The sequence below is a fragment of the Actinoplanes palleronii genome, from assembly GCF_016862315.1.
Taxonomy (GTDB): domain Bacteria; phylum Actinomycetota; class Actinomycetes; order Mycobacteriales; family Micromonosporaceae; genus Actinoplanes; species Actinoplanes palleronii.
On sequence record NZ_BOMS01000014.1, the window covers coordinates 1 to 57,671 of the forward strand.

Annotated in this window: 47 protein-coding genes, 2 tRNA genes and 1 pseudogene (1 of these 50 running past the window's edge); 33 read left to right on the forward strand and 17 right to left on the reverse strand. The window is 70.5% G+C overall.

Translation table 11 applies throughout. The features are described from left to right. Positions 1–32: 32 nt before the first annotated feature. The 4 genes from Apa02nite_RS03870 to Apa02nite_RS03885 all read right to left on the reverse strand — a co-directional run bounded on the left by Apa02nite_RS03870 (position 33) and on the right by Apa02nite_RS03885 (position 2,496). Positions 33–404, reverse strand: coding sequence for a hypothetical protein (locus Apa02nite_RS03870; protein WP_067683912.1), 372 nt, complete (start codon positions 402–404; stop codon positions 33–35). 92 nt (positions 405–496) lie between these two features. Further along, the gene (locus Apa02nite_RS03875; RefSeq protein WP_067683909.1) at positions 497–994 is read right to left on the reverse strand and encodes a roadblock/LC7 domain-containing protein; all 498 of its coding nucleotides are present in this window, start codon (positions 992–994) and stop codon (positions 497–499) included. A 37-nt stretch (positions 995–1,031) separates the two neighbouring features. Beyond that, entirely contained in the window at positions 1,032–2,087 is a 1,056-nt protein-coding gene (locus Apa02nite_RS03880) for a DUF4388 domain-containing protein (protein WP_203823869.1), read from the reverse strand. 28 nt (positions 2,088–2,115) lie between these two features. Further along, positions 2,116–2,496, reverse strand: coding sequence for a roadblock/LC7 domain-containing protein (locus tag Apa02nite_RS03885; RefSeq protein ID WP_067683904.1), 381 nt, complete (start codon positions 2,494–2,496; stop codon positions 2,116–2,118). A 371-nt stretch (positions 2,497–2,867) separates the two neighbouring features. Here Apa02nite_RS03885 and Apa02nite_RS03890 point away from each other — a divergent pair, with 371 nt between their 5' ends. Further along, a complete protein-coding gene (locus Apa02nite_RS03890) occupies positions 2,868–3,215 on the forward strand; it encodes a VOC family protein (RefSeq protein WP_203823870.1) in 348 nt (115 codons plus the stop codon). Between the two features lie 30 nt (positions 3,216–3,245). Here Apa02nite_RS03890 and Apa02nite_RS03895 read toward each other — a convergent pair whose 3' ends face one another. After that, positions 3,246–4,778 carry a methyl-accepting chemotaxis protein gene (locus Apa02nite_RS03895; protein WP_239164102.1) on the reverse strand — a complete coding sequence of 511 codons (1,533 nt, stop codon included), beginning with the start codon at positions 4,776–4,778 and terminating at the stop codon, positions 3,246–3,248. A 97-nt stretch (positions 4,779–4,875) separates the two neighbouring features. Here Apa02nite_RS03895 and Apa02nite_RS03900 point away from each other — a divergent pair, with 97 nt between their 5' ends. The 6 genes from Apa02nite_RS03900 to Apa02nite_RS03925 are packed head-to-tail and all read left to right on the forward strand — an operon-like array spanning position 4,876 to position 11,047. Continuing rightward, positions 4,876–6,090, forward strand: a complete 1,215-nt coding sequence (locus Apa02nite_RS03900; RefSeq protein WP_203823872.1) for a deoxyguanosinetriphosphate triphosphohydrolase — start codon at positions 4,876–4,878, stop codon at positions 6,088–6,090. Positions 6,091–6,137: 47 nt separating this feature from the next. Then, entirely contained in the window at positions 6,138–8,000 is a 1,863-nt protein-coding gene (gene dnaG / locus Apa02nite_RS03905; RefSeq protein ID WP_203823873.1) for a DNA primase, read from the forward strand. Further along, positions 7,997–8,521 carry a hypothetical protein gene (locus Apa02nite_RS03910; RefSeq protein ID WP_203823874.1) on the forward strand — a complete coding sequence of 175 codons (525 nt, stop codon included), beginning with the start codon at positions 7,997–7,999 and terminating at the stop codon, positions 8,519–8,521. Before dnaG ends, Apa02nite_RS03910 begins: the two co-directional genes overlap by 4 nt. Before the next feature lie 11 nt (positions 8,522–8,532). Beyond that, the gene (locus Apa02nite_RS03915; protein ID WP_203823875.1) at positions 8,533–9,456 is read left to right on the forward strand and encodes an ABC transporter ATP-binding protein; all 924 of its coding nucleotides are present in this window, start codon (positions 8,533–8,535) and stop codon (positions 9,454–9,456) included. A gap of 1 nt (position 9,457) precedes the next feature. Further along, positions 9,458–10,216, forward strand: a complete 759-nt coding sequence (locus tag Apa02nite_RS03920; protein WP_203823876.1) for an ABC transporter permease — start codon at positions 9,458–9,460, stop codon at positions 10,214–10,216. Positions 10,217–10,237: 21 nt separating this feature from the next. Beyond that, complete coding sequence (locus Apa02nite_RS03925; protein ID WP_203823877.1) at positions 10,238–11,047, forward strand: ABC transporter permease; 810 nt, start codon at positions 10,238–10,240, stop codon at positions 11,045–11,047. Positions 11,048–11,281: 234 nt separating this feature from the next. Here the strand turns inward: Apa02nite_RS03925 and Apa02nite_RS03930 are convergent, their stop codons facing one another. Further along, entirely contained in the window at positions 11,282–12,520 is a 1,239-nt protein-coding gene (locus Apa02nite_RS03930; RefSeq protein ID WP_239164103.1) for a YihY/virulence factor BrkB family protein, read from the reverse strand. 574 nt (positions 12,521–13,094) lie between these two features. Between Apa02nite_RS03930 and Apa02nite_RS03935 the strand changes: the two genes are divergently transcribed. Then, positions 13,095–14,060: an IolE/MocC family protein gene (locus Apa02nite_RS03935; RefSeq protein WP_203823878.1), complete on the forward strand. Its 966-nt coding sequence runs from the start codon at positions 13,095–13,097 to the stop codon at positions 14,058–14,060. A gap of 70 nt (positions 14,061–14,130) precedes the next feature. On the opposite strand, the gene Apa02nite_RS03940 is transcribed toward Apa02nite_RS03935, so the two are convergent. Next, the gene (locus Apa02nite_RS03940) at positions 14,131–14,445 is read right to left on the reverse strand and encodes a hypothetical protein (RefSeq protein ID WP_203823879.1); all 315 of its coding nucleotides are present in this window, start codon (positions 14,443–14,445) and stop codon (positions 14,131–14,133) included. 241 nt (positions 14,446–14,686) lie between these two features. Here Apa02nite_RS03940 and Apa02nite_RS03945 point away from each other — a divergent pair. The 15 genes from Apa02nite_RS03945 to Apa02nite_RS04015 all read left to right on the forward strand — a co-directional run bounded on the left by Apa02nite_RS03945 (position 14,687) and on the right by Apa02nite_RS04015 (position 27,652). Continuing rightward, positions 14,687–14,759, forward strand: a tRNA-Asn gene (locus Apa02nite_RS03945). A gap of 100 nt (positions 14,760–14,859) precedes the next feature. After that, the gene (locus Apa02nite_RS03950; RefSeq protein WP_203823880.1) at positions 14,860–15,780 is read left to right on the forward strand and encodes a hypothetical protein; all 921 of its coding nucleotides are present in this window, start codon (positions 14,860–14,862) and stop codon (positions 15,778–15,780) included. A gap of 105 nt (positions 15,781–15,885) precedes the next feature. Continuing rightward, positions 15,886–17,148 carry an NAD(P)/FAD-dependent oxidoreductase gene (locus Apa02nite_RS03955; RefSeq protein WP_203823881.1) on the forward strand — a complete coding sequence of 421 codons (1,263 nt, stop codon included), beginning with the start codon at positions 15,886–15,888 and terminating at the stop codon, positions 17,146–17,148. A 59-nt stretch (positions 17,149–17,207) separates the two neighbouring features. Continuing rightward, positions 17,208–17,381 carry a hypothetical protein gene (locus tag Apa02nite_RS03960; RefSeq protein ID WP_198170435.1) on the forward strand — a complete coding sequence of 58 codons (174 nt, stop codon included), beginning with the start codon at positions 17,208–17,210 and terminating at the stop codon, positions 17,379–17,381. A 47-nt stretch (positions 17,382–17,428) separates the two neighbouring features. Further along, positions 17,429–17,502 (forward strand) — tRNA-Ile (locus Apa02nite_RS03965). Positions 17,503–17,590: 88 nt separating this feature from the next. Further along, positions 17,591–17,905 carry a hypothetical protein gene (locus Apa02nite_RS03970; protein WP_203823882.1) on the forward strand — a complete coding sequence of 105 codons (315 nt, stop codon included), beginning with the start codon at positions 17,591–17,593 and terminating at the stop codon, positions 17,903–17,905. Continuing rightward, entirely contained in the window at positions 17,902–19,041 is a 1,140-nt protein-coding gene (locus tag Apa02nite_RS03975; protein WP_203823883.1) for a hypothetical protein, read from the forward strand. The genes Apa02nite_RS03970 and Apa02nite_RS03975 overlap by 4 nt, the downstream gene beginning before the upstream one ends. A 62-nt stretch (positions 19,042–19,103) precedes the next feature. Beyond that, positions 19,104–21,446, forward strand: coding sequence for a DEAD/DEAH box helicase (locus Apa02nite_RS03980; RefSeq protein WP_203823884.1), 2,343 nt, complete (start codon positions 19,104–19,106; stop codon positions 21,444–21,446). A gap of 39 nt (positions 21,447–21,485) precedes the next feature. Beyond that, on the forward strand, positions 21,486–21,956 hold the full coding sequence (locus tag Apa02nite_RS03985; RefSeq protein ID WP_203823885.1) for a helix-turn-helix domain-containing protein: 471 nt from the start codon (positions 21,486–21,488) through the stop codon (positions 21,954–21,956). A gap of 9 nt (positions 21,957–21,965) precedes the next feature. Beyond that, positions 21,966–22,532, forward strand: coding sequence for a PIN domain-containing protein (locus Apa02nite_RS03990; protein WP_239164104.1), 567 nt, complete (start codon positions 21,966–21,968; stop codon positions 22,530–22,532). 298 nt (positions 22,533–22,830) lie between these two features. Continuing rightward, the gene (locus Apa02nite_RS03995) at positions 22,831–23,148 is read left to right on the forward strand and encodes a type II toxin-antitoxin system RelE/ParE family toxin (protein ID WP_239164105.1); all 318 of its coding nucleotides are present in this window, start codon (positions 22,831–22,833) and stop codon (positions 23,146–23,148) included. A gap of 30 nt (positions 23,149–23,178) precedes the next feature. Further along, a complete protein-coding gene (locus Apa02nite_RS04000) occupies positions 23,179–23,451 on the forward strand; it encodes a helix-turn-helix domain-containing protein (protein WP_239164141.1) in 273 nt (90 codons plus the stop codon). 247 nt (positions 23,452–23,698) lie between these two features. Beyond that, entirely contained in the window at positions 23,699–24,178 is a 480-nt protein-coding gene (locus tag Apa02nite_RS04005; RefSeq protein WP_203823888.1) for an effector-associated constant component EACC1, read from the forward strand. Continuing rightward, a complete protein-coding gene (locus Apa02nite_RS04010) occupies positions 24,159–27,392 on the forward strand; it encodes a caspase, EACC1-associated type (protein ID WP_203823889.1) in 3,234 nt (1,077 codons plus the stop codon). Before Apa02nite_RS04005 ends, Apa02nite_RS04010 begins: the two co-directional genes overlap by 20 nt. A gap of 101 nt (positions 27,393–27,493) precedes the next feature. Further along, a complete protein-coding gene (locus Apa02nite_RS04015; protein ID WP_203823890.1) occupies positions 27,494–27,652 on the forward strand; it encodes a hypothetical protein in 159 nt (52 codons plus the stop codon). Positions 27,653–27,716: 64 nt separating this feature from the next. On the opposite strand, the gene Apa02nite_RS04020 is transcribed toward Apa02nite_RS04015, so the two are convergent. From Apa02nite_RS04020 to Apa02nite_RS04035, 4 genes are all read right to left on the reverse strand, one after another. Beyond that, positions 27,717–27,902 (reverse strand): hypothetical protein, encoded by a 186-nt coding sequence (locus tag Apa02nite_RS04020; RefSeq protein ID WP_203823891.1) that lies wholly within the window; start codon positions 27,900–27,902, stop codon positions 27,717–27,719. 33 nt (positions 27,903–27,935) lie between these two features. Continuing rightward, positions 27,936–28,331 carry a PIN domain-containing protein gene (locus Apa02nite_RS52300; protein ID WP_203823892.1) on the reverse strand — a complete coding sequence of 132 codons (396 nt, stop codon included), beginning with the start codon at positions 28,329–28,331 and terminating at the stop codon, positions 27,936–27,938. Continuing rightward, a complete protein-coding gene (locus tag Apa02nite_RS04030) occupies positions 28,328–28,594 on the reverse strand; it encodes a FitA-like ribbon-helix-helix domain-containing protein (protein WP_239164106.1) in 267 nt (88 codons plus the stop codon). The genes Apa02nite_RS52300 and Apa02nite_RS04030 overlap by 4 nt, the downstream gene beginning before the upstream one ends. Before the next feature lie 282 nt (positions 28,595–28,876). Continuing rightward, on the reverse strand, positions 28,877–34,000 hold the full coding sequence (locus Apa02nite_RS04035; protein WP_203823893.1) for a diguanylate cyclase: 5,124 nt from the start codon (positions 33,998–34,000) through the stop codon (positions 28,877–28,879). A 203-nt stretch (positions 34,001–34,203) separates the two neighbouring features. Here Apa02nite_RS04035 and Apa02nite_RS04040 point away from each other — a divergent pair. After that, a pseudogene (locus Apa02nite_RS04040) lies at positions 34,204–34,497 on the forward strand (SAM-dependent methyltransferase); the annotation flags it as partial. 204 nt (positions 34,498–34,701) lie between these two features. Here Apa02nite_RS04040 and Apa02nite_RS04045 read toward each other — a convergent pair. Then, positions 34,702–36,351, reverse strand: a complete 1,650-nt coding sequence (locus Apa02nite_RS04045; protein WP_203823894.1) for an aspartate:alanine exchanger family transporter — start codon at positions 36,349–36,351, stop codon at positions 34,702–34,704. Continuing rightward, entirely contained in the window at positions 36,348–37,202 is an 855-nt protein-coding gene (locus Apa02nite_RS04050; RefSeq protein ID WP_203823895.1) for an aquaporin, read from the reverse strand. Before Apa02nite_RS04050 ends, Apa02nite_RS04045 begins: the two co-directional genes overlap by 4 nt. 270 nt (positions 37,203–37,472) lie before the next feature. Here Apa02nite_RS04050 and Apa02nite_RS04055 point away from each other — a divergent pair, with 270 nt between their 5' ends. Together Apa02nite_RS04055 and Apa02nite_RS04060 are read left to right on the forward strand one after the other, a co-directional pair. After that, on the forward strand, positions 37,473–40,760 hold the full coding sequence (locus Apa02nite_RS04055) for a TIM-barrel domain-containing protein (RefSeq protein ID WP_239164107.1): 3,288 nt from the start codon (positions 37,473–37,475) through the stop codon (positions 40,758–40,760). Positions 40,761–40,850: 90 nt separating this feature from the next. Then, the gene (locus Apa02nite_RS04060) at positions 40,851–41,798 is read left to right on the forward strand and encodes a helix-turn-helix domain-containing protein (protein WP_067684197.1); all 948 of its coding nucleotides are present in this window, start codon (positions 40,851–40,853) and stop codon (positions 41,796–41,798) included. 16 nt (positions 41,799–41,814) lie between these two features. On the opposite strand, the gene Apa02nite_RS04065 is transcribed toward Apa02nite_RS04060, so the two are convergent. Then, positions 41,815–45,303, reverse strand: coding sequence for a S8 family serine peptidase (locus tag Apa02nite_RS04065; RefSeq protein ID WP_239164108.1), 3,489 nt, complete (start codon positions 45,301–45,303; stop codon positions 41,815–41,817). A 210-nt stretch (positions 45,304–45,513) separates the two neighbouring features. On the opposite strand from Apa02nite_RS04065, the gene Apa02nite_RS04070 reads away from it, so the two are divergent. After that, positions 45,514–47,838 (forward strand): putative bifunctional diguanylate cyclase/phosphodiesterase, encoded by a 2,325-nt coding sequence (locus Apa02nite_RS04070; protein ID WP_239164109.1) that lies wholly within the window; start codon positions 45,514–45,516, stop codon positions 47,836–47,838. A 10-nt stretch (positions 47,839–47,848) separates the two neighbouring features. On the opposite strand, the gene Apa02nite_RS04075 is transcribed toward Apa02nite_RS04070, so the two are convergent. Beyond that, positions 47,849–48,925 (reverse strand): MBL fold metallo-hydrolase, encoded by a 1,077-nt coding sequence (locus Apa02nite_RS04075; RefSeq protein ID WP_239164110.1) that lies wholly within the window; start codon positions 48,923–48,925, stop codon positions 47,849–47,851. Between the two features lie 79 nt (positions 48,926–49,004). Here Apa02nite_RS04075 and Apa02nite_RS04080 point away from each other — a divergent pair, with 79 nt between their 5' ends. Continuing rightward, complete coding sequence (locus Apa02nite_RS04080; protein ID WP_203823897.1) at positions 49,005–49,595, forward strand: TetR/AcrR family transcriptional regulator; 591 nt, start codon at positions 49,005–49,007, stop codon at positions 49,593–49,595. Positions 49,596–49,680: 85 nt separating this feature from the next. Continuing rightward, entirely contained in the window at positions 49,681–50,898 is a 1,218-nt protein-coding gene (locus Apa02nite_RS04085; protein WP_239164111.1) for an acyltransferase family protein, read from the forward strand. Here the strand turns inward: Apa02nite_RS04085 and Apa02nite_RS04090 are convergent. Continuing rightward, entirely contained in the window at positions 50,895–51,446 is a 552-nt protein-coding gene (locus Apa02nite_RS04090; RefSeq protein ID WP_203823899.1) for a hypothetical protein, read from the reverse strand. The genes Apa02nite_RS04085 and Apa02nite_RS04090 overlap by 4 nt on opposite strands. A gap of 362 nt (positions 51,447–51,808) precedes the next feature. On the opposite strand from Apa02nite_RS04090, the gene Apa02nite_RS04095 reads away from it, so the two are divergent. After that, positions 51,809–52,678: a GDSL-type esterase/lipase family protein gene (locus tag Apa02nite_RS04095; protein ID WP_203823900.1), complete on the forward strand. Its 870-nt coding sequence runs from the start codon at positions 51,809–51,811 to the stop codon at positions 52,676–52,678. On the opposite strand, the gene Apa02nite_RS04100 is transcribed toward Apa02nite_RS04095, so the two are convergent. Further along, positions 52,668–53,966, reverse strand: coding sequence for an MFS transporter (locus Apa02nite_RS04100; RefSeq protein WP_239164112.1), 1,299 nt, complete (start codon positions 53,964–53,966; stop codon positions 52,668–52,670). The genes Apa02nite_RS04095 and Apa02nite_RS04100 overlap by 11 nt on opposite strands. Before the next feature lie 116 nt (positions 53,967–54,082). Between Apa02nite_RS04100 and Apa02nite_RS04105 the strand changes: the two genes are divergently transcribed. The 3 genes from Apa02nite_RS04105 to fsxC all read left to right on the forward strand — a co-directional run. After that, entirely contained in the window at positions 54,083–54,892 is an 810-nt protein-coding gene (locus Apa02nite_RS04105) for an AAC(3) family N-acetyltransferase (RefSeq protein WP_239164113.1), read from the forward strand. Positions 54,893–55,180: 288 nt separating this feature from the next. Beyond that, complete coding sequence (locus Apa02nite_RS04110) at positions 55,181–56,347, forward strand: FxsB family cyclophane-forming radical SAM/SPASM peptide maturase (RefSeq protein WP_239164114.1); 1,167 nt, start codon at positions 55,181–55,183, stop codon at positions 56,345–56,347. A gap of 220 nt (positions 56,348–56,567) precedes the next feature. Next, on the forward strand, positions 56,568–57,671 hold the 5' portion of the coding sequence (fsxC, locus tag Apa02nite_RS04115; protein ID WP_203823901.1) for an FxsC protein. Its footprint extends 87 nt past the window's final position; 1,104 of the gene's 1,191 nt are visible here — the first part of the coding sequence; its start codon is at positions 56,568–56,570; the stop codon falls past the right edge of the window.

A 57,671-nucleotide genomic window follows, 5' to 3' on the forward strand; every position in this document is an offset into this window, starting at 1 on the left:
GGGGGTGGCGGTCACGGTCTACACGACGGGGATCAGACGTCGAGGTCGTTCTCGACGCGGCGCAGCTGGTGGCGGGCCATGGCCAGGTTCGACCGGTCCCGGCGCAGCGCCACGTAGAGGAACAGCCCCTTCCCCTGCCGGCTCGTGAGCGGTCGGATCATGTGGTACTGGGTTTCCAGCGTGATGAGGATGTCCTCGATCTTCTCGGAGAGGTTGAGCATCTCCATCGCGCGCAGCTTCGCCCGGACCACGTCGGTGTTGCCGGCCGCGGCGACGGTCAGGTCGAGTTCCTTGCCGCCGCCGACGGTGCCCAGGGCCATGCCGCTGGTGTGGTCCACGAGAGCGACGCCGATGCAGCCGTCGATCTCCATGATCTCTTTGAGTGCGGTGTCCATATCGGGCATGGGATTCGTTCCTCCAGTGCGGTGGGATGGCGGCCCGCCGTCGGTCGGCGGTGCCGGTGGGGTGCGGCGGATGCCGCGTTAGGTCTGCCGGTTCATCCGGCCGTGGTGCGGTGGCGCGGAGCGTTCGACAGGTTGGCCAGCGGGTTCCGCCGAGCCAGCGGTGCCGTCGAGGGACCGGTCTGTTGCGGGATCTCCGGTCGCAGGTGCCGGTGCTGTGCGGTCTCCAGGGCCATGAGCTTGACGATCCGGCGTACGCAGCGCCGGGCCTCCAGGTGCACCATGGCGAGGTTCGCGTCACCCGAGGTGACCACGGTGAGCAGGGCGTTCGGCCCGGCGGTGTACGAGGTGATGTATCCGCCGTCGCACTCGACGACGGACTCCCGCAACTCACCGTGGTTGACCGCGTGCGCGAACCGGCGCGCCAGCGCCAGGTGCGCCGCGGCGAGAGCCGCCAGGGTGTCCGGTTCGATGCCGTGCGAGTCGTGCGCGACGACCAGCCCGTCGGCGGTGGCCAGGACGCTGCCGGACAGCTCCGGCAACCTGCTGCGCAGGCGGCCGAGCTCGTCGAGTACCGCCGGGTCCACCGTCATCCTCGGACGCTCCTTCTCCATATCGGGGGTGCGCGCGTCACCGCAGTGCCCTCAATGCGGTGCGTATGCGTTTGAGCAGGACCTCGTCGGTGCCCTGGTGCACCGGCGGGTCCGGGATGCCGGCGAGCTCCTTCGGCAGCTTCGCGCCGGGTTTGCGGCGCGCCAGCCGGGGGAGCCGGTTCGGCCCGGTGTTGCCCTCCCCGGGTGGCGGCGCCGGCGGCGGGAGCGTCGCGGCCGGCGGGGGAGCGCCGGAGGGAGGTCCGCTGTCCGGCGGCGGGTGCCGGTCCGGTGCCGGTCCGCTGATCACCGGTACGACCGGGGCCTCCGCGGTCGCCGGCGCGGGGCGGCTCACCGGCGCCACCTCGCGCCGGTGCTGGGGCAGACGCACGAAGTCCGAGTTCTCCGGTACGCGTACCTCGGGCAGTTCGATGAGTCCCAGCGCCGCGAGCCGCCGCAGTTCCTGGATCGTCGCGTATCCGGCGCGCCCCAGCAGCAGAGCCAGGTCGGCCGGGGTGCGCTGGCCGTCCGCGTGGATCAGCAGCTCCCACTGCAGCGCGGTGACCGTGACCCGTTCCCGGGGCGGCCGGGCCACCGGGGTGACCGGCGCGGTGTCGATCCGCGTGTTCGGGATGATGTCGTCGAGCAGTTTCACCCGCCGGCGCACCTCGCGCAGCACCGCCGCCGTGTCGATGTGCACCACCGGGCCCAGCCAGTGCGTCGCGGACGGCAGGAACTCGACCGGCCCGGTCCCCGCGGCCAGCACGAAGTACGCCGCGTCGTAGGTCGCACCCAGCACGCACAGCTCCAGCTCCCCCTGGGTGAGATGTCCCTGTTCGACGAGCAGGCGGCCGACCCGGGCGGTCGAGGTGCCCAGGTCCAGCGCGTTCTGCCAGGTACGCCCGGCCAGCCGGCCGGACGAGGTGAGCAGCTCGCCGACCCCGGGCGCGGCCGGCGACTCGGCGTAGATGACCCGGCCCTCGAAGACGTAGACCGCGCCGCCGGGATGGCCGCCCACCACCAGCGCTCCGGTCTGCCGCTCGTCAGCGATCTGCGCGAGCAGATCGCCGGGCGCGGCGGTCTTCGTGGCGGCCACCGTTACTCCTCACTGGTGCGTGCGTTGGTCATGACGCGACGAGTTCGTCGGCGAGGCGCTGCATCTTGCGGCGGGCCACGGCGAGGTTGCCGCGCACCCGGTCCAGCCAGACGTAGAGCACCAGGCGGCTGTCGAATTCGGTCTGGACGACGCGCAGGAGGTGGTAGCCCCCGGCGGTCGTGATGATCAGGTCTTCGAGCAGGTCGTGCGGGATGGCCGAGACGAACAGCGACCGGCTGTTCGCGGCCTGGACCACCTCCGCGGTTCCGGCCGCCGCGCCCTCGTGATCGGCATTGGGGGCGGCTCCGGTCGTGGCGACCGGAAAGCCCGTGGTGTAGTCGACGATGCTGGCTCCGACGGCGCCAGGAATCGTCATGGCCTCCTGTAGGCAGTGATCGACGCCGGGCACATCTCTCCTCAGCGCTGCTACCGGGTTTCGTCGCCCGGCCGTGTTCAGTCAGATGTCAGATGTCCGGTGACGTTCGACCCATCGCCGTACCCCGCCACCGTGGGCCATCCTCCGGTGACCCTGCGGCTACAAGTCGCACGCGTTGTGCGTCATGGTCGAGTGCGCGGTATCCGGGCCCGGGTGCGGCGCTGACGCGGCATCGCGCGGACCGGTGCAGGCCGGGTGGGCCGTACCGGTGAACGGGAATCACGGATCGTCATCCTGCGGCAGTCATCGAGTGCCGTCGTCGCACGGCCGGTGCGTCGGACCCCCGGGGTCACCCGCCGGAGTCGCGTAATCTGATCGTCACACGTCGATATTCTGGAGGTCGCATGCCCAGTCGCTGGGAGCAGGTCGTGGTGGACGCGGAGGATCCCGCCCGGCTCGCGGCCTGGTGGGCCGAGGCGCTCGGCTACCAGATCGTCGACGAGGACGCCGGCGACGTGGAGATCCGGCGCCGACCGGACGAACTGCCCGGCCTGCTGTTCACCCCGGTCACCGACGTCCGCAAGGGCAAGAACCGGCTGCACCTGGACCTGCGCCCGGACGATCAGGGCAACGAGGTGGAGCGCCTGGTGAACATGGGTGCCCGGCCGGTCGACATCGGGCAGCGTGACGTGTCCTGGGTGGTGCTGGCCGACCCCGAGGGCAACGAGTTCTGTGTGCTGGCCAGCCGTTGAGCAGCGCACGAAGTGCCGCCCGGCCGCTGATCAGTACCGGAACTCGCTGATCAGCGTACGGATCTCGCCGGCCGCGCCGCTGACCAACTCGGCCGAGTGCCGGGTGGTGTTCGCGCCCTCCGCGGTGTTCGCGCTGGACGTGCTGATGTGCGAGACCGTGCCGCTGATCTCGCTGGCCGCCGAGGACACCGCCCCGACGTTGCGGGCCAGCTGGTCGGTGGTGGCCGACTGCTGGTCGACCGCGGCCGCGATGGTCCGCTGCCCGTCGTCGATCCGGGTGATCACCGAGGCGATCGCCTGGATCGCCTCGGCCGTGCTGGTGGTCATCTCCTGGATCGTCTGGATCTTCGCGGTGATGTCCGCGGTCGCCTGGGTGGTCTCCTGAGCCAGGTCCTTGACCTCGGTGGCGACCACCGCGAACCCCTTGCCCGCGGTGCCGGCCCGGGCCGCCTCGATCGTCGCGTTCAGCGCCAGCAGGTTCGTCTGCGCGGCGATCTTCGTGATCATCCGCACGATGTCGCCCACCTCCCGGCTCGCCTCGCTGAGCTTGGCCACCGCCTGCGCGGTCCGGTTCGCGCCGGTGGTCGCCTCGTTCGTGGTGGCCGTCGCGGCCGCGGTCTGCCGGGAGATCTCCCGGATCGACGCGGACAGCTCCCCGGTCGCGGTCATCATGTCGGTCACCGACCCGGAGACGTTCCCGGCCGAGGAGTCGGCGCGGCGCGCCTGTGCCGAGGTCTGCTCGGCCGACTGGTCCAGCGTGCCGGCCAGGGCCTGCAGCTCGGTACTGGCCTGGGTGAGCACGTTCACCCGGTCGGCGGTCGCCGCGACGGTGCCCTGCAGCACGGTGGTCGCCTCGTTCAGCGCGATCGCCATCTCGCCCAGCTCGTCCTGGTTGATCACCGGGGCGCGGACGGTCAGGTCACGCCGGGCCAGCGCGCGCAGGGCGTCGAGCATCCCGCGCAGCGGCCGGCGCACGGCGCGGACGGTCAGCGCGCAGGCGGCCGCGGTGATCAGGGCGGCCAGCAGCGCGGCCAGCACGATGAACCGGTTGCTGGTCGAGGACGCCTCGGCGCCCTGCGCGGCGGCGGATTTGACCTCGGCGTACATCCGCTCGTCCAGGGAGCCGAGCTTCTCCTCCAGTGCCGAGTAGACCTCCAGGAAGCCGGACAGGCCCGCCGCCGCGGCGCGATGATCGGTTCCGGCCAGCGCGACCAGGTCGATGGCGGCCTTGGTGTAGTCCACCACCGAGGCCCGGGTGGCCGAATAGTCTGACTTCAGGCTTGCCGGGGCCAGTGCCGTGGCATCGTCGTACATGGCGAGCATGGTCTGCCCGTGGTCGGCGACCTCGTCGACGGCGAACGTGGCGCGCATCTCCGCGGTCGTCGCGTACATCGCCGCCATCACGTCGGCGCGGAGCGCGTCGTGCATCATGTCGGCGTTCCACTGGTCGCTCATCGCCTCGCTGACCGCGGCGATCTCCTGGTTGGCCGCGGACTGGTCGGCGGCATTGCGCATCGCGAACCCGGTCACCAGGGCGACCGACAGGAGACCGGCACCGCCCATGATTCCGAGGCGGGCGACGATCGTGACGCCATGACGGCGAGAAACGGACTCCACCGCTACCCATCGGCAACCCGGACAACCGGCTTAGGGTGATCACATGACGGCCTTCGACGCCCAGCGCTGGGCATCCGAGCCCGCCAAGGACAGCGGCTACGCCAGGACCCCGTACCAGCGGGACCGGGCCAGGGTGCTGCACTCGGCCGGCTTCCGCCGGCTGGCGGCCAAGACGCAGGTGCACACCGCCGGGTCCGACGACTTCCTGCGTACCAGGTTGACGCACTCCCTCGAGGTCGCCCAGATCTCCCGGGAGATGGGCACCCGGCTGGGCTGCGACCCGGACGTGGTGGACGTCGCCGGCCTGGCCCACGACATCGGCCACCCGCCGTTCGGGCACAACGGCGAGGCCGCCCTCGACCAGGTCGCCCAGTCCTGCGGCGGGTTCGAGGGCAACGCGCAGACCCTGCGGGTGCTCAGCCGGCTGGAGGCCAAGGTGCCCGGCGCCGGCCTCAACCTGACCCGCGCCTCCCTGGACGCCTGCGCCAAGTACCCGTGGTTCCGCCGGCCCGGCACCCGCAAGTTCGGGGTCTACGCCGACGACGAGCCGGTCTTCACCTGGATGCGCGGCGACCGCGACGATGACCGGCGCTGCCTGGAGGCCCAGGTGATGGACTGGGCCGACGACGTGGCCTACTCGGTGCACGACGTCGAGGACGGCGTGCACGGCGGCTACCTCGCGCTCGGCCCGCTGCTGCGCGACCCGGCCGAACGCGCCGAGCTGTGCGCGGACGTGGCCGCGACGTACTCCGACGAGACCGCCGACCAGCTCGGCGAGGCCCTCGACCACCTGCTGGCCGACCCGGCGGTGGCGGTCGTCGGCGACTACGACGGCTCGTACGGCGCGCAGATCACCCTGAAACGGATGACCAGTGTGCTGACCGGCCGGTTCGTCTCCTCCGCGGTCGGCGCCACACACAGCCAGTACGGCACCGACCCGATGCGCCGCTACGCCGCCGACCTGGTCGTCCCGCGTACCGTCCGCAACCAGTGCGCGCTGCTCAAGGGCATGGCGTTCCGGTACGTGATGCGCACCCGGGCCGCCGAGCACTGGTACGAGCAGCAGCGCACGATCATCGTGGAACTCGTCGAGGCGTTCAGTCGTACCCCGGAGAGGTTGGATCCGCTCTTCGGGCCGCAGCATGCGGCCGCCGCGACCGACGCCGAAGCCCTGCGCGTGATCGTCGATCAGGTGGCGTCGCTCACCGACCACACCGCCGTGGCCTGGCACCGGACCCTGGTCGGCTCGTTCTCCTGACGGCGCGCCCGGACCCTGCTGGCGGACCGGCGCCCGGGCGAGGCAGGATGTATGCCGTGGCGGGCAGGGTCAAGGACGAGGACATCGCACTGGTCCGTGACCGGACCTCGATCGCCGACGTGGTCAGTGAGACGGTGACGCTGCGCTCGGCGGGCGGCGGCAACCTGAAGGGGCTCTGCCCCTTCCACGACGAGAAGACACCGTCCTTCAACGTCTCCCCATCGAGAGGCGTCTATTTTTGCCATGGCTGTGGCCAGGGTGGCGACGCGATCAAGTTCTTGATGGACGCCGAGCACCTGTCGTTCATCGAGTCGGTGGAGCGGCTGGCCGGCAAGGCCGGCATCCAGCTGCGGTACGACACCAGCGACGGCTCGGCGCCGTCCGGTCCGCGCCCGCAGGCCGGGCAGCGGCAGCGGCTGATCGCCGCGCATGCCTCGGCCGTCGACTTCTACCGTGAGCAGCTCGGCTCGCCCGGCGCGCGCAAGGCCCGCGAGTTCCTCGCCGAGCGGGGCTTCGGCCGGGACGCCGCGGAGAAATACGGCTGCGGCTTCGCGCCGGACTCCTGGGACGCGCTCAGCAAGCACCTGCGGATGCAGGGCTTCACCGGCGAGGAGCTGACCACCGCCGGGCTGGCCAAGACGGCCCGCTCCGGCTCGCTGATCGACAGGTTCCGCCGCCGGCTGCTCTGGCCGATCCGGGACCTCGGCGGTGAGGTGATCGGGTTCGGCGCGCGCAAGCTCTTCGACGACGACGACGGCCCGAAGTACCTGAACACCCCGGAGAGCCCGCTCTACAAGAAGTCGCACGTGCTCTACGGCATCGACCACGCCAAACGCGAGATCGCCAAGCGCGGCCGGGCGGTGATCGTCGAGGGCTACACCGACGTGATGGCCTGTCACGAGGCCGGCGAGCCGACCGCGGTGGCCACCTGCGGCACCGCGTTCGGCGTCGATCACATCAACGTGCTGCGCCGGCTGCTGATGGACAGCGACAGCTTCACCGGCGAGATCATCTACACGTTCGACGGGGACGCGGCCGGGCAGAAGGCGGCGCTGCGGGCGTTCGAGGAGGACCAGCGCTTCGTCGGGCGTACCTTCATCGCCGTCAGCCCGGACAACATGGACCCCTGCGACCTGCGCCTGACCCGCGGTGACCTCGCGGTCCGCGACATGATCGCGGGCCGCGAGCCGCTCGTCGACTTCGCGCTGCGGCACACCATCAGCAAGTTCGATCTGGACACCGTCGAGGGCCGGGTCGAGGCCATGCGCCGCGCGGCGCCGCTGGTGGCCAAGATCAAAGACAGGGAAAAACGTCCGGAGTACGCCCGGAAGCTCGCCGGCGACCTCGGCATGGACCTGGAACCGGTGCAGCGGGCGGTGCAGAACGCGGCCCGTGGCGAGGCGACCGAGGCGCGGGCCCCCCGGCAGGGTTCGGCCGAGTCACCTCAGCGGCTGGTCGAGCGGGAGGCGCTGAAACTGGCGCTGCAGGAACCGGTGCTGGCCGGCCCGATGTTCGACGCGCTCGGCGCGGAGAACTACGCCGACCCGGTGCTGGCCGCGCTGCGGGAGGCGGTGGAGCAGGCCGGCGGGGCGTCCTCGGCGACCGGCGGCGTGGTCTGGATCGAGAAGGTCCGCGACTCCTGCGCCGACCTGGGCGCGCAGGGGCTGGTCAGCGAGCTGGCGGTGGAGCCGCTGCGCACCGACGGCGTGGTCGACCCGCGGTATGTCCAGGTCACCCTGGCCCGGTTGCAGGGCGCGGCGGTGACCACCCGGATCCGCGATCTCAAGTCCAAGGTGCAGCGGCTCAACCCGGTCACCCACAAGGACCAGTACCTCGCTCTCGCCGGGGAGCTCTTCTCGCTGGAACAGCAGGCCCGAGCCCTGCGCGATCAGGCGGCAGGTGGCATGTGAAGCTCTTCCGACGACGACCCGCCCTCCCGGCCTCGTCCCGGCCCCCGCTCGAGGCGGAGGAGCGGGTGATCGCCTGGTGCGGCTGTGAGCAGGGCGGTGTGCTGGTCGCGACGAACCGGGGGCTCTGGCTGCCCGGCGCCGCCGACCGGCTGGGCTGGCACGAGATCCACAAGGCCGCCTGGTCCGGGCGGGAGCTGCGGATCACCCCGGCCGAGCCGGCCGAGGAGCGGGACGGCTACACCGTGCTGGTGGACGGCCCCGCCGTGACCTATCTGCTGCTGGAGCCGGGGGAGGTCCCCGACCAGGTGCGGTCCCGGGTGACCCGGTCGGTGGCGTACACCACGCACCACGAGCTGGAGCGTGGTGCGGTGCGGGTGGTCGGCCGCCGGGTCAGCGGGCGGGACGGGCTGAGCTGGGCGGTCCGCTACGACGCCGGAAGCTGGGTGGACTGGCCCGCGGTGATCGAGGCGACCGACGCGTTGGTGGACGTCGCACGGAATTCTGTCGCACCCCCTCCGTAAGGTCTGCGGATGTGCCTTCCCTCATCCACGCCCGCGGATTGATAAAACGGTTCGGCGACTTCACCGCTGTCGACGGCATCGACGTCGACGTGCAGCCCGGTGAGGCGTTCGGCTTCCTGGGGCCGAACGGCGCCGGCAAGAGCTCCACCATGCGGATGATCGGGTGCGTGTCACCACCCACCGACGGGGTGCTGCGGATCCTCGACATGGATCCGCTGCGCGACGGCCCGCGGATCCGGGCCAGGCTCGGCGTCTGCCCCCAGCTCGACAACCTGGATGTCGAGCTGACCGTCCGGGAGAACCTCACGACGTACGCGCGGTTCTTCGGCATCCCGCGCGCCACCGCCCGCCGCCGTGCCGACGAGCTGCTCGACTTCGTGCAGCTGGGCGAGCGCGCAGGCAGCAAGGTCGAGCCGCTCTCCGGCGGGATGAAACGCCGGCTGACGATCGCCCGGGCACTGGTCAACGAGCCCGACATCGTGCTGCTCGACGAGCCGACCACCGGCCTCGACCCGCAGGCCCGGCACCTGGTCTGGGAGCGGCTGTTCCGGCTCAAGCAGCAGGGCGTGACGCTCGTGCTGACCACGCACTACATGGACGAGGCCGAGCAGCTCTGCGACCGGCTGGTGGTGATGGACGGCGGCAAGATCGTGGCCGAGGGCTCACCCCGGTCGCTGATCGAGCAGCACTCCACCCGGGAGGTGGTCGAGCTGCGGTTCCCGACCGAGGACCAGGGTGCGTACGCGTCGAAGCTCGACGGCATCGGCGACCGGACCGAGGTCCTGCCGGACCGCATCCTGCTCTACGTCGCCGACGGCGACGACGCCCTGGCCGAGGTGCACCGGCGCTCGCTGAGCCCGGCCAGCGCCCTGGTTCGCCGGGCCGGCCTGGAGGACGTCTTCCTCCACCTCACCGGCCGCACCCTGGTGGACTGAGATGACCCCTGCGGCGTATGTGCTGGAGTACCACCTGGTCAACTACCGGCGCACCTGGCGGTCGAGCGCGCTCTCGACGATGGTGCTGCCGCTGCTGACCATGCTCGGCTTCGGGCTGGGCGTCGGCGGTTACGTGACGACCGGCGTCGACGGCACGGCCTACCTGGACTGGATCGTCCCCGGCCTGATCGCCTCGACCGCGCTGCAGACCGCGTTCGGCGAGGCCACCTGGCCGGTGCTGAGCGGCTTCGAGTGGGTCCGGTCGTATTTCGGGCAGGCCGCCGCCCCGCTCCGGGTGGCCGACGTGCTGGGCGGTCACCTGGCCTTCATGATGTTCCGGGTGCTGGTCAGCGTCTCGGCGTTCGTGCTGGTCGCGGCGGCCTTCGGGACGCTGCGGTCACCGTGGGCGCTGGCCGTCCTGCCGCTCTCGGTGCTGATCGGCTTCGCCTCCGCGGCCCCGGCGATGGCCTATACGGCGAGCATCCCGAGCGACAGCTACCTGGCGATCCTGTTCCGTTTCGCGGTGCTGCCGATGTCGCTGTTCTCCGGGGTGTTCTTCCCGATCGACTCGCTGCCCGACCCGCTGCTCTGGGTGGCCTGGGCGTTGCCGCTCTGGCACGCGGTGGACCTGACCCGGGCCGCCACGCTCGGGCTGAACCCCGGCCTGGCCGGGCTGGGGCACCTGCTCTACCTGATCCTCTGGTGCGTGGCGGGCTGGTTCCTGGCGCACTGGCGGTTCCAGCGCCGGCTGGTGGTCTGAGATGAGCGGAGTGGTGACGTCGTGCTGACCATGGTCCTGCCGAAACTGGTGTCCTTCGAGGGCGCCGGCCGCCGGTCCGCGTCGGTCGCCGAGCGCAACGTCACGGCGCTGCGCTCGGCGTACTGGGTGGTGATGCTCGGCGGCTTCCTGGAGCCGGTGCTCTACCTGTTCTCGATCGGTGTCGGGGTCGGCGCCCTGATCGGCGACATCGAGCTGCCCGGCGGCCGGCTGGTGACCTACACCGAGTTCGTCGCACCGGCCATGCTGGCGTCGTCGGCGATGAGCGGGGCGCTCTCCGAGACCACCTTCAACTTCTTCGGCAAGATGAAGTTCATGCGGCTGTACGACGGCATGCTGGCCACGCCGATCCGGCCGTTCGAGATCGCGCTCGGCGAGCTGGCCTGGGCGATGATCCGCGGCAACATCTACTCGGTGGCGTTCCTGGCCATCATGGTGGCGATGGATCTGACCACGCCGCTGCGGGCGCTCGCCACGTTCCCGGCCACGGTCCTGGTCGGCTTCGCCTTCGGCGCGCTCGGCATGATGACGTCCACGGTGATCCGCAGCTGGCAGGACTTCGACCTGATCGGCGCCGGTCAGTTCGCCCTGTTCCTGTTCTCCGGCACGTTCGTCCCGGCCACCGGCTATCCGCTGGTGCTGCGCTGGCTGGTCGAGCTGTCCCCGCTGTACCGCTCGGTCGACCTGATCCGCGGCATCAGCCTGGGCTCGGTCGGCTGGCCCCAGCTGATCGACGTCCTCTACCTGTTGGCCCTGTTCGCCATCGGCCTCACCATCGCCGGCCACCGCATGACCAAACTCCTCTGCAAGTAACCCACCGTACGTGGGGACTTTCGGTGTGCTCCGCACCGAAAGTCCCCACGTAGGGCTTGAAGCGACGATGTGTGGGGAGTTTGGGTGTGCTCCGCACCGAAAGTCCCCACGTAGGGGTTGAAGCGACGATGTGTGGGGAGTTGGGGCGCGCAGCGCGCCCCAACTCCCCACACACTGTGCGCGGGGCCGGCGCCGGCCGGCAGCCCCGTGCTCGGTCGGTCGGCGCCGGAGTGGTCAGCCCTGGCTCAGGCCGTGTTCGGAGCCCTTCTTGAGCTTGCGGGTGTCGCGGAGCTCCAGGAACGGCTCCTCGTCGGCCGGGTGGCCGGCCGCGATGGCCCGGCCGCGTTCCAGCTCGGCGTCCAGCTCGGCGCCGAGCATGATGGCCATGTTGGAGATCCAGAGCCAGACCAGGAAGGCGATGACACCGCCGAGGGTGCCGTACGTCTTGTTGTAGTTGGCGAAGTTCGCCAGGTAGATGGCGAAGCCGCCGGAGGCGATCACCCAGAGCAGCACCGCGAAGATGCCGCCCGGGCTGACCCAGCGGAAGCCGCCGGTCTTGGCGTTCGGCGAGGCCCAGTACAGGATCGCGAACATCAGGCTCACCAGGATCACCAGCACCGGCCACTTGGCGATGTTCCAGGTCAACACGGCCGCGTCGCCGAGACCGATCTTCTCGCCGACCACCCGGGCCAGATCGCCGGTGAACACGACGATGGCCGCGGAGGCGATCAGCATCACGCCGACGATCGCGGTGACACCGACCCGGATCGGCAGGGTCTTCCAGATCGGCCGGCCCTCCGGCACGTCGTAGATGGCGTTCGAGGCGCGCATGAACGCGGCGATGTACCCGGATGCCGACCAGAACGCGACGAGCAGACCGAGGATCGCGGCGAGCCCGGCGTTCCCGGTGCCCTGCACCTGGTCGAGCACCGTGTTGACCATGTCGCGCATCTCGCCGCTGGGGGTGATCTGGCCGACCGCGTCCTGAACGGTCCGCTGCCCGGTGTCGCCGAGCATGCCGAGCACCGAGACGATCACCAGGACGCCCGGGAAGATCGACAGGACGCCGTAGTAGGTGAGTGCGGCGGCCCAGTCCGAGACGTTGTCCTCGGAGAACTGCTTGAAGGCCCGTTTCACCGCGGCGAACAGGCCCTTGGCACGCAGCTGGGACGGCTTGTCCGGGCCGTCGTCCGGCCCGGCCCCGGTGCGGTTGCCGGGTTTCCGGGTGCCGCCGACGTCGGTGGTGCTCGCCGCGGCCAGATCGAAGTCGTTACTGCCACGCTTCCGGGCGGCCGCATCGTCGTCACCGGCCGCCGGAGCGCCGGGCTTCCGAGCGGCGGAAGGGCCGGCGGAAGGGGCGGCGGAAGGAGCGGCGGAAGGAGCGTCGGAATGGGCGTCGGAATGGGCGTCGGCGTGGGCGCCGGAGTCGGATGCGGAGTCGTGCTGCCCTTCCGGGCGGTGACCGAGTCTCATGCGGGGCTTCCCTTCGGGCGGAGCGGCCGGTCGCCGCGCGCCGCCCTCCCCGCTGCGACGTGCGAATACGACCTGGTGACGCAGTGCCCGGCCGTGCCGGTCGCTAACCCTCCGGCGACCGTCCCGGCACGCCGGGGTGATGACCGGAGGGCAAGGCAGGCATTTGCCGCGTGCGGGGGCACGGAGCGTACGCACGAGCAGTCGAACGTTGCATGTCCATTTGTTCAGATAGCGCACGCATCTGGCCGTCCGAAAACGCTCTCTCGAATGTCGCCGCACCTTGCTACCCGCTGCTCACCCGGGTCGCGGAGATCGTCGAGTACCTATCCGGGTGACGGGTTTTGATCATGAATCCGCCGGTCACCGTGTCGCACGGCAAGTACGCCGATGATCCGTGTCACGCCGCACGCTCGTATCGGAGGGCAGAACATTCCAGGATGGAGGCGGTCATGGCATCCCGGAGGCTGGGTACTGGTGGATCAAGAGTCGTGCCGCGGATGGTCCATACTGGATCCGTTAGCACGCGCCGATGCACGTGCACCTGCACGGGTGGTCTCGTCCCGGGAGGAAATTGATGCGGCTACGACATCCTTCCGGCCGCATAGTGCACCTCACCTGCGGCGTCAGCCTAACCGAGGCGCTGACCCCGGCCGATGCGTTCACGGCGCTCGAGGCGGCCGCCGCGGCGCTCCGGGCCGGCCTGTCCGGCACCTCGGGCACACTGGGGATCGCCCTCCGGCTGTCCCACCCGCTCGCCGCCGCCCTCGTTGACGACGGGCGTGCCCGCACCCGGCTGCGTGCCGAACTCGACCGCCACGGCCTCGAAGTCGTCACGTTGAGCGGCGGGCCCGACGCCGAGGGCGGCGGCGCGCCCCCCGTCCAGGCGGAAACGACGCAGGCGGGGACGGAAAGCAGCGGCACGCCGTCGGCACCGATCGCCCCGCTGCCCGACTGGAGCGAGCCGGCCCGCCTGCAGCACACCCTGGCGCTGGCCCGGATCCTCGTCGACATGCTGCCCGACGAGGAGGTCCGGGGCGCGATCAGCACCTGCGGCCTGGGTCGCCGGGAGGACTGGGACGAGGCACACGAGCGGGACGGCGCCCGGCACCTGCGCCGGCTCTCCGGCGGCCTCGCCGACCTGGCCTGGCGGGTCGGGCGCGCGGTCCGCTGCGGCTTCCGGCCCGAACCGGGGTACGTCCTGGACACCCCGGAGCAGACCGTCACCGCGCTGACCAAGGTGGACAAGGACCGGCTCGGCGTCTGCCTGGACCTGACCCGGGTGGCGCTCGACTGGCCCGCCCCGCTGGACGGCATCGACCGGCTCACCGACGCGGGACTCTCGGTGATCACTGTGCGGATCACCGACCCGGCGGTCGCCTGGCAGCCACTGCTGCGCCACCTGCTCGCCGCGGACACCGCCCGCACCGAGTACATCGAGATCGACACGGCCGGGCCCGGTGCGGCTGACCTGACGTACGTGCTGGAGCAGTTGACCAGCCTCGGTCTGGTGCCGGAGCACGAACCCTGCACCGCGCCCTGATGGTGCGCATACATGGCTGAGGCCGCCCCGGATCCGGGGCGGCCTCAGCCATGTATGCGGTGTTGCGCGTTCAGTAGGTGCTGCCGGGACCCTTGGTGCCGGAGAGGGAGTCCGTCGGGGCCAGCAGCTCGTCCGTGCTGTCGGTGCCGGTGGTGGAAGTGGTGCCGAGCTTCTCACCGAGCTTGGACGACTGGAGCTTGTCCTTGCCTTCGGTGTAGAGCTTGTTCGCCTGGGCCTGCGCCACGCCGGCGGCCTCCTGGACCGTCGGGTGCTCCCAGAACTTCTGGGCGTTCGCCCGGATCTCTTCGTACTTCTCGCGACCGGCCCGGCTACCCAGGACGAAGCCCGCCGCAAGACCGCCGAGGAACAAGAGCTTTCCGCGCATGATGGCGGCTCCTTCCGTTGTCGTGACGCAAGCGCGTCTGCCAGGTGCATACCCATCCTGCCGCGCCGGTACTCCCTCTATCCCTGTTTCCGACCTGTTGCCCGAAGTTGCACGACACGTTAGGGCAGGTCAGCGCCCTTGTCCCGGCGCGGCGTGACCCGCCGGGGTATCCCCTTCGCGCAAGACCCGGTCGATCGTGTAATCTTCTCTCCGTTGCCAGGGAAACCCGGTGGCGGCACGATCCCCTGTAGCTCAATTGGCAGAGCAGCCGGCTGTTAACCGGCAGGTTATTGGTTCGAGTCCAATCGGGGGAGCTCCACTTCAAGGCCCGCTTCGGCGGGCCTTCGTTGTTTCCGGGTCCAGGTCCGCCGTTACTCCCTGGCCGACAAAGATCTTTTCCCGTACGTTCCGCGCGTGCCGTTCCCGCCCGGAAGTCCCGATCGGTCCACCCCCGACCGGTCGCCGCGCCGCGCCCGCCGCGCCGAGCACGTCGGTCGTCCCTACGGCCTGGCGCTGCTGTGCCTGTTCCTCGCCGCGGGGTGCCTCTGGTGGGCGGTCGACGTGGTGCGGGAGGGTGGTGCCGCCGCGTTCCTGACGCTCCCGTTCGCGCTGCTCGGGGTGTTGCTCTTCGGCGGCGGGCTGTACGGCTGCGTGGTCGAGATCCGCCGGGACCGGCCGCCGGCGACGGACCGCCCGGTCACCGCGGTGCGGAACTTCGCCGGCTGGGTGGAGCGCCGCGACCTGGTGCGGGTGCGACGTCTGGCCGGGGTGCTGCAGGACACGCCGGGCTGGCTGGCCCCGGCGGAACTCGCCGAACTTGGCCGGTGCCCGGACCTCCTGGACGCGCTGTTCTTCCACGCCCGCCGCGGCGACCTGGCGGCAGAGTTGCGGATCTCCGCCGACCGGGTGCGAGCCGATGCTGCCCGCCGTCCGGACGCGGAGAGCTCGGACGCGGGTGTGCCCGGGACTCCGGCCGGAGCGCTGGACGTGGTGCTGGCCACCCTGGACCGGGACGGGCGGGTGCGGGAGGCGGCGGTACGACGGATGGCCGCGGAACTGCTGCCCGGACAGGAGTGGTTCCTGGTGGAGCGGGCGGTTGATCACGTCGCGGCGATCCGGGCGGTGGCGCTCACCGCGATCGAGGAGTGGCTGGTGGAGGACCGGGAGCGGGTGGCGCCGGTGCTGCGGCAGGCGTTCCGGCGAGTGGCCGGCCGGGACCGGGCGGTGCCGCTGTCCGAGCTGCTGGAGCGTCTGGGACCGGATTCGTGCCGCGATGGAGGGTTGACGTGTCGCGGGGGCGGGGACTGGGACGGGTGCTCAGGTCGTACCGGATAAAGGTTTTGATCTTGGGGTTTTTGGGGCCCCCGGCGCTTTTGGTCCCTTGGCGCCGAGTGCACGGTTACGCTGAGGCCTGCGTTGTTCGCTGTCAGTGAGGTGGTTATGTCGCAGCCGGTTGAGGTGGACGTCGTGATTGTCGGCGGCGGGCTCGCCGGGCTGTCCGCCGCGCGCCGACTGGACCGTGCCGGGGTGGATTGGCTGCTGGTCGAGGGCTCCGACCGGGTCGGCGGGCGGGTCGCGACCGACGTCATCGACGGCTGGCACCTGGACCGCGGCTTCCAGGTGCTGAACACCGCCTACCCGAGGCTCTCCGCGCTGGTCGACGTGGACGCGCTGGACATGCGGTATTTCACCTCCGGGGTGCTGGTGCGCCGCGGCGGTGGGCTGCACCGGCTGGAGAACCCGCTGCGTGAACCGCTCACCACCCCGCAGACCCTGCTCTCCGGGGTCGGCTCGCTCACCGACCGGCTGAAGTTCGCCGCGCTCGCCACCCGCTGCGCCACCACACCGGCCGCCCGGCTGCTGGCTGCGCCGGAGACCACCACCCAGGAGATGCTCCGCAAAGCCGGCCTCTCGCACCGGATCATCGAGGAGGTGTTGCGGCCGTTCCTCTCCGGTGTCTTCGGCGACCGGTCGCTGGACACCTCCAGCCACGTCACGGCGATGGTGCTGCGGTCGTTCACCCGCGGGCGGATCGGGGTGCCGGCCGCCGGGATGGCCGCGCTGCCCGCCGCGATCGCCGGGCCGCTGCCGTTCCCGCAACTGCTGATCGGGGCGCGCACACTGAGTGTCGGCCCGGGCCTCGTGGTCACCGAGGGTGGCGAGGTGCACTGCCGCGCGGTGATCGTCGCGACTGACCCGGTGACCGCTTCTGCCCTGCTGCCGCAGCTGCCCACGCCGGACATGCACGGGCTGACCACGTTCTACTTCGGCGCCGCCCAGGCACCGATCGACGAGCCGATCCTGCTGCTCGACGGCGACCGGCGGGAGATCATCGCCAACACGGTGGTGCTCAGCAACGCCGCCCCGGAGTACGCCCCGAGCGGCCGCAGCCTGATCGCCGCGTCGGTGGTCGGCGTCTCCGCCCCGTCCAGCGCCTCCGAAGCGGTCATCCGCGTCGAGCTGGCCCGGATGTACGGCGTACCGACCGACGACTGGGAACTGCTCGAAGTGATCAGCATCCCGCACGCCCTGCCCTCGGCCCGCGTCCCGCAGAACACCCTGCGCAAACCGGTCGCGCTCGGCAACGGCCTGTTCGTCGCCGGCGACCACCGCGACAGCCCGTCCCTGCAGGGGGCGATGGCCGGCGGCTGGCGCACCGCCGGTGAAGTCCTGGCGTCCCTCGGCGCCCGAGTCGGGGCCTAGGCGCGCAGTGTCGTATATAACCGTTTATATCGGATATTCAGCCCCGTTGTGGAGACCTGATGAGCGATCTGAACCCGGAGAATTTCGCTGAATTCTGCACTCAGGACGGCCCGGGATGCCCGGGCCTCGGCGAGGAGGCCGGCCCGGCGACAGCCGACCTGCAGCCGGCCGACATGGTCTCGGATCCTCGATACCAAATCGTTTTGTTGCCACAGACGCTGGTGGAGCGATAGATCGCTAGCTGCGGGAGCAGGGCGCGGGATAGTATCGCCGCCGGTACGGGGCGGTAGCTCAGTGGGTTAGAGCAGGGGACTCATAATCCCTCGGTCGCGGGTTCGAGTCCCGCCCGCCCCACGTTGATCTTGTATGCGAACCACAGCCCGGTGGTTCGCTGTCGTCGGCTGCTGGCGAAGCGCCGGAGGCGGTTCTCTATCCTGCGCGGGTGTCTTCGCTCAGTGATGCCGAGCTCGATGCCTTGGTCGCCGAGGCGGTCGTAGATTGCTACGACGAGCATGAGCAGCTCAGTGGCCTATTCGTCATGATCCAGGATCATGTGGCGGTGCCCTTCGGCACCGAGGTTCTCGGTGTGCCGGTGGTGGTCCGGAAGGTGGATCTGCGTTCGTCGGGGATCGTGGCGATCTGCCATCGTGGCCGGCTGCGGCAGGCGATCGGGATTCTGGACCTTCCGTTGCCGGATCCTGCGCCGGACGGTGCGCAGTGGATCGAGGCGTACCAGTGGTGGGCGGGCGGCCGGTGAGCGAATACCAGTACTACGAGTTCGTGGCCCTTGACCAGGCGCTGACGGCGAAGCAGCAGGGCGAGTTGCGGGCGGTGTCGTCGCGGGGCCGGATCACGTCGTCGAGTTTCGTCAACGACTATCAGTGGAGCGATCTCAAGGCTGACCCGGCCAAGTGGATGGAGCGCTACTTCGACGCGCACCTGTATCTGGCGAACTGGGGCACCCGGCGGATCATGCTGCGGTTGCCGAAGGCGGCACTGCCGCCGGAGATGGTGCAGCGTTTCTGTGTCGGTGAGTCGGCCGGCTCGTGGGCGACTCGTAACCATGTGATCCTCGATCTTCGTAGCGAGGATGAGGACGGTGACGAGGAGTGGTGGGACGAGGAGGGACGGCTCGCGGCGATCGTGCCGGTCCGGGCGGAGTTGGCCGGCGGCGATCGGCGGCTGCTGTATCTGGCCTGGCTGCTGTGTGTGCAGAACCGAGAACTGGACGATGACGTCCCGGAGCCGCCGGTCCCGGCCGGGCTGGCGAAGCTGAGCGGGCCGTTGCAGGCCCTGGCCGATTTCCTTCGTCTAGATCCTGATCTGCTGGACGCGGCGGCAGCGGCGAGCCAGCCGCTGGCCGACAAGAAGCCCTCCGCCGCCGAACTGCGCCGTTGGGTGGCGGGTCTGCCGGTGTCGGACAAGGACGAGATGCTGCTGCGGGTGCTGCGTGGCGACGCCGGGACGCTGCGGTCGGAGTTGCTGCGGCAGTTTCACGGTGTGACGGAGGAGTCACCTGCCGGAGAGGGGCGGACTGCCGGGGACCTGCTCGCTGATGCTGAGGAACGCTGGGCTGCGCGGCAGCAGCAGAAGCGGGAGCGAGAGGCGGACGAGCGTCAGCGTCGTGAGGAAGCGGCCGCCGCGGCTCGCGAGCAGCGCTTGGACAAGCTGGCACGGAACCCGGTCCGCAGTTGGAACCAGGTGGACGAGTTGATCGCGACGAAGCGTCCGAAGGACTATGACGCGGCGGTGACCCTGCTTTTGGATCTTCAGGCGCTGGCGGTACGGGAGGGTGAGATCTTCGGGTTCGCGGAGCAGATGACGCGGCTGAGGGAGCGTCATGCCCGTAAGCCGAGCCTGATCGACCGTTTCGACCGGGCTCGGCTTGACTGATTCGGTTGTCGGGCTTGCGGCGGCCGGCGTGTGAAGATTGGCCGGTGGTGTCCGTTGACGCGGTGACTGACGACGAGGTCGCTCGGCTGCGTCGTGAGCTGGAGCGGTTACGGTCGGAGAACCATCGGCTGTCGCGTCTGCTGGAGCTGCGGGGACAGGACACCGCTCCGGCGCCGGAGCCGCTCGCCGCGATGGCCACGCCAGGGCCGGTCACGATGGCGTCGCCGGTGCCGGAGAAGTTGGCGCTCTACGTCAACCTGTTCCGGGGGCGTCGGGATGCGTATGCGAAGCGGTGGGAGAACGACCGGCTGGGTGCAGCGGGGTGGTCTCCGGCGGTGGCGGGTGGCTGGCGCAAGGGAATGGACCGGCGTACGGCGGCCTATCTGCCGCTCACCGCGGAGGTGATTGCCGCCCATCTGGTCGGTGACGTGTTCATGGGACTGTATCCGCTGCTCACCGACAACAGCTGCCAGTTCCTGGCTGCGGACTTCGACGGCAGCGCTGCGATGCTCGATGCGCTGGCCTACTGCAAAGCCGCCCGAGCCAGCGGTGTCCCGGCGGCTTTGGAGATCTCCCAGTCGGGACGTGGGGCGCACGCCTGGGTCTTCTTCACCGACCCGATTCCCGCTGCCACGGCCCGATCGGTGGGAACGGTCCTGGTGTATGAGGCCATGGTGCTGCGCGGTTCGATGGACCTGCGCTCGTACGACCGGTTGTTCCCGAACCAGGACGCCCTACCCGACGGCGGCCTCGGCAACCTGATCGCGGCGCCGCTGCAGGGCCGGCGCCGCAAGGACGGCCTTACGCTCTTCCTCGACCTGGCGACCCTGGAACCGTACGAGGATCAATGGGCCTTCCTGTCGGTCCTCGACCGGCTCAGCCCCGGCGACGCGGAAAGAGTCGCCCGTCGTGCGAAACAGGCCATCGTGGGCGTGAGTGTGGCGAAGATGAGCAGGTCGGATGCCACCAAGGTCCACCCGCCACTGCCAACGACGGTGCAAGCAGATCTTGCGGCGGGCCTGAGTATCGACACCTCACAACTGCCGACGGCCGCATTGGCCACGTTCAAGCACGTGGCCTCGCTGGCCAATCCGAAGTTCTACGAGTTGCAGCGGCTTCGCAAGTCGACCTGGGACACGCCACGGTTCCTTCGCGGGTACGACATCACGCTGGACGGGCGCCTGGTTCTGCCGCGCGGGTTGCGGCACGCAGTCGGACGAATCGTCGAGGATGCCGGATCCCGATTGATGATCACGGATGCGCGGGATGCCGGCAGGGAGATCGAGGTCGCTTTCACCGCCGAGCTGACCACCAGGCAAAGCGCCGGGGTGAGTGCGATGCTCGCCCACGACGACGGCATGCTGGTGGCTCCACCGGGCTCCGGCAAGACCGTCATGGCCTGCGCGATGATCGCCGAACGCGCCACCTCGACCCTGATTCTCGTCGATCGCAAAGCATTGGCCGAACAGTGGCGATCACGCATCGAGCAGTTCCTCGGCGTACGACCGGGGCAGATCGGCGGCGGCCGGCGCAAGCTCACCGGTGTCGTGGATGTCGCGATGCTGCCCTCGCTGGCCCGGCGTGCCGACGTCGCGGACCTCACCACCGGGTACGGGCACGTGATCGTCGACGAATGTCACCACCTTGCCGCCGCAGCGTACGACCATGCGGTCAAACGGATCGGCGCGCAGTTCTGGCTCGGGCTCACCGCGACACCGACCCGCCGTGACGGCCTCGGGGAACTCGTGACCTGGCAGATCGGCCCTATTCGGCACACCGTGACCGACGAGGACCCGGATACGCTCGCCGCCGTCTGGCAGGAAGAGACCGGCCCGCGCCGCCTGTTGTTCGTGCACGAGACCCAGTTCCGGGCTGATGAAGAGGACCCGTCGTCACCGGGCGCACTGGCGGCCGTGCACCGCTCCCTGATCGGGGATGAAGCACGAAACACCCAGATCGTCGACGACGTCGCGGCTGCCCTCGCCAGGGGGCGCAACTGTCTCGTGCTGACCCGCCGGGTCGCCCATGTCGAAACTCTGGCTTCGCTACTCGCGGATCGCGGACATCAAGCACTCCTGTTGCAAGGCGGAATGACCGCTGTGGATCGGCGTGCGGCAGTCGACCGGCTCGCCGAGGCGAAGGCGGGCGACGGGATCCTGGTCATCGGCACCACGCCGTTCATCGGCGAAGGCTTCGACGCACCCGTACTCGACACCCTGTTCCTGGCCGGGCCGATCTCCTTCGACGGCCTCCTGGTCCAGTGCGCTGGCCGGGTCATCCGCGTGGCGCCCGGCAAGCACCTCGCGGAGGTGCATGATTACCACGATCCGGCGACGCCGATCCTGGCCGTTTCGCTGCAGCGTCGTATGCCCGGCTACCGGGCGCTGGGCTTCGTCAAGCCGTAGCGGCCTTTCGGATTTTTCGAATAGCGGTATGCTGGCTCCATGTCGAGCACCCTGCGTGAACGAACCGTTCTGCCGCCGGAAAACCCCGCCGACCTGGTGCGTTTCGCGCGGGGTCTGGCCGACGCCGAGCCCTCCGCGCGAGCGAAGCTGGTGGGCCCGGACGGTTCGCAGCTCGACATCCCGGCCGAACTCTACGAACTGCTGCGTGACGTTGTCGGCGCTCTGTCCCAGGGCATGGCCATCTCGATCGCCCCGCACAACACGATGCTGACCACCCAAGAAGCCGCTGACCTGCTCAACATCTCACGACCCACGCTGGTCCGCCTGCTCACCGACGGCGAGATTCCGCACAGCCTGCGCGGTCGGCATCGACGGGTCCTGCTGCGTGACATCCTCGACTACTCCGAACGCACCCGCACCGAACGCCGCCGCGCCCTGGACCAGATGGCAGCCGATGCCGAGGACGACGACCTGTACGAGATCACCCTCGACTCCCCGCCGTCGAGGTGACAGCCGGTCATGGTGGCGTTCCCGGCGTTCCTTGACACCTGCGTGCTCTACCCGGCCTACCTGTGCGACACGCTGCTTCGCCTCGCCGAAGCCTCCGCATACCGGCCGCTCTGGTCGGCCGACGTCTTCGCCGAACTGCGTCGCAACCTCATCGAGCGTGGGCTACCACCGGATCGGGTCGATCGGCGGATCGGCCAGATGAGCCGGTCATTCCCCGACGCCCTGGTCACTGGCTACGAGTCACTTATCGACGGTATGACGAACCATCCGAAGGACCGGCACGTTCTGGCTGCCGCCGTACGCGCCAATGCCGAAGTCATCGTTACCTTCAACCTCAGCGACTTCCTCGAGCCGGCCCTCAAGCCCTACGACATCGCGGCCATCCACCCCGACGATTTCCTCCTCGACCAACTCGATCTCTACCCCGGCTTGACCACGGACGTGCTCCGTCACCAAGCCGCGTCCTACCGACGAGCGCCGAACACCGTGCCGGAGGTCCTCGTTCTTCTGCAGCGCACCGGCGTGCCCAGATTCGCGGCTGAAGTACGACGCCATTTCGGCCTTCCGGCTTGGTAGCGCAGCCGTCCGAGGCGGCTGAAGGCGGGTGCAAATCAGGCTGACGGGATGGACGAAACACCCCTTGAACTGGCCAAACGTACCGGTAATGGGTCGCCGGTGACGGCGATCGGGTGGTTCGCATGGTGCAACGTCCGGCCCACTCCACGCCTGACCTGCGTGTTCATGCTGGTCAGATGTGGCATTGCGCGAACCGGCGCCGTTGTCCGTGGTGAGTTGACGGTAGGGCTCGCTTCCCGGTTCGGCGCGATATAGCATCTCTGCTATGCCGTGGGGAGCTGTCGAGCTGGAGCCAGAGGTGGAGAAGTGGCTGGAGAGCCTGCCGACCGCTCACTTTGCCCACGCGGCGTTTTACATCGATCTGCTCTCTGAGCAAGGGCCACTGCTGGGTGAGCCCTACACAAAGCAGCTCGACGGCAAGTTGCGCGAACTGCGATTCCACCTGGATCGCCGCGCAGTTCGGATCACGTACTGGATCGCCACCGACAGGAGGATCATCCTGTTGACGGTCTTTCACAAGACGCGCATGCGGGACGAGCGGGAGGTCGACCGGGCGCGCCGGGCATTGGCGCGGTGCATCGACGAGGCGCACGAAGTCGTGGACGAGGAGGGCTAGGTCATGAGCGAAAGTGGCGGTTGGGCCGCGATGCGGGAGCGGCGGTTGGCTGAGCCCGGTGCCGCTGAGGCGTACGACGCGGCGCGCCTAGCATTCGAGCTCGGGCGTTCCGTTCGGGAGCTTCGCGAGCGCCGAGGTTGGAGCCAGACTCAACTTGCTAAGAAATCGGGAATGACGCAGTCCGCGGTCGCCCGGTTCGAGGCTGGTGGGACCGTTCCGACCTTGATGGTGCTGGAGCGGCTGGCGGCGGCCCTGGACGTGAGTCTCAAAGTGGGGTTCGAGCCGCGTGGTGCGGCCGCTTGAGCCGGCTGGTGCTCGTGCCACGGCGTCCAAACCGCTCATCGCGTACCACTGCGTGTCCGTGACCTGGCCAAACAATCCATCAGCGGGTCACCGATGACAACGGTGGTGTGGTCGCATGGTGCAACGTGCGGCCCTCACAGGTCTTGAGTAGCCAAATGGCCCACCGCGATGATTCAGAGCGGTGGGCCTTCGTCATGGTTTCGGGAGCTGCGCGGGAGCGGGGTCGGCCCCCACCGGGGTGGCCGTGGTGTCGTTGCAGTTCGACAAGCTCGCCCAGCGCATCCCGGTGCAGGCCCACAGCGGTCCCTGGCCGACGTGGTCCCGCAGCGTCGAGGCGGTCCACCGGCTGACCGTTCGGGTCGCGACATCGCCAGCCTCGACGTGCTTGAATCCATTCATGATTGTTGTCGCCGGCGTCTCGGACGAGAAGGATCTGCCAGCCCTTCAATCCCTCTACGCCTGGCTGCGGCGCGAGCACGAGGTCGAGGCCGTCTTCAGCCCTCGCTATCAGGGCGCCGCCGAGATCGTCAATATCGTGCTGAGCAACTCCATCGCCCTCGCCGGCTTCCTCGTGTCATTGCGGGCATGGCTCGGTGCCCGGCCCCGGAGGCCGCCGATAACCGTCACCAGGAGGGGAATGACGGTGACGGTTGACGGCTCGCCGGAAAGCTTGGAACAGCTGGAGAGGTGGCTTCGCGAGGAACTGGATGACGACGGGGGCGAGTGACCGCCTGCCCGACCCGGCACGGTCGCGGGCTGTCCTGATCGGGCCGGGCCCGTACCGTCGGCTGAGCCCGCTGGACTCCGCGCGCCGCAGCATCGATCGCGTCCAGGACCTGCTCGAGGACCCCACCGTCTTGGGGCTGCCGGCGGAGAACTGCAGCAACATCTCCGACCTGACCTCGACCGACGAAGTCGAACGGCGGCTCTTAGAAGCGGCGGGGGCGGCCGAGGACATGCTGCTGTTCTACTTCGTCGGCCACGGTCTGCTGGAGTCGGACCGATTGCATCTTGCCTTGGCCGACGCAGACGGCGACTCTTTCCTGGGCGCAATCGCCTACGAGCGCATCCGCCACGCCATGCTGAGGAGCCGGTGCCTGTCCAAGGTGATCATCCTGGACTGCTGCTACAGCGGGAACGCCGCCATGGGTGCGGCCGATGACTTGGTTGAACTCACCCGGGTCGGCGGGTCCTACCTGTTGACCGCCTGCGATGCCAACCACCTCGCGGTGGCCCCCAAGAACGAGCTCTACACCGCCTTCACCGGGGCGCTGGTTCACCTCCTGGACCAGGGCGAGCCGGACGGACCTGAACTGCTCAGTGCCTGGCAGGCGTGGCGGTGGTTGCACGGTCGGCTGCGTGCTGGTGGACACCCGCTGCCCAAGCAGTACACCGAGGACGCGGGCCCCGACATCGTGCTGGCCCGTAACCGCGCCGCGGGCCGTGCGTCGGCCGTCACGTCCGGTCCGGCCTCGACGCCCACCCCGACCCCGCCGGTGTGGACGCGACCCGACGCGTTGGTGGCGGAAGTGGTGGCCCTCCGAGCAACCGAGCGGGATGGTACGGCCGACCAACTGCTCGACTCGACCGGTGCCGGCCGTGCCCTCCAGGAGGTGGTCGCGGCCGTCGACCGCCTTGACGCTGCCGATCTACCGAAGGAAGCTGGACGTGTCCTGACCGCGGCGGCCGGCCGACAAGCCGCGCAGGTCTGCGAGCTGATCGAAATGCTCGGCCGGCTGGCACGGAACGACATGCGGAACCGATTCCTCGACGCACTCGCCCGGCAGAGCGCGACCGCCGTGGTCGGCGCCGCCGCGCTCCTGGCTGGGGTTCAGCCGGCCCGCAGACCGGCCACCCGGGACAGGCTGGCGAGAACCACCGGATCCGTCCCGGCGAAAGCGGCACCACGGACGGCGAGTACGCACGTAGACCCGCAACTGCCTGGCCGGCTGACGCGCGTGGACCAGAACACTCTGCTCGACCGCGCGATCGACGCCCGCTTCGACCGCCCCGACGAGCTGATCGAGCTGGTCGCGGCCATCTCCACCACTCCCGAGCTGAGCGGCGTTCTGAACGACCTGCTCGACCGAACCGCGGGCCGGATCCGGCCGGCCGGAGCAGCCGAACTCGGCGACGTACTGCGTGACGCCGGCCGACAGGAGGCAGCGTTCCGCCTCTACCGGGTGGCCGGGTCGGTGCTCGCGGACCGGAAGCCGGCTGACGTCGTTGCGCTTGCGGCAACGATGCGGTCCGCGGGAAGCCAGGCGCAGGCGCAGCGCCTGATCGACCTGGCCGTGGCCGGCTGCCGCGACCCGGCGCGCTACTTCGGATTGCTCGAGGCTACCCGGATGGCGCGACTGTCGGACGTCGTCGCCCGGCTCACCGACCAAGCGGCGGCCGGACTGGCCATCGAGGATCTACTGAACCTGGGCGACCGGCTGCGGCGGGCATCCCAGGACAGGGAGGCCACCCAGCTTTACCTCTCGGCGGCCGGGTCGCGGCCGGCCGGCGAGATCGCCGGGTACTTGCGCGACCTGACCGAGGCCGGGCGGCCCGACGACGTACGCGCTGTGCTCGAGTTGGTGGCCCACCGGGACGGCGTAACGGTCGCGGAGTTGCATCGTTTGCTGGCCGAGCCGGACACCACATCGGCGAACACTCTCGTTGGCCTGGTTCGCGCGCGTGGACCGGTCGCGCTTGGGCGGTTGGTGGCCGGAGCGGAAGATTCGCGGTTCGACCACCTGCTGGACGAGATGCCGCCGAACGACGTCCTGATCGTGCTGCTCCAGCTCGAACGGGCCGGACGGCGCGTTGCCGCGCGCCGGGTGGCGGCGAAGTCGACCGAGCCGATCATCGCGTGGCCCGAGGGCTCGACACCGTCGGAGCAATGTCTGCTGGCCATCGATCTGTCGGTGGCCCGGGGTGCCCGCGAGTCCCGGATGATCGGACCGCCACCGGACCACGCGGTGCTCAGACGGCTGTTGACGGCCGAGCCGCCGGGGATCGTCGTTGGTGTTCTGACCCTGACCCAGGAGGACAGCTCGCTGGTGAACGCGGTCATCGACGACCTGGTCGCGCGGCGCGACCAGGTTCGGTGGATTGCTCGCCTGCACCATCTCAGTGTCCGTGTGCATCGCCCGGACATTATCGATCGCTTCCTGTTACGCATGCTCAAGAAGCAGAGCCCGCGCCAGATCGCCGAACTGGTCGAGCACCTCGACCGCGACGGCCAGGCGCCGATGATCGAGCGGGTTGCCGGTCTGCTGCGCACAAAGGGATGGAACCGATGGATCGCCCCATGGATCGCGTCGCTGCTCGACGACCGGCGGCTCGCCACCGTGATCGACGACGTCCCGGTTCGCGGCCGGGACCAGTTGACCGACCTCGCGGCTGACCAGGCCCTGGCCGAAATCATCGCCGATGACCGCCCGGCCGACGGTCGCCTGCTGGACGTAGACATCGACGTGTCACTCAGCGTCCTCGACGTAACCCGGGGCTGGCACCCGCAACTCGGCCACTGCACCGGTGAGTCGGCTCGCTGGTTCTGCCAGGTCAGCGCGTTCTCCACGATCCTGCTCGGTTTCACCGATCGCGCCGTTTACTATCGTGCCGCCCTGATCGAGGAGGAAAACCACCGGATCCCGTACTCGCAGCTCGGCAACGTCGCCTTCCAGGCCGAGCGCCAGGCGATTCACGGCATCAGACGGGAACCGGGCAGCCGGGAGACCTTCGTCTGGCCGGCCGAGAACGCCAAGCCCTGGGAGGTCCGGCTGGCCGTTGAGTTGCTGCAACGGCTGGCCGACGCCGTTCATCAGGTCGACGCCGTCGATCCGGACCAGCCGCTGTTCCCGGATCCGGCCCTACGGCTCGTTCCACCCATGCTGCCGGATCTGCCTGCGCTCACGGCCGTACCGCCGCCAACACCACCGGGAAGCGGATGAGGGCCGCAGGTGGCGGCCGGTCAGGGCAGCGTCGGATTGTCCCTACCGTTCCCGACCATCTGGCGAACCATGCCCAGGCCATGAACGGCTGAAGACCTCCCGTGACGATCCTGGCCGAGATCGCGCTCGCTTCCGGGGTCGATCGCGTGGGCGTGCTGCCCGCAAATGATCCGCGCACGGCGATCGGGCCTTCTCAGCGCGCTGAATCGGGCGGCAGCTGGGGCACATCGGCGCGGAAGAAGCTCAGCAGCAGACCGTAGGGCCTGCCGGGTGTCCCCGTCGGTCGGTGGTTGGGGCTCTCCGGTCATCGCACGCAGCCGGGCTTCAGGGCGTCCGCTTCGGGTCGGTCATCCAGAGGTGACGCAGTTCGGTGTGCGAGGGCTCGCCCGGCTGGGCCGGCAGCATCTCGGCGAGTGCCGCGTGGACGAGGAACTCCGGGCCGACCGGGGCGTCCTCATGCACCTTGAAACCGCGGCTGACCAGAGCGGCGGCCAGATCTTCTTCAGGCATTCGCGGACCGATCAGTTGGCCGGCTGCCATGGATCAAGAAGGCTGATGCCGGTATCTACGAAGTCTCTGGTGGTCCGGGTGGCCAGACGCCGTTTGCGAGCGGCAGATGGCGGCGATCTGCGCGTCGAACCCGCTGATCGGGTTGCCCTGTTTACCGGCTCGCGACGATGTCGGCGTAGGCGCTGGCGGAGGCGAGGTCGAAGGGCAGGACCTGGCGAGGGAAGGCCGCGAATATCTCGTCGCCGCCTGATGCAGCGATTGTCGCCGTTGGCCCTCCGGGATGCGCGCGATGCCGTATCGGATCTCGGCGATAGTGACCGCGATCGTGTGCAAGCCGTCATCGGAACTCCGCTTTAGCCAGGCGAGCACCGCCGCAGCAGGTTCAGGACGCATGAGTCCGGAGACCACGTTGGTGTCGAGGACGATCATCGCTCCGGCAGACTCGCAGCCCTGGGCGGGGTGGTGCGTGGCGGCAGGTCGAACTTGGCGCCATCGAGCTGCGCGAATCGTTCCGTGAGAGCGCTGAACAGATCGGTTCGTGGCGCATCATCGGTGACGGCGATGGTCAGGATGGCGCGGATCTCGGCCTCCATGGAACGGCCGTCACGGGCGGCGCGAAGACGTAGCTTCTCCTTCACCGTCGTCGAGATCTCTGATGCTGAGAGCCGCCATGAAACCTCCCTCAACGTCATGAACTGATAGCACTGCTAGCGCACCGATTGGGCATGTCGCGCCGCCACGAGTGACCCTCTCGGGTGCGCCAATCCCGTCACAGCTCGGCCTAGATGCGACGTGAGCTGGCCAAACGCCCGCGTAGCGGGGTACCCGGAACGTCGATCGCGTGGTTCGCATGGTGCAACGTCCGGCCCACTCCTGCGATGAGCGGGACGTTCGCAAAGGACCAGGTGAACTGCGCGAACCAAGCGGAGAGCGGTCCCGGTTACGGATCGGCCCTCCGCCTCTGTCCTACGCCGTCACCGGTCTTCGTCGTCCCTGCGGTTGAGGCTGGCGAGGTATCGGTTGGTTTCGGCGAGGTCGAACGGCTTGGGCTCTTGCGGATCGTCCTCGGACCGGTCTTCGACGGGTGAGTCGCCGGAGAAGCCGGTGCGCGGCGCGCAGCACACCCGGTTGCGGCCGTCCTGCTTGGCCCGGTAGAGCGCCGTGTCGGCGCGGGCGAGAAGCTCCTGGGCGGTGTCGGCGAGCGGGCCACCCACCGAGGTGGCGACACCGAGGCTGATGCTGACATGTCCGTCGACGCCGGCGACATGCGGCACCCGCAGTGCCTCCACCGCCCGGCGGATGCGCTCGGCGGTCACGGCAGCGCTGTCGGCGTCGGTCTCGCCCAGCACGAGAACGAACTCCTCCCCGCCGTAGCGGCAGGCCAGATCGGTCGCTCCGCGCACACTGGCACCCAGCGCAGCGGCGACCTGGCGCAGGCACTCGTCGCCACCCGGATGACCGTAGTGGTCGTTGTACTTCTTGAAGAAGTCGACGTCGACCATGACGACCGAGAACGGCCTGCCGGAACGGGTGGCCCGCCGCCACTCGGCATCGGCGGCGCGTTCGAACTGCCGACGGTTGGCCAGGCCGGTCAGCGCGTCGGTGGCGCTGAGAATCTCCAGCTGCCGGTTGGCCGCGGCCAGTTCCCGGGTACGTTCGTCGACGCGCTGTTCGAGCGACGCGTACAGAAGCGTGTTGTTGAGTGAGACGACCAGCTGCCCGATGATCAGCATGACGGCGCCGAGCCGGTCGGTGGTGAACACCCCGCTGGTGTGCCGGTTGGACAGCACCAGCATGGCGCGCGGCTGATCGTGGTGCAGTACCGGTACGACGAGCAGCGAGCAGCGCCGCGCGCCGGTGAGGTACGGATCGCGGCTGAACCGGTCGTCGCGGGTGGCGTCCTCGACCAGCACCGGTTCGCGGGTACGGGCCGCGTACTGGAAGGCCGTCAACGGCAGAAGACCACGCTCAGCCGCGGCGATGACCGGCAGTTGCGCACCGATGCTCGGGCCCGCCGGCACCGCCCATTCGCCGTTGTCGTCGTGAATGACCAGCACCACGTCCGCGGCTCCGGTCAGGGTGGTCAGCTGCTCGACGATGGCGGTCTGCAGGCTGTCCAGGTCGGTCGCCGAACTCAGCGCGTGCGAGGCGCGTAGGATCGCCGTGGTGTCGATCGTGTCGGCGTTGATGCTCGTGGTGTACGACGTCAGGGTGCCCTTGAACGCCGAGGTGGCGCGCGCCTGGACCGAGTCGGGCAGGAACCGGTAGGCGGTGTCGAGGTGCCCGACCTTCCCGGTGGCACCCCAGTCCAGATAAGTCTGCCTAGCCTGTGCCAGCAGCTGCCGCCCGAGCCACTGCCAGTCGTGTGCCAGGTGGAACACCGCCAGACGCTCGATCAGCAGAGCTCGATGCCAGGGGCGGCGCACCGACTCGGTCTCTCGGATGCCTTGGTCGAATGCGGCCACGGCCCCGGCCACGTCACCGACGGCCCAGGCCCGCTCGGCGTCGACCAGCCGGACCAGATGCCGGAAGTTGACCGGTACCTCCAGCGCACGCGCGGCCAGCCAGTCACGGCACTCGCCGAGCTCGGCGAGCAGGGACTCCGGCTCGGCGTGTTCGTGGCGGCGCAGCTGTTCGGCCAGCGACAGCGCGCGTACCAGCGGGATCAGGGCCTGCGCATAGCCGACGACGGCCTCGCGCAGCGACATCGCCGCGGCCGAGTGCCGTTCCAGCGCCGGAGCGTCGCCGAAGATGGCCGCAGCCACCGCCCGGTAGGTGTGGTAGAAACCGGCCGCCAGAGGTTGCCCGCCCACCTGCTCCAGATGCAGCTGCTCGGAGAAGTCCTGGTCGTCGAATGCGCCGGCAGCGGTACGGCCCAGCAGCGCCCGCCCCAGCTGCCGGTGGGCCACCGTCACCCGGCCCGAATAGTGATTGCCGGTACGCGCGTCGAACGCGGACGCGGACTCGATCTCACCGAAATACGACTCCACCGACCGGCCACAGTCCAACTGCCCGGCCAGCACGGTGAAACTGGTCGCGCTGGCCATCTGCAGATCCCCACCTCGCACCAGACCCTCATACGCCTGCCGGGCCTGTTCGATGCCGCTCTCCAACGGCTCCATCCACGGCATCAGCTGCAGCGCGTAGCGGTGCCGCAACAGCGAGGTGAACGGCTCGTAGTCGCGGGCCTCGCTGACGGCCAGCACGTGCCGGCCGATCCGGCCGCCGGTCCGGTAGTCGCCCAGCAGCGACGCCATCATCGGGCCGATCGTGGGTAGCGTCGCCGCAAGCATCGCCGACGGTCCGTGCCGGTCCCACAACTGCCGGCTCTCGAGCAGGATCCACGCCACGATCGGCCGCTCCTGCAGCTGGAACGCGGTGGGCAGCAGACGGTTGAACAGACGGGTCGCCGCGATCACCCGGTCATCGGTGATCTCCGGGCGGGCCAGGTCAGCGGCCGGGTCCAAGGTGTCGGCCCATGCCGCAAGCTCCCGGAACCGATGGGGAATCCGCGCGCCGAACTCAGCCCCGGGGGCGTTCCACCCGAGCCGGGCCAGCAGGTCCAGACCGAACGTGAGCGCCTCGCGGTGCCGCATGCGCTGGGCCATGCTGTTGAGCTGGGCGTTGGCTGGAACCGACAGCCGCACCGGGTCGGGGTCGCCGCGTTCGATCGCCGCGTACACCTCGTCGGCCTCGTCGAGCCGTCCCAGCGCGTACAGGGCGGCGTGCCTGCGGATCCGCACCGAGATCATCCGCAGGTCGTCGTCACCGGTGCCGAGCCCGGCCAGGATCTCCGTGGAGGCGCACAGGAACCGCTCCGCGGCGAGATGATTGCCCGCGCGCCAGGCGTCGTCCGCGGCGGTCCCGTAGAGCGTGACCATCGTGCGCCGCTCCACCGGGTCGTCGACCACCTCGCCGGCACCAAGGTACTGTTCGGCCGCGTGCACCGCGGTGCTCGGGCAGCCGGCCAGGCGGCGGGCGATGTCCAGTCGCAGCCGGGCGCGATCCGGGCCGGACAGACCGACGAACACCGCCTGCTGCACGCGGTCGTGACGGAACCGTACCCGGCTGATCTCCGCTAGGCCGTCCTGCTCGCCCGCCATGGCCAGCAGCCCGTCCTCCAAGGGCGGCGTCAGCAGGTCGGTGATCACCGTGGGTTCGACATCGACGGCCCGCGCCAGCACCGGCACCTCGGTCTCGCCACCCAGGCAGGCCATCACCCGCATCACCGTGTGCGACCGCTGCGGCAGGCGAGTGACGCGGTCCCGCAGAACAGCCAGCACGTCGCTGTGACCGACGCGGTCGCGGACCACGGTCTCGTCCCACCGCCAGTCCTGCTCGACCACGGTGAGGACACCCTCGCGGCGCAGGGCGTTCACCAACTCCAGGGTGTCGTACGGGTTTCCGCCGGTCCACCGGTGCAGGACCCCGGCCAGCCGCGCGGCCCGCTCCGGCACCAGCCGGAGCATCTGCGACAGCAGTGTGCCGGCGTCACCGGGCGGCAGGTTCTCCAGGAGCATCGGCGCCGTCACGACCCTCAGCCGCTGCCAGCGGGCCACCATCGCCGACAACGGGTGTGCGGCGTCCACCTCCTGCGCCCGGTAGGCGCCGACCACCAGCAGGCCGGGCAGTTGCGGTTCGGTGAGCAGGGCGTCGAACAGTCCCAGCGAGGCGGGGCCGGCCCACTGCAGGTCATCGACGACAAGCACCAACGGCCGGTGCGGGGTGACCACCGCCCGGATCAGGTCCACCAGTGCCCGACGCAGCCGCAGTTCGGACTCGACCGGGTCGCCGCCGGCAACCTGGTGGTCACCGCCGAGCAGGACGGCGAACTCCGGCAACGCGCCGGTGATCAGACCGATGTTGGCCGCCAGCGCCTCGGTCAGCCGTGCGGTCAGCGGGGTCAGCACCTTCTTCGGCTCGGCCAGCAGCAGCCGGCCGACACCGCGGATGGCCTGCAACACCGAACCGAGCGCGCCCTCCTGCTGGTACTGATCCGACTTGCCCGTCACGTACCATCCGCCGGCGGTCGCCACCGCCCGTCGCAGTTCGTTGATCAGCGCCGACTTGCCGACTCCGGCAGCGCCCGCCACCATTACCGCGCGGTCGGTGCCAGCCACCGCCCCGTCGAGCGCACCGCGCAGCGTGCCGATCTCCTCGTCCCGCCCGACCAGCCTCGACGGAGCCGTCAAACGCGGCGGGAAGTCCCACTCGCCGAGCGGGAACCGTTCCAGCGGGGCCCGTACCACCCGGGACAGATCCTGGGCGAGACCTTCGGCGCTCTGATACCGGCGGTCCGGCTCCTTCTCCAGCAGCCGCGCGACGATCTCCGACAGCATCGGGGGCACGTCGGTCCGCAATGCGCCAAGAGGCCGGGGCACCTCCAGCAGGATGTCGTGGATCAGGCGCAGTTCGTCCTCCTGCGGGAAGGGCGGATGTCCGGCGAGCAGTTCGTACAGCGTGGAGCCGAGCGAGTACAGGTCGGCACGGTGATCGACCGGCAGCCCGGTGCGCCCGGTCTGTTCCGGTGGCAGATGCAGCAGGGTGCCGACGATCTGGCGCGGGTTGACGAATCCGGGCCGGTCCTCGGCGAACGTGCTGGCCACGTCGAAGTCGATCAGCACCGGTCGCCCGTCGTCGGTCAGCAGCACGTTGGCCGGGTTGACGTCCTTGTGCACCACTCCGCGGGCGTGCATCGCCGCTACGGTCCGGGCCAGCGACAGCCCCAGGTCGGCTGCGGCCTCCGGCCCGAACGACTGCTGTGCCGCAGTAGCGGCCAGCGACTTCCCGCCGTCGTCGGCCAACACGATCGCGTCGGGATGGGTGAAACGGGCGCGCCGCGCCACGCCGGACACGTCGTCCAGCCGATCGAGGATCGCGGTCTCGTGCCTACGGCGCGCGACAGCGCCCGGGCCCGTCGACTCTTTCCAGATCACCGTGCCACCGTCGGGCAGCCACACCCGCCGCACCTGGGACCGTTCGTTCTCGGCCAGCACCTGCTGCCGGCACCCGGACAGAACCAGAGTCGCGCGCCGCGCGACGGTTGCCTCGACGGCGCCCGGGCCGGTGGTGCTCGTCCATTGCTGCGGCGTCGTCATATGACCTCACCCATGCATCCGGCGAAGCGCCGCGACGCCTGCCGCGACACGCCGAGTCACTGCCATTACACCAGCGGTGATCACGCGCCGTTGCCGTTCGCCAGGACCCGTCGACCCGGATTGCCAGCCCGCCGGGAGTACAGGTGCGGCCGCTTCGCGACGGTCGGCACCGCCCAGTCAGCCACCGGGGTCGGTGACCACCGTTGTCCCGGGCCGCCGACATCGGCAGTTCGGATGTTCACCGGCGCCGAAAATGCCATCCGGCTCTCGCGCTTCGACTGTGGACGATCGGCCGGGTCCTCGGCGGCAAGGACAACTTCGCGGCCGACCGCGAGGCTGCCCAGGCGGGTCTGCGGGCGAACCCGGACAGCCGGATTCCGCCACGGGGGAACCGGCTGTTCCTGCGCAGGGCCGTGCGGTATCTGGCCGAGCGGGGCATCGATCAGTTCCTCGACATCGGCACCGGGATACCGAGTGCACCGAACGTTCACCACGTCGCCCAAGGGATCAATCCGCCGGCACGGATCGTCTACGTGGACAACGACCCGATCTCGGTGAGCCCGCCGACCGATCGTCGCCGTCCGATGCACAGGTCTCGGTTTACGGTGCGGTGGCCCGCAAACCGTGATGCGATCGTTCGGCTCCTGGCCGCAGGCGGTGAGTTCGGCGGGGTGCCGGACCGCCGGGAACCGCCGGGCCGGTCAGTGGTGGAGCAGCACGATCATCAACTGTGCGATCAGGACTTTCAACACCATCGCGACCGGGAAGACCGTCGAGTACGCCAGGGCCGGCAACTCGTTCTTGGCCCGGTCCTCGGCGAACGTCAGCACGGCCGGGTTGGTGTCGATGCCGGCCATGACACCCATCAGCCAGGACAGCGGCATGCGCAGCAGCCTGCCGGCGACGATGCACGTGACGGCGGTGCCGGCCGCTACCAGCGCGCCGGCCGCGATCATCTTCCAGGCGCCACCGTCGGCGAACCCGCGTACGAAGGCGCCGCCGGATTTCAGCCCGACACCGGCGAAGAACAGCGCTACACCGACCTGACGGAGAACCAGGATCGTCGACCGGGGCTGATGCCAGGTGAGGCGGCCGGTCCGGCCGATACGGCCCAGGGCCAGACCGGCGATGAGCGGCCCGGCGGCTAGGCCGAGGCGCAGGGTGGCGCCACCTGCCAGCGGAATCGCGATCGTGCCCAGGAGCAGGCCCAGCGCGAGACCGAGGGTCAGGCCGGTGAAGTCCACCCGGGCCAGCGACTGGTCGGAGTCGCCCAGCAGCGCCGTCACGTCAGGCATGTGGTCCCGGGTGGTGACGACGCGAACCCGGTCGCCGAGCAGCAGCCGGGTGGTGGGGGTCGCGATCAGGTCGTGGTCGCCACGCCGTACCCGGGTGATGAGCGCGCTGTGCCGCCGCGGCAGATCCAGGTCGCCGACGGCCGTGCCGACCAGCGCGGGAGCGGAGACGGTGATGCGGCGGAAGTCGAGGGTGCTGCGGTCCAGTGACAGCGTCGGCCAGGCGTTTTCGCCCAGGCGGATGACGAGGTCCCGGGTGGCGGCGCGGGTGCCGACGATCGACACCAGGTCACCGTCGTGCAGGGCGTCGGCCGTTCCGGCCAGGCACATCTGGTCGCCGCGCCGCAGCCGAACCAGCAGCGCCTCGCCGTCGCGCGCCAGGTCGTCGGTGAGTCCACGGATGTCGGTGCCCGCGCCTCGGGTGACGCGCAGGGTCCGTTCGACCAGGCGCCTCGGGGCGGGGGCCAGATCGGTGTTCTCCCCGGCTTCGCGCTCGAAGTCGACTCGGACGAGGATCAGGTAGGTGACAAGAGCACCGATCATGGCGACGACGCCGTACCCGTAGGTCAGGCTCATGCCGACTGCCGCGTCATTGGCCAGGGCGCCCGCGTGGGCCGGGTCGATGGCGCGCAGCGCGTCCTGGGCAGCGCCGAGCGCAGGCACGTTCACCAGCGCACCGGCGAACACTCCGGCAGCGGTGGAGGGGGTGAGGTGGAGGCAGGCCGCGGCCCCGGCGGCGAGCAGGGCCGCGACGGCGAGGACGCCGGCGACGAAGGCGTTGTCACGCAGACCGCGCCGGCGCAGGGCGGCGAAGAAGGTGGGGCCGCTGGCAAGACCGATCAGGTAGACGAACAGGGCCAGGCCGAACTGGTCGGCGAAAGCCGGTAGTCGTAGCCGCTCGTCCAGGGCGCCGACGCCGAGACCGACGAAGAAGACCGCGGCGACGCCGAGCGCGACGCCGCGGATCCGGATGTTGCCGAGCAGGTGCCCGGCGCCGAGGACGACCGCGCACAGCAGGACGGTGTTGGTCGCCAGCATGGTGATCGGGGACAAGATCACCCTCGGTGTCGTGTGGTGGCCGCGCGGGGCGGTCGAGACGAATGATGGGGCGTTGCGGCCCAGCGGGTCCGCCGGTCCTGCGTTCGGGAGTTCTCGGTGCGCCGGGTGACGACACGAGCGTCCGACCGTGGCGCCGCGGCCTTCGGCCGGTGCTCGACCGGCGTCCTGCCGTACTGCGGGTACAGGAGCGGGACCAGCGCGCATGCCACTGCCAGCCCTGCGGCCTGGGCCGACAGGAAACCCGGAACGGAACCGGGAGCTATGCCGGCTTCGGTGCCGGTGAACATCCGTGCGACGGTCACGGCGGGGTTGGCGAAGCACGTGGACGAGGTGAACCAGCAGGCCGCGCCGATGTAGGCGCCCACCGCGCCGGGGCCGGACGCGCCGCGACCGGTGCGTACCAGGGCGGCGATGAGGATCAGCAGGCCGGCGGTCGCGACCACTTCGCTCAGCAGCACGTGGCTGCCGGAGCGGCTGGTGTCCGCGATGGTCACCGCGGGCCGGTCGAACATCGTATTGCCCAGCACCGTACCGGCGAACGCACCGGCCAGCTGGGCGCCGACGTATCCCGCCAGCTCCCTCGTGGCCAGCCCGGTCCCGGTGCGGCGGCCGAGAATCCAGTCGGCCGCGGACACGACCGGGTTGAAATGCGCATGCGAAACCGGTCCGAAGGTGTAGATCACGGCGACCAGGGCGAGCGCGACGGCGCCGGAGTTCTGCAGCAGCCGGAGGCCGGCGTCGCCCGGCGACAGGTCGGCCGCCATGGCGCTGGTGCCGACCACGGCCATGAGCAGGAGCGCGGTGCCGAGGAACTCGGCCAGCAGCCGCCTACGTAGTGACGGATCTTTCATGCTTGCTCCCGTCACTGTGCCGGCGGTGGCGAGCCGGCTTCTCGTACCTGCTCGCAGCCTAGGAATGCCGGCGTCCGCCGGTGAGGGCCATCGGACCCGGCCGGCCGGGACCCAAGGCCGCTTCGGGCGGGATGCCGGCGCGCCGCCGGGTGTGCCGTCGCGCCCAGCCGATCAGGCAATATCGATGATTGCCTATTGACACTCGCGTGCGGAGGGGCGAACGCTGGGTCCCGGCCGGATGGCGAGCGTGTCGGGCAGGTAGGGGGCGTCGTGACGGGTCGCAGTCAGCTCTGCGTACGGATGGCCGTTCTTCTCGCGGTGCTGCTGACGCTGGCCGGCACACCGGGCACGGCGCTGGCCGCGCCCCGGCCGCCGGACGTACGCGGGCAGAGCGTGCGCGTCGGCCACCTGCGGGTTCAGGTGCTCAGCCCGACGTTGCTCCGCCTGGAGTACGCGGCGGACGACGATTTCGAGGATCGTCCCACCTTCAACGCCGTCGATCGGGCTCCCGGGCACACCCCGTTCCGGGCCACCACCGGCCGCGGCGAACTGCAGGTCCGCACGAGCGCCGTGACTCTGCACTACCAACTGGACAGTGGCCCGGTCACGGCCGCCAACACCACGCTCGACCTCACCGTCGGCGGCCGGCGCACCAGCGTGCGGCCGGCGTTCGGCGCACAGCCCGGCGAGACGCTCGGCGGCTGGTACCGCGGTCTTGACTACTACGCCGGTCAGGCCGGTCCGGTCGATCAGCTCAGTCTGCACCCCGGGCTGCTCGACAAACAGGGGTGGTACCTGCTCGACGACACGGCTACCGCAGTGCGTACCGGTGCCGACTGGCTGGCGGCGCGGCCCGCGCGCACGGGGACCTATCAGGACGGTTACCTCTTCGGGTACGGGCACGACTACCTGCGTGCGCTGGCCGACCTGCGTACGCTCACCGGCCCGTCGCTGCTCCCGCCGGAGTGGGCGTTCGGCACCTGGTTCTCCAAATACCAGGCCTACAGCGAAAGTGACTACGAGAACCAGATCCTGCCGGCGTTCAAGAGCAACCGGGTGCCGCTCGACTCACTGGTCATGGACACCGACTGGAAGGCGCCGAACCAGTGGGCCGGCTGGAACTGGAACACCACCCTGTTCCCGGACCCCGCCGCGTTCATCGCGCACCTGAGGTCGGAAGGCGTCAACGCCACCCTCAACGTCCACGCGGCGATCAGCGGCGACGACCCGCGCTTCGGGGCGGCGCAGGCCACCGCCAAGGGCAAGCTGCAGCCGTCCACCAACAGTTTCGCGCCGAACCCGTACCGCTTCGACTGGGGTGACGTCGACCAGGCCGCCGCGTTCGCGCAGTTGCACCAGCCGTTCGAACAGCAGGGCGTACGCCAGTGGTGGCTGGACTACTGCTGCGACGACAGCACCGTGAGCACCCCCGGTGTCACCCCGGACAGCTGGGTCAACGAGCTGTACCGGCGCGACGGCGACGCGCGGGGACTGCGGGGCTTCGCCCTGTCGCGGATCGGGGCGTCCTTCCCGTCGTACACGACGGCCGGGGCCTCCGGCCCGTGGGCCGAGCATCGCAGCACCGTGCACTTCACCGGGGACACCGAGGCGACGTTCGCCACGCTCGCCTTCGCCGCGGCGATGACCCCGGCCGAGGGAGCGAGCATCGGCCAGTCGTATGTGAGCCACGACATCGGCAGCTTCGCCGGTAAGCACCTCAGCGACGATCTCTACCTGCGCTGGATCCAGCTGGGCGCGTTCCAGCCGATTCTGCGGCTGCACTCCGACCACGGCGATCGGCTGCCCTGGGAGTACGACGACGCGGTGAGCGGACCGGCCGCCGATTTCCTGCGCCTGCGCGAGTCGCTGGTGCCGTACCTCTACACGGCGGCCCGGCAGAACCATGACAGCGGCATCCCGATGGCCCGGGCGCTCTATCTGACCTGGCCGGAGCAGGCCGAGGCCTACCAGCACGACACCGAGTACCTGCTGGGCGATTCGTTGCTGGTCGCGCCGGTCACCACGGCCGGCCTCAGCACCACCGCGCCGGTCTGGTTCCCGCCCGGCACCTGGACCGATTTCTTCACCGGCGAGACGTTCCGCGGGCCGGTCACGCGTACGGTCGGCGCGTCGCCCGACCACATGCCGGTCTACGTGCGCGCCGGCGGCATCCTCGCGCAGCGGGCCGGCGACGTGAACATCGCCGGTCAGGCCAAGGACCGGCTCACCCTCACGGCATACCCGCACGCGTCGGGGACGACCTCGGTGTACGAGGACGGCGGCGAGGGCCTCGGCTACCGCGCCGGCCAGTACGCGCGCATCCCGGTCCGCTACACCGAGGGCAGGCGCTCCGCGCTCACTGTCGGCCCGGTCACCGGCGGGTACCCGGGTGCTCCGGCCAGTCGCCGTTACACCGTGGCGTTCGCCGGTGTGTCCCGCCCGCACCTGGTCACCGCCGGTGGCAGGCCCGTGCAGTGGACGTACGACGGGGTCCGGCACCTGCTCACCGTGACGGTGCCGAGCACCGCGTCCGGCCGGTCGGTGACCGTCGAGCACGACGGGGCGGTGCTCACCGTGGGCCAGCGGCCCGCCGTCGCCGCCACGTTCACCGCACCCGACGGGCTGCAGTCGGGTGCGACGAGCACGGTGGTGACCACCGCCACGAACCACGGACCGGGCACGATCACCGACGTGTCGGCCACCACCACGGTGCCCGCGGGGTGGGTGATCACTCCGCGTACGCCGACCACCGCTGCCTCGCTCGCCCCCGGCGCCACGTTCACGGTGACCTACGACGTGACGCCGGCCGGTGCCTCGCCGCGGACGCAACCCGCGACGGCGCACGTGGCGTACCGGAATCCCGACGGCACCGCGGCCAGCGTGCCCGCCGCGCTCACCGTTCCGCTGAAGCCGGTCGCGGTGACCTTCCGTGTCCTCGCGCCGCCGGGCACCCCGCCCGACGCGACGCTCTACGTGCCGGGCAGCATCGCCCAGCTAGGGCCGTGGGACCCGGCCAAGCAGCCGATGACCTATCGGGGCGACGGCGTCTGGGAGGCCACGGTGTCGATCCTCGACGGCACGGATGTGCAGTACAAGTACACCCGCGGCAGCTGGGACACCGTCGAGGAGTGGGGCTCCATCACCGGGACGAACAACCGCAGCGTGACGATCGACGGCGGGATCACGCACACGATGCTCGTCGACGACACGTCCACCGCGTGGGGCAGCCCGGGTGTTCCGGACATCCACCAGGCGATCCGGTACTGGCGCGATCCGCTGGTCGTCGCCACGACCACGACCGCCGGCGCGGTGACCGTACGGTTCGAGCGTGACATCCAGCCGACCGGCGCGGACTATGCCGGCTCGGTCGCGGTGACCGGACCGTCGGGCGCGGTCTCCGGCGCGGTGGCCGAGACCGAACCGGGCACGCTGGTCTGGACCCCCGCGGCGCCGCTGCCCGCCGGGTCGTACACGGGGATCGTGTCGCAGGTGACGAGCGCGGTGTCCGACGGTGTGCCGATCCAGAAGCCGTACTCGTTCGCCTTCACCGTGAGCTGATCAGCCGTGCGGGCGCGGGAGCACAACGAGTCCCGCGGGTGCGGGCTGTGCCGGTAGGGACCGGTAACGAACTGCTCGTATGGTGTGCGCGTGAACGAACGGCTCGACCTCCTGCCGGTTGCGGAGCAGCAGGCCTACCGCCTGCTGCTGCGGATGGCCGGGGCCGGCCCCGCCGACCTCGCCGTCCACGCCGGCATCGATGTCGCCGACGCCGCCGCTCTGCTCGAGTCGTTGCGGGACAAGGGACTTGCCGCCGGTGGGCCGTCGTTCGACGCGTTGCCGCCCGATGTCGTGCTCGGTGAGGTCCTGCTCCGCGAGCAGCAGGATCTCGAAGCGGCCCGGCGGATGGTCGCCTCGCTCAGCGAGGAGTACCGGACGACCGCGCGGCGCCGCAGCGCCGACCATCTCGTCGAGATCGTGGTGGGTGCCGGTGCGTTGCGGCAGCGGCTGCGGGAGATGCAGGACTCGGCGCGGGACGAGATCCTCTGGTTCTGCCGGGCGAACCCGATCGCCATGCAGGGTCCGGAGAACACCGAGGAGACGTCGGCGCTGACCCGCGGGGTGCGCTACCGGGCGATCTACGAGCGGGAGCTGCTGGAGAAGCCCGGTGAGCTGGACAGCATCGTCGAGGCGATCAAGCTGGGTGAGCAGTCGAGAACCCTGCCCACCCTGCCGGTACGGCTGGCCATCGCGGATCGTGCGCTGGCCATCTGCCCGCTGGTGCCGGACGCGGTGCGTGGCCTCGGCGAGCCGAGCGCCGCGGTGATCCGCTCCAGTGAGCTGCTCGACGCGCTGATCGCGCTGTTCGAGAGCTACTGGGAGCGGGCCACCCCGCTGTTCCCCTACGGCGCCGCCGAGGAACCCGACCGGTTGCTGTTGTCGCTGATCGTGGCCGGCATGCCGGACAAGTCGATCGCCACCCATCTCGGGGTGAGCAAGCGGACCGTCCAGCGCAGGGTCGACCGGTTGATGGACGTGGCCGGGGTGGACAGCCGGGCCGGCTTGGCGTTCCAGGCGGCCAAGCGCGGCTGGCTGTGATCCCCGCCGTGCGGGATCATGCGCGTCCGTAGGCGCGGAGCACGGTCTGCGCGACCGTGTTCCCGTGCCGGTCGGTGGCGCTGACCCGCAGCGACACGGTGCCCCGGCCGGAGGGCACCACGAAGGCGCCGCGGGACGACGCGGCGGAGAACCAGGTCTTTCCCTCGTCGAAGGAGAGCGACACGGCCACCTTCCGGGCGCCGGGGACGGTGACCCCGAGCCGGTGGGCGCGGACCGTGGCGGTGCCGGACAGCGAGACCGGCGCCGCGTACCCGATCTGGAGCATCGGCAGGGTGCCGGCCGCCGACGACCGGAACGTCCACTCGGTGCTCGTCGAGCGGGCGTACTGCCATTCGTCGCCGGCTCGCGCGGTGGTCAGGGCGAGCCGGAAGGTGGCGCTCCCGGCCGGGATCGTGACGTCCCGCCAGGCATCCCGGGTCTCGCTGATCAGCGTGCCGTTGCGGTAGAGCCGCGCGGCCGACTGATCCGCCTCGTCGATGGTGAAGTGCTTGTCGCTCGCGTCGACGAAGTCGGCCACCCGCAGGTTCAGGACGTCACCGGTACGTCTGCTGGCGTACCCAGCCGGAGTCGCCGGGCGCACCACCGGCGCGGCCCAGGTCTCGGTGGCCGTGCCGCTGCGCGGATAGGTGCGCGGCCGGTCGGCGAAGCCGGTGTCGAGCGCCGAGTCGAGGTCACTCCACGGATAGTCCTGGTGGACGTGGTGCTGCCACAGACTGTCGCCGGCCGAGACCCACTCCTCGCGGACCGCCGGGGTGGCCGCCGTGCGCTGCCGGTCGTTCCACGCGTAGTCCTGCCACGGCCGCCAGCCGAACCGCTGCTCGCGCACCCAGCCCAGACCGCCGTTGTGCGCGTAGCGGGTGGTGATCCGGTACGAGTTGGCCGCCGTCACCTTGTGCACGATCTGCGCGGGCACCTTGCCGCTGGAGACCTGCAGAACGTCGTACAGATAAGGGGTTTGGGGTGTCATCGTGAGGTCCAGGAACCTGGACGTGATCGTGGTCCCGATGTCGTGCGAGATCAGCAGGGCCGGGATGGGCAGCCGCTCAGTGGCCGAGGGGTCCCACGTGCTCCAGGCAGCCGAGTCCGGCCCGCGCATCAGCAGCACCAGACCGGCGCCGGCGTCCGCGGCGCGCTGGACCGCCTCGTATTCATCACCGTCGACCGGAACGATGACGGCTCGCCCCCTCGCGGAAGACGAAGCGGACGACGCCAGCGAGAACCGGCGGGTGCCGGTGAAGACCGGACTGGTCGGCATCGGACGCAGGTCGTAGGTGCCGGCCCCGGCGAAGGACGCCCGGGCGAACGGCGCCACCAGCTGCCACCGCGACGAGAACTCGTAGGCGCCCTTGCGGACCTGCGCGGTCGGGGTGACGTTGACCTTTTCGGTCGCGCTGAAGTCCATGAAGCCGTTGTCGATCTGCCGGCCGGTGCCGGTGACCCGGTGCACGTAGTAGCTGAGCACCGCCTGCTGCTCCGCGGGCCTCGGCGTCTCGATCCTGATCGGCTTGGCCTTGCGGGCGTCCAGCACGACCCGCATGTCCCGGTCGACGTGCAGCTCGGGGATGGTGACGAGGGTGTCCTCCGGGTGCATGCCGGTGCCCACGGCGAGGGTGGCGTCGACCAGGTAGTCGCCCTCGGCCACGTCGACCCAGCCGTCCTCGCCGCTGCCCAGGTAGCCGAGCGCGTCGAACCGCCGGTCGTCGCCGAACATCTGGAACACCGGCACCCCGGTGGGCCCGCCGTCCTGGCCGACCGCGGTGAAGGTGACCTTGTGGTGCGGAGGGTCGATGGTGCCGCCCAGCGCGGTGGTGACCAGTACGCCGTTCGGGCCGGTCGCGGTCAGCCAGCCGCCGAGCACGCCGTTTGTGCTGCCGGCGCGGTTCAGGGTGAGCGGCACGGCGACGGTTCCCCCGGCCGGCACGGTCACGGTCGCCGGCGCGGTCACGTTCGGCATGCCGGCCTTCAGGGTCAGGGTGACCGGCGCCGTCCCGGCGTTGCGGTAGGTCACCGTCCGGCCGGTCGCGGTGAGACCGAAATCGGCCACACCGGTGCTGGTCACGGTCTGTGTGGTGGCCCGGGTCAGGTCGACCCGGCCGGCGCCCTGGCCGTAGACGGTCGCCCCGGCGCTGACCTTGCCCGTGCTGACCAGCGCGTCCTTCAGCCGCGGGCCGGACCAGTCGGGGTGCTGCTGTGCCAGGATCGCGGCGGCGCCGGCCACGTGCGGGGTGGCCATCGAGGTGCCGGACGCGGTGGTGTGCAGGGCGTCGACCGGGGTGCCCATCGTGGTGCCGGCCGCCCGGGCCGCCACGATGTCCACGCCCGGCGCGGTGATCTCCGGCTTGAGGCCCTGGTCGAGCAGGCGCGGGCCGCGGCTGGAGAACTCGGCCAGCCGGTCGTCCCGGTCGACCGCGCCGACGGTCAGCGCCGAGGTCGCGGCGCCCGGGGTGCCGACGGTGTAGTCGCCACCCTCGTTGCCGGCCGCGACCACGAAGAGCGCGCCGCCGGAGCTGAGCTCGTTCACGGCCTCGCTCATCGGGTCGGTGCCGTCGGTCGCGTCGCCGCCGAGACTCATATTGATCACCTTGGCGCCGCTGTCGACGGCCCACTGCATGCCCGCGATGATCCCGGACTCGTAGCCGCTGCCGGAGTCGTCGAGCACCTTGCCGACCAGCAGCCGCGCGCCCGGCGCGACACCCTGCGCGCCGGCCGCGATCGAGGCCACGTGGGTGCCGTGCCCGAAGTGGTCGACGGTGTTCCCGCTGCCGCTGAAGTCCTCGGCCGCGGTGATCCGGCCGGCCAGGTCCGGGTGGCCGGCGTCGATGCCGGTGTCCAGCACGGCGATCGTGACACCGGTCCCGGTCAGCCCGGCCCGCCAGGCCGCGGGCGCGCCGATCTGCTCGACGTTCGGGTCGGCCGCCGCGGTGACCTTGCCGTCCAGCCAGATCCGGGTGGGCGCGCCGGTGCTCCGGGCGCTCTGCCGGCTGCGCCAGAAGGCGGCCAGCGATTGCTTGTCGGCACGCACGGCTTCGGCGCCGAGGCTGGGCAGGCGGGTGGTTGCGGTGGTGTTGAGGGTACGGACGGAGCCGCCGGCCGACTGCACGATCAGCGGGAGCGTGCTGTTCTCGGCATCGCCGTACCCGTCGGCGAGCAGATGCTCCACGTTGAACAGTTCGGCATCCAGTTGCCCGCTTTTGATCATCGGTACCGCGTCCAACGGCAGCACCTGCAGCCCGTCGCCGGCCTCGGTGGTGCGGAACGCGACGCCCTCCCGCCCGGGTGCGGGCCGCACCGTCGCGACGTACCGGCCCTCGCCGGCCGGGGCGAGCGACACGACGTCACCGGTGATCAGCGTGATCGCCCGAGCCGTACCGCCCGGTGCCGCCGGTGTGACCGGTGTGCCCGGCGCGGCCCGGCCGGGTGCCGCCGGGAGACCGGCGATCAGGGCTCCGACCAGTATTACCGCGGTTCCTGCTCTTCGTCGCACGGCCGTCTCCTTCGCGTCACCGGCGCCCCGGATCATGTCGGGGCGACGACTCGCATTTTCAAGAACACCGATGCGTACGGAACAGGCCTCTGACCTGCCCTACCCTTGCCATGGCGCGATGTGGACAGCGGGCCTGCCCCGGCCGTGGCCCGGTGAACGTGGAACGTTCGGGGGAGATCCGCTCCCGATCCGGACCGCTAGTGTCGGGCCGTGCTTCCGTCGACGGTCCTCCGCAACAGCACTGTGGACAGAAGGTACGTGCTGGCCACCGTCGTGATCGCCGCGCTCGGCACGCTCTGGTGTGCCGCCTTCCTGTGCTTCGGCGTCGGTGTCGAAGCGGTGGCGTACGCGTTCGTCCCGCTCGGTGGCCTGCTGACCATCCCGTCGGTGCGGCCGCTGACCCGCCGGGACGCCGGCCGTGATCCGGTCGCGGTCCGGTTCTGGCGCACGATCCGGCTCGCCGTCGTGCTGATCACGATCGGCTACGGCTGGTTCGCCGTGGACATGCTCACGCACGCCGACCAGGTCCGCACCCGCACCATGACACCACCGGCGGCGGCCGCCGTGGCCCTCGGTTTCCTCGTCGCCATCTGGGGGCTGGCCCGGGTCCCGGTCGTCGCGGCCGGTGGCGCCGAACGGTGGCGGGTGGCGCTGGACCGGACCATCGCGTTCCTCGGGTGCGCGGCGGTGCTCTGGTATCTCGGGCTGGCGCCGATGCTGTCCGCCGCCGAGCCGTGGAGCCCGCAGGCGATGCTGCTGGTCGGCCTCGGCCTGCTGGTCGCGGTCGGCGCCGCGGCGAAGGTGTCGTACCTCGGTGACGGCCCGGTCGACCGCGTCGCGATGCGGCTCCTCGCGGCCGCCGGTGGGGTGCCGGCCGCCGCGTCCGCCGTGCTCGCGGTGCAGTTCGGCCTGATCGGCAGCATCCCGGCGCAGACCGTGGTGATGCCGCTGTGCCCGGTGCTGACCACCCTCGGCGTCGCCGCGCAGATCCGTGCCGACCGCGGGCCGCGCCGTTCACCGGCCCGCACCGGCATGGTGCTGCCCTACCTGGCCATGCTTCTGGCCGACGTGCCGCTGATCGCGGTCGCCGTCGGTGCGCCGCTGCGCTGGCCGGTCCGGGTGGTCCTGATCACCGCGGTCGTGGTGACCGCGCTGGTCATGGTCCGGCAGTTCCTCACGTACCGGGAGAACGACCGGCTGCTCCGGACCGCGCGCCGGCAGGAGGAACGCCTGCAGTACGAGGTCAGCCACGACGGCCTGACCGGGCTGGCCAACCGGGCCCTGTTCCGGGACCGGCTCGCCGCCGCGCTGTCCACCACCGGCCTGGCCGCGGTGCTGCTCATCGATCTGGACGACTTCAAGACCGTGAACGACCTGCTCGGGCACGGGGTCGGTGACCAGCTGCTGGTCTCGGTGGCCCGGCTGCTGCGGGCCGAGGTGGGTGACGACGGGCTGCCGGCCCGGGTCGGCGGCGACGAGTTCGCGGTGGTGCTGGCCGGTGCCGACCCCGAGGTCCTGGCCCGCCGGTTGCTGGCCGCCCTCGCTCAGCCGATCAGCGAGCATCGTCTGCTGGTGCAGGCCAGCGTCGGTATCGCGATCGCCACGCCGGGCACCACCGTCGATGCCGTGCTGCGCAACGCCGACGTGGCGATGTACATGGCAAAACAACAAGGCAAGGCAGATTTCGTACGGTACGTCGACGGCATGGGCGAGCCGGTGCTGGCACACATGCAACTCGGCGGCGAGCTGCGGCGAGCCCTGGACAACAACGAGTTCCGGGTGGTCTACCAGCCGATCGTGCGCCTGGACGGCCGCCGGGTGATCGGCGTCGAGGCGCTGGTCCGGTGGGATCACCCGACCCGCGGCGTGGTCAGCCCGGCCGAGTTCATCCCGGCCGCCGAACGGACCGGCCTGATCGTGCCGCTGGGCCGGTTCGTGCTGCGCGAGACGTGCCGGCAGGCGGCGGCGTGGCTGGCCGAGTTCGGGCCGGACGCGCTGAAGGAGGCCGGGCTGAACGTCTCCGCCCGGCAGCTGCACGACCCGGACTTCGTCACCGAGGTGGCCGCCGCGCTGGCCGACAGCGGGCTGCCCTGCGAGCGGCTGATCCTCGAGGTGACCGAGTCGGCGGTGCTCCGCGGCCAGCAGGTCTCCCGCGCCCTGTACGACCTCGACCGGATGGGCATCCGCCTCGCCCTCGACGACTTCGGCACCGGCGAGTCGTCGCTGAGCCTGCTGCGCGCGTTCCCGGCCGCGATCGTCAAGCTGGACAAGTCCTTCGTGGACGGCATCGAGATCGACGACGGGCACCCGGCCGCCATCGACGCCCGGCAGGCGGTGGCCCGCGCGGTGATCCAGCTCGCGCACGCGCTCGGCCTGGACACCGTCGCCGAGGGGATCGAGAGCCCCGAGCAGGTCACCGCGCTCCGCGAGCTCGGCTACACCCTCGGCCAGGGCTACCACCTGGCCGAGCCGATGAGCGCCGAGGGCGTGTCCCGCCTGCTGGCCGGTCAGCAGGCGGCGGCCGGGGTGTCCTGACCGGTCGGTCTCAGGCGACCTGCTGCCACCAGGCGTCGATCTCGGGCGGGCAGTCCACGTCCACCCGCTCGCCCGGTCGGGGGACGGCCAGCTTCACGCCGCGGGCCTTGGCCTCGCTCCAGGCGCGCTCGACCGGCTCGGCCCAGCGGTGCGCCGCCAGGTCGAAGGTGGCCCAGTGCACCGGGATCATCAGGCCGCCCTGGACGTCGACGTGCACCGAGACGCCGTCCTCGGGGAACATGTGGATGTCCGGCCAGGCCTCGCCGTACGCCCCGACCTGCACCAACGTCACGTCGAACGGGCCGTGCTCGGCACCGATCCCGGCGAAGCCGGTGAAATAGCCGGTGTCGCCGGAGTAGAACACCCGGCGGTTCTCGCCCTTGATCACCCAGCTGGCCCAGAGGGTGCCGTCGCGGCTGAACCCGCGCCCGGAGAAGTGCCGGGCCGGGGTCGCGATCAGCTCGAGACCGGCGACCCGGGTGCTCTCGTTCCAGTCGAGTTCGGCGATCCGGGCGGCCGGCACGCCCCACCGCTCCAGGTGCGCGCCCACGCCGAGCGGCACCACGAAGATCGCCGGGTGCAGCCCGGACAGGTGCTGGACGGTCGCCATGTCGAGGTGGTCGTAATGGTCGTGCGAGATCACCACGGCGTCGATCCGGGGCAGCTCGTGCAGCGGCACCGGCGGCTCGTGCAGCCGCCGGGGGCCGGCGAGCTGGGAGGGTGAGCAGCGGTCGCTCCACACCGGGTCGAGCAGGACCCGTTTGCCCTCGATCTCGATCAGCGCGGTGGAGTGGCCGTACCAGGTGACGTGCAGGCCACGCGGGTCCGCGTCCGGCTCGGTGGCCGGCGCGGCGACCAGCGGGATGGCTTGCTTCGGGCGGCGGGCCGCGGTGCCAGTGAACACGGCTGCGGCGACCTTCGGGATGTCGGTGAGCGACAGGCCGGAGGTGGTGGGCACGTTGTTGCGGAACTTGCCGCCGGAGAACTGGGGTGAGGCCTCGACGCGGGCGAGGCGAGCCCCGGTCGGCTTCGCGCCCATCTGCGCGGCGATGTTGGACGGGGCCGGGGAGGAGCTCTTCGCAGGCATGCCACCAATGTAATCGGTGATAACAATGTAGGCAACGCTCACAATGTGTTCGTCGAATACATCACGGTAGGCTGGTGCCATGAAGACCCGCCCTTACCATCACGGGGACCTGCGCGCCGCCCTGCTCGTCCTCGCCGAGGACACCCTGCGTGAGCGCGGGCCGGCCGAGCTGTCGCTGCGGGAGCTGGCCCGGGAGGCGGGGGTCAGCCCGGCCGCGCCGAGCCGGCACTTCAAGACCAAGCAGGCCCTGCTGGACGCGCTGGCGATCGAGGGCTTCGATCGGCTGATCACCGTGCTGGCCGGTGCGCTGGAGCAGACCGGCGCCACGTTCGCCGAGCGGCTGTCCGTGCTCACCCGTACCTATGTGGCTTTTGCGACCGGCAATCCGGCCCTGCTCGAGCTGATGTTCTCGCGCAAGCACGAACCCTCCGCCCCGGCGGAGCTGATCGCGTCCACGCACCGGCTGATGATCATGGCCACCGGCCTGCTCGAGGACGGGCAGCGCCGCGGCGAGGTCCGTGCCGGCCCGATGATCCCGCTCGCCGTGCCCCTGGCCGCGGTCCTGCAGGGCATGACCGACCTGGCACTGAGCGGCGGCTTCACCCCCGACCAGGTCGAACTGGGCCTCACCGAGACCATCACCTTCATCCTGCGCGGCTACGCCCCCTGACCCCGGGCTGTGGATCGGCTGTGGGCCGGTAGTCTCTGCGGCCATGTCGCATGCTGAGCCGCCCGTTCCGCCGGTCAGGGGGCGGATGGCGTTTCTGGACGGTCTCCGGCTGGTCGCCGCGCTGATGGTGGTGCTTTACCACTACGCCGGCCTGCCCCGGGTCGCGAGCGTGTGGGACGTGCCGTCGATCGTCCACGCGTTCCCGGATCTGAGCCGGATCGCGTCCTACGGCTGGCTCGGCGTCGAGTTGTTCTTCCTGATCAGCGGGTTCGTCATCTGCATGAGCAGCTGGGGGCGGGATGCCGGCGCGTTCGCCCGGTCCCGGATCGTCCGGCTCTTCCCGGCCTACTGGGCGGCCGTGCTGATCACCGTCGCGGTGACCGCGATCTGGAGCGAGCCCCGGCCGCTCACCGCGAACTGGAGCGAGATCCTGACCAACCTCACCATGCTGCCGAAGCCGCTGGGTGTGCCGCAGGTGGAGGGGGTCTACTGGACGCTCTGGGTGGAGGCGCGTTTTTATCTGCTCTTCGCGTTCCTGGTGTGGTGGGGGCTGACCACCCGCCGGGTGCTGGTCTTCGGCTACGGCTGGCTGATCGTCGCGACCTACGCGGTCGAGGCGGAGTCACCGCTGCTCAGCACGATCGTCATGCCGGACTACGCGGCGTTCTTCGCCGGCGGCATCGGGTTCTTCCTGATCCACAAGTTCGGCTCGGACCTGAAGTTCTGGGGCCTGGTCGGCTTCTCCTGGCTGATCGCCCAGCACAACACGTATGACATGGTCCTGCTGGTGAACCGGCCGATGCCGCGCCCGATGTCCGCGACGGCCGGTGTCCTGCTGGTCACGGTCTTCTACGTGCTGATGGCGGGGGTGGCGCTGGGCTGGTTCCGCCGGGTCACCTGGGGCTGGCTGACCACCGCGGGCCTGCTCACCTACCCGTTCTACCTGCTGCACGAGAAGATCGGCTGGGTGCTGATCCACCAGATGCGGGACCTGCGGCCGCGCTATCTGACGCTGATGATCACGGTGGCCGTCATGCTGGTCGCTGCCTGGCTCTTGCACCGGTTGGTCGAGCGGCCGCTTGCCGGTTATCTGCGCACGAGGCTGGCGACGCCGACACCGGACACTCCGCGCGGAACGGCACCGCGGGCGAGGGTGCCGCAGGAGGAGACGCCACGGGACGACACCCCGCCGGAGCGAGCGCCGGACGACCTGATCCGCGACGCTTCCCGCCGTACAAAATCGGACGAGGCGGACCCGGGGTCGCACGCGGCGCGCGACCCCGGGCCGGTTCTGCTGCCTTAGATCCGGCACTCCCAGGAGCTGGCGTCGTAGAAGTCGCGGAAGCGGTCGATCGCCGTGGCGCCGGCCGTGTGCTTGCAGACCTCGGGCAGGCTGACGTCGAAGTAGACCGGGTCGACCCGGCTGTAGTTGACGCAGTGCCAGTCGTAGACGGTCGTGCCGAGCAGGGCGGATGCGCTGTGGCCGGTCGAGGTGCAGTAGTCGTCGATCGCCGGGGTGACCACTGTGGATGTGACGCGCCAGCAGCTGACCGAGGCCGGGTCGCGGAATCCGGCGATCCGGTCCACGGCGCCGGTGCCGTAGGTCCAGCGGCAGGCCGCCTCGAAGGTCAGGTCGTGCGCGGCGCCGTCGCTGCCGGTGCAGTGCCAGTCATAAGCGGTCACGCCGGTCAGGGCGGCGTCGGCGTATCCGATCGAGCGGCAGTAGGCGCCGAGGTCGAGGCCGCCGAGCTGCTGCGGTGTGGCGGACGCCGCGGCGGCCGGGCCGGTCACGGCCAGCATCCCGGCGAGTCCGACGAGCAGAGCGAGCAGGACCTTGCTGAGCGAACGCATGCTTCTCCCGACGTTCAGAAGTGTCCTTTTCGGACTTTGGGCACGTGCCAGCCTAGGGATCTGACGGCATTCTGCAAGCCCTTGCAACTAGAACGTAACTTCTCTCAGCAGATGGTTCATCTTGCAGTCACGCACCCTTCAAGATCAAAATCAGAAGATCGATGTCGTGCGTCCGCCGGGGTGCGGACCGCCGCTCCCGCCGGGACCCCTGCGGGCTTCGCTGGCCGCTGGCGCGTCCAGGACGCGAAACCCTCCGGGCGATGTCCGTGGGTGGTCCATGCCAAACCGTTCCGTGCCGTGGCCGGGGGAGCGTGGGTGGCATATCGTGCCGGAGTCGTTGCTTCCGGCTGAATCGGGGGAAGATGCCGCGTCGCTGGCAGGTCGCCGTCCTGGCGCTGCTCGGGGTCTTCGCGCTGGCCTGCGAGGGTGGCGCCGGCGCGGCCGACCCGGAGCCCACGCCGAGCCGGAGCCGGACGGTCGCGCCGTCGACCGGCTACCCGGCGTCGATGGCGGCGCTCGGCGACTCGATCACCGCCGGCGTCGGCAGCTGCCTGGCCTACGTCGCGTGCAGCCGGAACTCCTGGGCGGCCGGCACCGCCCGCGGCGTGGACAGCCACTACCAGCGGATCCTGGCCGAGAACTCGAAGATCAAGGGCGACGTGCACAACTTCGCCGAGCCCGGCGCGGAAGCGGACGCGCTCGCCGGCCAGGCGGCCCGGGCGGTCGACGCGAAGGTGCAGTACGTGACCGTGCTGATCGGCGCGAACGACGCCTGCTCCGGCCGGCTCCGGGACATGACCTCGGTGGCGAGGTTCCGCGACGAGGTGGACCGCGGGCTGGCCACGCTGAAGAAGGGCCTGCCCAAGGCCCGGGTGCTGGTGGCCAGCATCCCGGACCTGTACCGGCTGTGGCAGGTGGGCCGGGACGACGAGCAGGCGCTCCGGGTGTGGAGCAGCGGCGGGGTCTGCCCGTCGATGCTGGCCGACCCGGCGTCCACGGCGCGCGCCGACAACGAGCGCCGGCGCGGGGTGCGGGACCGGATCGACGCGTACGACGACGAGCTGCGCCAGGCCTGCAAGGCGTACGGCAGCCGGTGCCGGTGGGACGGCGGGCAGGTGCACGACCTGCGGTTCACCCTCGACCTGGTGAACACGTTCGACTACTTCCACCCCAACCTGGAGGGCCAGAACGAGCTGGCCGCGATCACCTACCCGGAACGGTTCAGCTGGTAATCGTCTTCTCCGGAGCGGACGACCGCGCCCAGAGCGCCGCGAGCACCGTGCCGACGCAGAGCGCGGCCGCGCTGAGCCCCAGCGACCAGTGGATGCCGACCACCGCGCCGAACAGGCCGACAGTGATGCCGCTGCCGAAGCGCAGGCCGTTCGCGGACATGCCGTACACCCCGATCACCCGGCCCCGGTCCGCGGGCGGTGCCATCAGCTGCACCACGGTCTGGCCCACCGACATCGACGCCAGGTTGGCCACCCCGCCCGCGACCAGCAGAAGCACCGCGATCGGGTAGCTCGGAGTGACCGCGAAGCAGAGAGTGAACAGGCCGTACAGCCCGGTGCTGATCACCGCGGAGAGCACCGTGGGCCGGATCCATCCGGTGGCCTCCAGGACCAGGCCGCCGACCACACCGCCGACGCCGTTGGCGAAGAGCAGGATCCCGTACGCCGTGCCGGCGTCCCCGCTGCCCAGGTCCTGGGCGAAGAGCGGCATCGCGGACTGCAGCGAGGCGCCGACGAAGAACGAGCCCAGCCCGCCCAGGATGATCATGCTGACCAGGGTGTGATCGGCGCGCACCTCGCGGAGCACCCGGACCGAGTCCATGATCCCGACCCGTTTCCGGGGCACCCCGCCGTCCCGGGTGTGCCCGGTGAACCTCGTGCGGAACAGGAACAGGGTGAGCGGCAGGTAGAAGACGATGTTCGCGAAGATGCCCCAGGTCGGCCCGAGCCCGAGCAGCAGCGCCGAGCCGACCGCCGGCCCGAACAGCACCCCGAGACTGCGGAACGTGGCGTTGAGCCGCACGGCGCTGGGCAACTCCTCGTCGCCGACGAAGTCGTGCAGCATCAGCTGCTCGCCGGGACCCCACAGGGCGCCCGCGACACCGTGCAGCACCAGCAGCACGCAGGCGTGCCAGACCTGCAGCGTGCCGGTCAGGAAGAGCACGCCCCAGGCCGCCGAGACCAGCATGAACAGCACCTGCGCGAACTGGATCACCCGCCGGCAGTCGTACCGGTCGGCGAGGCCGCCGAAGAAGACCGACAGGAACAGGAACGGCACCCAGTGGCTGATCACCTGGAAGCCGGCCAGCGCCGACGAGTGGAACTTCTCCCACAGCACCCAGTAGGTGATCACGTGTTCGATGTTGTCGGCCATCATGGCCAGCGCCGCACCGAAGAGGTAGGGCCGGCAGTCCGGGTTGCGCAGCGCGGCGAACCGCCGTGGTGGATCCGGTTTCGGGACGTGCGTGTTCTGACCGCAGGCGGCACACATTGTTCTCAGGACCTCCACCGGACAGCCTCATCCCCGCGCCGCCCGCCGGCGCGGCAGGTGACCGAGGAGTGATCAGCGCCACTCGTCCGTGCTACATAAGGACCCGGAAGTTCCGATCAGTGCCAGGAGGGTCAGTGGATCTTGTGGACCGAGTGGACGCCGGCCCGCGCACCCGCGCCTCGCTGGCCGGGGACCTGCGCGCCCTCGGCCTCGGCGCGGGGGAGATCGTGCTGCTGCACTCCTCGCTGAGCTCGCTGGGCTGGGTGTGCGGCGGGGCGGTCGCCGTCGTACAGGCCTTCCTCGACGTGCTCGGGCCGGCCGGCACGCTGGTGGTGCCCGCGTTCGCCACCGAGAACCGGGACCCGGCGCGCTGGGCCGGCCCGGAGATCCCGGTGGCCTGGTTGCCGCTGATCCGGGACAGTCTGCCGCCGTACGATCCGGCTCTGACCTCGTGCCGCTCACTGGGGGCCATCGCCGAGACGGTGCGGTGCTGGCCGGGCGCGCACCGCAGCCCGCACCCGCAGACGTCGTTCGCGGCGATCGGCGCCCGGGCGGCCGAGCTGACGAGCCGGCACGACCTGCCCAGCGAGCTGGGTGAGGAGTCCCCGCTGGCCGCCCTGGAGGCGGCCGGCGCCCGGATCGTCCTGCTGGGCGTGGGGTTCGCGAGCTGCACGGCCTTCCACCTGGCCGAGTACCGGCTGCCCTGGCGCACACCCCGCGACAACGCCTGCGTGATGACCACCCCGGCGGGCCGCGCCTGGGTCCCGTACCGCGGGGTGCTGCTGAACGCGGGAGACTTCGCCGAGCTCGGCGCGGATCTGGAGCGCACCGGGGCGGTGACCACCGGCCCGGTCGGCTCGGCCGCCGCCCGGCTGCTGTCCCTCCCCGCGGCGGTCGGCTTCGCCCGCGATTGGCTGACCACCCATCGTGTGCCACCCGGATAGTCCCCGGTGGCGACTACTGTACGTACCCGTATCGACGCTCTACGATAACGTCACCGGTGGCCTCCGCCCCGCAAGATCACGTCTCGTCGATGCGAGGTTTGCGGCATGGCACGTAAGCGGGAAGTTCCGATCGCCGATCTTCAGTCAGTGGGGCAGGACCCTGCGCGGCTCCATCACCTGACCGCTCGCCGACCAGCCGTCCGGTTCGCGGTCGACGGGACGCGGCATCCGAGCGCCTTCAGCAATTTCGCCAACGGGCAGCACCTCGACGACACGTCGGGGTGATGGGTGGACGAGCTCCTGGGCCCGGCATCGGCGCCGGTACGCCAGGTTCTCCTGAAGGTCCACAGCAGATGCAACATCGCCTGCGACTACTGCTACGTCTACCAGCACGCGGATCAGAGCTGGCGTGACCGCCCCCGGGTGATGTCCCGGGCGACGATCGACCTGGCCGCGGCCCGGATAGCCGAGCACGCGGGCAAGCACGACCTGCCGTTCCTCTCGGTCATCCTGCACGGTGGTGAACCGCTGCTGGCCGGCCCGGACGTGATCGACTACCTGGTCCGTACGGTGCGGGCCGCGGTCACCAGCCACACGAAGGTCGCGTTCGGCCTGCAGACCAACGGCCTGCTCCTGAACGACAGGTTCCTGGAACTCTTCGCGGCCCACCGGATCCGGGTGGGTGTCAGCCTCGACGGCCCGGCGGCGGCCAACGACCGGCACCGGCGGTTCGCCGACGGCCGGGGCAGTCACGCCGGCGCGGCCCGGGCGCTGCGCCGGCTCAACGAGGCCCGGCACCGGCCGCTCTTCGGCGGCATCCTGTGCGCGGTGGACGTGGCGAACGACCCCCTCGAGGTCTATCACCATCTGCTCTCCTTCGACCCGCCCGAGATCGACTTCCTGCTGCCGCACGGCACCTGGGACCGGCCCCCTCCGCATCGGGGCCCGGACCAGGACCGCACGCCCTACGCCGACTGGCTGATCCCGATCTTCGACAGGTGGTACGAGTCGCCGGCGCCGCAGACCCGGGTGCGGCTCTTCGAGTCACTGGTCTCGCTGCTGCTCGGTGGGCCGGGTGGTGCCGAGGGGCTCGGCCTCGGGCAGGTCGACCTGGTCACCGTCGAGACCGACGGCAGCCTCGAACAGGGTGACGTGCTGAAGACGGTCGCGCCCGGCGCGCCCGCCACCGGCCTGCACGTCCGGTGGAACTCCTTCGACGAGTACCTGGACCATCCGGGCGCCCGGGCCCGCCAGGCCGGCCTGGCCGCGCTGGGCGCCGAGTGCCGGCGCTGCCCGCTGGTCCAGGTGTGCGGCGGCGGCCTGTACGCCCATCGGTTCAGCACCCGCAACGGATTCGGCAACCGGTCGGTGTACTGCGCCGACCTGGCCGCGATCATCCGGCACGCGGCTCGGCGGCTGGCCGCCGACCTGCCGCCGCCATCCGCCGGAAAGTGAGTCCGATAAATGTCCGTCCCGCCCTCGCCGGGTCCTCTTGTCGGACTTGAAACCCGCTGCGGGGTACCCCTCAGGTGCCCTGTGCGGTACTAATGACACAAAGCCCTCACCGGGCGGGTCGCCTACATCTGGCAGCCTGCCGGCCCAGAGGCCGCCGATGCCTCCTGCGCGGGATTCCTCTCGCGACCGCTGGGCCCGTTGGTGGCCGTCGGGAGGCCGGATGCTGTATTTCTTTCTGAGCTACGCGCCTGACGAGGACGACATCTTCGTCCACCGGTTGTACCAAGACCTGTCCGCGGAGATCATCCGGCGGATCGGAGCGGAACCCCAGCAGGTCGTCGGCTATCTGGACGACAGCGGTGCCGGCAGCTGGCCGGTCGACGCCCGGACCGCGCTCAGCGACTGCCAGACCTTCGTGGCCCTGTGCTCGTCGAAATACCTGGCCAGTGAGCGGTGCGGCCGGTACTGGGGAGTCTTCGTCGACCGGATCCACGGCGACGGCTCGGACAACGGGCGCGGCGCCGACTCGTTGATCCCGGTGCTCTGGGCCGCCGACGGCCTTCCCGACGACGTGTTCCACGAACCGGACCTCGAGGTCCGTCCCTTGCGGACTCCCAACGGCGACGACCTCCGGATCATGATGCGGCTGCGCTCGCACCGGGCGGCGTACGCGGCCTTCGTCGCCTCGCTGGCCCATCGGGTGGTCGAGGCGGCCCACGCCCATCGCCTGCCGCCGGCGCCGTCCGGTACCGACCCGGACGCCGCGGTGAACCCGTTCGATCGTCGGAGACACCGGCACGGCGTGGCCGGGCGGTCGACGAAGGTCTACGTCGTGGTCGCGGCCGGCACCCGGGAGCAGATGCGGGCGATCCGCGGCGACCTGCGGTTCTACGGCCTGCGGCGGGAGGACTGGGCGCCGTATCAGCCGGTCGCGCCGCAGTCGCTGGCGGCGCGCGCGTGCGGGATCGTCTCCGACCGCCGCCTGCAGTCCGAGGTCGTCCCGATCGAGTCGGCGGCCGAGCGGCTGCGTGCGGGGCTGCGGCGCGACATCCTGGTGCTGCTCGTCGACGCCTGGGCGGCCCGGCTGGACGATCTGGAACCGGCGCTGCGGGAGATCGGGCGGCAGGACAAGGAGGCCGTAGCGGTGCTCGTGCCGGCCAGCGCGGACGACGTGGAGACGTCGGCCCGCCGCGTCGAGCTCCGCGGTGAGGTGCTCAAACGTTTTCCCGGCCGGTCGTCCTGGCACGACTCACTGCTGCGGATCGGTGTCGAGTCCCCCGACGACTTCGACGCCGACCTCTCGGTGGCGATCGCGGCGGCGCAG

Excerpts from the sequence above, each read along its gene's own strand:
- Apa02nite_RS03960 (WP_198170435.1), top strand. The coding sequence starts at position 17,208 with ATGAGCGATCTGAACCCGGAGAATTTCGCTGAATTCTGCACTCAGGAC.
- Apa02nite_RS04090 (WP_203823899.1), bottom strand. The coding sequence starts at position 51,446 with ATGCGTTCGCTCAGCAAGGTCCTGCTCGCTCTGCTCGTCGGACTCGCC.
- Apa02nite_RS03935 (WP_203823878.1), top strand. The coding sequence starts at position 13,095 with ATGCGGCTACGACATCCTTCCGGCCGCATAGTGCACCTCACCTGCGGC.
- dnaG (WP_203823873.1), top strand. The coding sequence starts at position 6,138 with ATGTATGCCGTGGCGGGCAGGGTCAAGGACGAGGACATCGCACTGGTC.
- Apa02nite_RS04020 (WP_203823891.1), bottom strand. The coding sequence starts at position 27,902 with ATGCCTGAAGAAGATCTGGCCGCCGCTCTGGTCAGCCGCGGTTTCAAG.
- Apa02nite_RS03940 (WP_203823879.1), bottom strand. The coding sequence starts at position 14,445 with ATGCGCGGAAAGCTCTTGTTCCTCGGCGGTCTTGCGGCGGGCTTCGTC.
- Apa02nite_RS03870 (WP_067683912.1), bottom strand. The coding sequence starts at position 404 with ATGCCCGATATGGACACCGCACTCAAAGAGATCATGGAGATCGACGGC.
- Apa02nite_RS04035 (WP_203823893.1), bottom strand. The coding sequence starts at position 34,000 with ATGACGACGCCGCAGCAATGGACGAGCACCACCGGCCCGGGCGCCGTC.
- Apa02nite_RS03890 (WP_203823870.1), top strand. The coding sequence starts at position 2,868 with ATGCCCAGTCGCTGGGAGCAGGTCGTGGTGGACGCGGAGGATCCCGCC.
- Apa02nite_RS03895 (WP_239164102.1), bottom strand. The coding sequence starts at position 4,778 with ATGGGCGGTGCCGGTCTCCTGTCGGTCGCCCTGGTGACCGGGTTCGCG.
- Apa02nite_RS04000 (WP_239164141.1), top strand. The coding sequence starts at position 23,179 with ATGCGGGAGCGGCGGTTGGCTGAGCCCGGTGCCGCTGAGGCGTACGAC.
- Apa02nite_RS03930 (WP_239164103.1), bottom strand. The coding sequence starts at position 12,520 with ATGAGACTCGGTCACCGCCCGGAAGGGCAGCACGACTCCGCATCCGAC.
- Apa02nite_RS04080 (WP_203823897.1), top strand. The coding sequence starts at position 49,005 with ATGAAGACCCGCCCTTACCATCACGGGGACCTGCGCGCCGCCCTGCTC.
- Apa02nite_RS04075 (WP_239164110.1), bottom strand. The coding sequence starts at position 48,925 with ATGCCTGCGAAGAGCTCCTCCCCGGCCCCGTCCAACATCGCCGCGCAG.
- Apa02nite_RS04050 (WP_203823895.1), bottom strand. The coding sequence starts at position 37,202 with ATGAAAGATCCGTCACTACGTAGGCGGCTGCTGGCCGAGTTCCTCGGC.
- Apa02nite_RS03985 (WP_203823885.1), top strand. The coding sequence starts at position 21,486 with ATGTCGAGCACCCTGCGTGAACGAACCGTTCTGCCGCCGGAAAACCCC.
- Apa02nite_RS04095 (WP_203823900.1), top strand. The coding sequence starts at position 51,809 with ATGCCGCGTCGCTGGCAGGTCGCCGTCCTGGCGCTGCTCGGGGTCTTC.
- Apa02nite_RS04085 (WP_239164111.1), top strand. The coding sequence starts at position 49,681 with ATGGCGTTTCTGGACGGTCTCCGGCTGGTCGCCGCGCTGATGGTGGTG.
- Apa02nite_RS52300 (WP_203823892.1), bottom strand. The coding sequence starts at position 28,331 with ATGATCGTCCTCGACACCAACGTGGTCTCCGGACTCATGCGTCCTGAA.
- Apa02nite_RS03955 (WP_203823881.1), top strand. The coding sequence starts at position 15,886 with ATGTCGCAGCCGGTTGAGGTGGACGTCGTGATTGTCGGCGGCGGGCTC.
- Apa02nite_RS04030 (WP_239164106.1), bottom strand. The coding sequence starts at position 28,594 with ATGACGTTGAGGGAGGTTTCATGGCGGCTCTCAGCATCAGAGATCTCG.
- Apa02nite_RS03900 (WP_203823872.1), top strand. The coding sequence starts at position 4,876 with ATGACGGCCTTCGACGCCCAGCGCTGGGCATCCGAGCCCGCCAAGGAC.
- Apa02nite_RS03875 (WP_067683909.1), bottom strand. The coding sequence starts at position 994 with ATGACGGTGGACCCGGCGGTACTCGACGAGCTCGGCCGCCTGCGCAGC.
- Apa02nite_RS03920 (WP_203823876.1), top strand. The coding sequence starts at position 9,458 with ATGACCCCTGCGGCGTATGTGCTGGAGTACCACCTGGTCAACTACCGG.
- Apa02nite_RS03990 (WP_239164104.1), top strand. The coding sequence starts at position 21,966 with ATGGTGGCGTTCCCGGCGTTCCTTGACACCTGCGTGCTCTACCCGGCC.
- Apa02nite_RS04010 (WP_203823889.1), top strand. The coding sequence starts at position 24,159 with ATGACGACGGGGGCGAGTGACCGCCTGCCCGACCCGGCACGGTCGCGG.